Below are 55,102 nucleotides of genomic sequence, written 5' to 3'. Positions count from 1 at the left end.
GATCGGCGACGTCGCCCTGTGGGAGATCAACGAGGCGTTCGCGTCCGTGCCCATCGCCGCGGTGCGGGATCTGGGCCTCGACGAGGACCTCGTGAACGTCCTCGGCAGCGGCTGCAGCCTCGGCCACCCGGTCGCGATGACCGGCGCCCGGATGGTGCTCACGCTCACCCACGAACTGCGGCGCCGCGGCGGCGGCGTCGGCGTGGCGGCGATGTGCGCCGGCGGCGGCATGGCCACCGCGCTCGTCCTCGACGTGCCCGCGCCGGCGTAGCGGGTTCGCGCACCGACCCGGCGGGAGGGCCGCCCTGCCGGGTCCGGGTGCGCCCGGCGTACGATTCCAGCCGGGCTGGTCGGCCGAGGGGGGATATGGAACCGATTTCGGTGGCGCGCCGGAGCGAACTGCTCGGACGGGCGCGCAGCATCCTGAAGATGGAGATGCGGGACGACTACGCGGTCGACCGCGTCATGTTCGCGGCCTGGCGGGCCGGTGACACCGACCGGGTCGCCCGCGCCGCCGGCGCGTCCCGCCGCAGGGTCGCCGCGCGGGTCGAGGCCGGGATGAGCCTGCGGCGGGTGAAGGTGGTGTCGGAGCCGCTGTCGGAGTACCAGCGCTTCGCCTTCGAGTGCAGCACGCGGGCCGTGGACCCCCGGGAGGAGCTCCGCTGGGCGCCCAGGCGCCTGGTGTCCGGGATCCTGATGCCGGGCAACGACTTCTTCCTGCTGGACGACGAGATGGTGATCTTCAACGTGCTCGACGGCGCGGACCGCCAGGCCGAGCAGCAGCTCTCCACCGCCGCCGAGATGGTGAAGCTGTGCCGGGAGGCGTTCGAGTCGGCCTGGGCGGTGGCGATCCCGCACCACGAGTACGGCCCCCGCTGAAGGGCGTCACACGAGGACGCCGGAGAGTGAGCGGATACTCATAACGCTCACGAGACGACAAACCGGGCGCGGGGTGGGGGCGCCTTTCCGGTTTTCAGCGCTTTTTGCGCGCGGGCTCGATCGCTGGGAAGAAACCTTTGACGGTGCCTTCACTGATCAGTGACACCGCGCGATGGCGGTCGAATCCCCGGTTGTGGTGGCTCTCCAGCGCCAGGATGAACGCAATGCCCATTACCGCCCGGGCGGAGATGTCCGGGGACTCGAACGGGAAACCGTACCGGTCCTCGACCTCGCGCCACGCCTCGGCCAGCCGGTCCATCGCGACCGCGAAATTGTCGCGGTAGAACCGGCGGGCCACCTGGGGGTCGCCGAACAGCACCAGGCCGAGCAGCGGCAGGATCTCCTCCAGCGTGGAGATCAGCTGCCGGTAAAGCCCGGTCATCGTCCTGAGCTGCAGTTCCGGCGTGAGCGGCTGGTCCTTGTCGACCGTCGCCGTCGCCGCGACGAGATCGTCCACGGCCTGCTTGAGCGGTTCCACGACGGCTTCGAAGAACAACTGGTCCTTGCTCTCGAAGTGCCGGTAGATCACGCCTTCGCTGATGCCGCTGTGCTCGGCGATAACTTTGATCGTCGTGCCGCTCATGTCGCCGCTCTCGGTGAACGCGCGCCTCGCCGCGGCCAGAATGGAGCTCCTCCGAGCCTCGGCGGTGAGCCGCCGGCGGGGGCGCGGAGCCTCGCTGGCGGGCTCGGACGAATGTGTTGCCGAACTGGTCAAGAGGACTCCTCGCTTCCAAGCTTCCGGCTGGTAAGTGTGCGCACACTTCCATACTAGTTGGTGCGGCCTGCCGGACTGGACGACCTGAGAAGTTCGGCCGGCGGCGTGGCGCCCCGAAGCCCGCCGCCGAAGCCCCGGCCGGCCGTGCGAGGGGTTCTCGATGCCGGCACCACCGGCGCGCCCGTGCTCGCGGGCGGGCGCCGTCCTCGGGGGAGTCGCCTGGTCAGGGCGGTGAGCGCGGCACCCGCCGCGGGCGGACGCCGGCGCCCCGAAAGCCCCGCGGCAAGGGGTTTCCGCGCACCGGTTGATATCGCTCTTCTCGCAAAGGAGAATTGCAATTACGTACCGGATTCATCCGAACCCGCCTCCGAACCCGCCCCCGGAGCGGCCGTCCCCGGGCGCTCCGCGGGCCTCGTCGTCAGGAGCCAGGCATGGTCCGTCCCGTGTCGAAGATCACGGTGCTCGCCCGGTTGCTCCAGCGCATCGGGCCACCGCCGCCCACTCCCCGGCGTCGGTTCGCCAAGCGGACCGAACGCCGTGCCTCCCGGACCATCGTGACCCACCACGGGCACGCACCCCGGCGGCACCGTCCCCGATGACGGTCCGATGAGCCGATCGGCCGATCCGGCCGGTCAGCCGATGCGCCAGGTGTCGCCGCTGCTGAGGAGGGCGGCCAGGTCGCCTTCGCCGTGGGTGTCGACGGCTTCGTCGATCTGGTCGCGCAGGAGTTCGTCGTAGGAGGGGCGGTCGATGTCGCGGAAGATCCCGATGGGGGTGTGCTCGAAGGCGGGGGAGTCCAGCCGGGACAGTGCGAACGCCTGGGAGGGGTCGGGGTTGTGGGCGTCGTGGACCACGACTTCGCCGGGGTCGACGTCGGCGACGTTCACGACCTCGAAGGACCCTGAGGGGGTGCGGCGCAGGGCTTTGGTGCGGTCGGCGCCGAAGGTGATGGGTTCGCCGTGTTCCAACCGCACCGTGATGTCGTCGCGGACGTCGGGGTCCTTGAGGGGGTCGAAGGCGCCGTCGTTGAAGATGTTGCAGTTCTGGTAGATCTCGACCAGGGCGGTGCCGCGGTGCTGGGCGGCGGCGCGCAGGACCGACTGCAGGTGCTTGCGGTCGGAATCGATGGTGCGGGCGACGAAGGTGCCCTCGGCGCCGATGGCCAGGGAGATCGGGTTGAAGGGGGCGTCCAGGGATCCCATCGGCGTGGACTTGGTGACCTTGCCCACCTCTGAGGTGGGGGAGTACTGGCCCTTGGTGAGGCCGTAGATGCGGTTGTTGAACAGCAGGATCTTGAGGTTGACGTTGCGGCGCAGGGCGTGGATGAGGTGGTTGCCGCCGATGGACAGGGCGTCGCCGTCGCCGGTGATGACCCAGACCGACAGGTCGGGGCGGGAGGTGGCCAGGCCGGTGGCGATGGCGGGGGCGCGTCCGTGGATGGAGTGGAACCCGTAGGTGTTCATGTAGTACGGGAAGCGGGAGGAGCAGCCGATGCCCGAGACGAAGGTGATGTTCTCCCGGCGCAGGCCGAGTTCGGGCAGGAAGGACTGGACGGCGGCCAGGATGGCGTAGTCGCCGCAGCCCGGGCACCAGCGCACTTCCTGGTCGGTCTTGAAGTCCTTCATCTTCTGCGGGGTGTCGGTCTTGGGCACCAGCGACAGCGCCGACCGCCCGTTCGCCCCGTTCGCGCCGTTGCCGTTGGCCCCGTTGGTTCGGTTCATGGTGTTGTCACTCACTGTCGATCACATCCCGGATGACGCTCTCCAGTTCCTCGGCCTTGAAGGGCAGGCCGCGGACCTGGTTGTAGCCGATCACATCGATCAGGTACCGGCCGCGCAGCAGCAGCGCGAGCTGGCCGAGGTTGATCTCGGGCACGATCACCTTGTCGTAGGAGCGCAGCACCTGTTCGGTGTTGGCGGGGAAGGGGTTGAGGTGGCGCAGGTGGGCCTGGGCGACGTGCAGGCCGGCGCGGCGGACGCGGCGGACGCCGGCGGAGATGGCGCCGTAGGTGCCGCCCCAGCCCAGTACCAGCACCCGCGCCGCCCCGTCGGGGTCGTCGACGTGCAGGGGGGCGATGTCGCCGGCGATGCCGTCGACCTTGGCCTGGCGCAGCCGGACCATGGTGTCGTGGTTGGCCGGGTCGTAGGAGATGTTCCCGGTCCCGTCGGCCTTCTCCAGCCCCCCGATCCGGTGCTCCAGACCGGGCGTGCCCGGGATCGCCCACGGCCGCGCGAGCGTCTGGGGGTCGCGGCGGAAGGGCTGGAAGTCCTCCTGCCCCGCCTCGGCGAACCCCGGCTCGATCACCGGCAGATCCGCCACATCCGGCAGCTTCCACGGCTCGGACCCGTTGGCCAGGTAGCCGTCCGAGAGCAGGATGACGGGGGTGCGGTACTTGACCGCGATCCGGGCTGCCTCCAGTGCGGCGTCGAAGCAGTCGGAGGGGGATTGGGGTGCGATGACGGGGACGGGGGCCTCGCCGTTGCGGCCGTGCATGGCCTGGAGCAGGTCGGCCTGCTCGGTCTTGGTGGGCAGGCCGGTGGAGGGCCCGGCGCGCTGGACGTCGATGACCAGCAGCGGGAGTTCGGTGGCCACGCCCAGTCCGATGGTCTCGCTCTTGAGCGCGATGCCGGGGCCGGAGGTGGTGGTCACGCCCAGTGATCCGCCGAAGGAGGCGCCCAGCGCGGCGCCGACCGCGGCGATCTCGTCCTCGGCCTGGAAGGTCCGCACCCCGAACGCCTTGTGCTTGGACAGCTCGTGCAGGATGTCGGAGGCCGGGGTGATCGGGTAGGAGCCCAGGTAGATGTTGAGGCCGGATTGGCGGCCGGCGGCGACCAGGCCGTAGGACAGGGCAGTGTTGCCGGTGATGTTGCGGTACAGGCCCGGGGCGTGCTCGGCGGGCTTGATCTCGTACTGGACCGAGAACGCCTCGGTGGTCTCGCCGTAGGACCAGCCGGCCTGGAACGCGGCGATATTGGCCTTCATGATCTCGGGTTTGCGGCCGAACTTGCGTTCCAGGAACGCCAGGGTCCCCTCGGTCGGCCGGTGGTAGAGCCAGGACAGCAGGCCGAGGGCGAACATGTTCTTGGCGCGCTCGGCGTCCTTCTTGGTGATCTCGAAGTCGGCCAGCGCGCCCACCGTCATCGAGGTCAGGGGGAGGGCGTGGACGCGGTACTCCTCCAACGACCCGTCCTCGACGGGGTCGGCGGCGTAGCCGACCTTGGCCAGGTTGCGTTTGGTGAACTCGTCGGTGTTGACGATGAGGTCGGCGCCGCGGGGCAGGTCGGCCAGGTTGGCCTTGAGCGCGGCGGGGTTCATCGCGACCAGGACGTTGGGCGCGTCGCCTGGGGTGAGGATGTCGTGGTCGGCGAAGTGCAGCTGGAAGCTGGACACCCCGGGCAGGGTGCCGGCCGGGGCGCGGATCTCGGCCGGGAAGTTCGGCAGCGTCGACAAGTCGTTGCCGAACGCGGCCGTCTCCTGGGTGAAGCGGTCACCGGTCAGCTGCATGCCGTCACCGGAGTCCCCGGCGAAACGGATGATGACGCGGTCGAGTCGCTGGACCTGTTTGGTCACAGAGGAAGACCTCCTCGACACGCAGCACCCGCCCTGGGGGAGGCACCCAGGAACGTGATGCCACTTGGGCTTTACCAGCACAGCAGGTGGATCGGATTCCCGGCGCCGGGCGCGGCCGGGCCGCGGGTCGGGCCTGGGTCACCGCCACCACCTCCCCGCCTTCCTGCGCGGTCGCGGGCACGGGGGCTCCGGACCGCCGCCGTCATGAGAGCGGCGTGCGAACAGGGGCGAGAGCGGACGACCTTAGAAGAATAACATTTTCTTCTCTCGACAGTCGCATTCTCTGTGTCCATCGTACGCGGCCGCGGGCCCTTCGGGCATTGCTCGGTGCGCCCAATCGAAGGGGCCGCTCTTTGTAGGAGCCGTACAGGTCACGGGCGTGCGGACGGCGCGGGACGGGTGCCGTTCGCCGGACCGCGGCTTCGCCGGGCCTCCGCTCGCCGTCCGCGGCTCCGGGCGGACGCCCCCCTATGATGAGAACAATCCTCTCATCTATTGCAAGTACTATTGCCGTACCTGGTACCCGGCGCGTATCGTCGCGTGGGCCGCCCTGAACGAGTTAGAGCGTCGCGGAGGTAGCCGTTCGTGGACCTGGATTTCTCCGACGAGCAGGAAGCGCTGCGCGTCACTCTGCGTGAGTTCTTCGAGAAGGAGTCGCCGCCCGAGGTCGTCCGGGCCGCCGAACCCCTCGGGTTCGACGCCGCCCTGTGGCGCAAGGCGGTCGAGATGGGGCTCGGCGCGATCGCCGTCCCCGAGGACCGGGGCGGCGGCGGAGCCGGATGGGTGGAACTGGCCATCGCCGCCGAGTGCCTGGGACGGTCGCTGGCGCCGGTACCGCTGATCGAGGCGGCGGTCGCCAACCTCGTGCTCGCCTCGGTGCCCGGGGGAGCGGACCTGGACCCGCTGGTGTCACGCGCCGTCGGCGGCGAGGCGCTGGCGACCCTGGCGCTGCACCCGGTCACCGGTGACGTCGCCCGCCTGGTCCCGGCCGGCGCGGTGGCCGACCTCGTCGTCGTGCTGCGCGGCGACGAACTGCTGGCCGTCCCGGTGACGGGCGGCCCCGCCGAGCCCGTCCCCAACCTCGGCGCGATGCCGATCGCCGACCGCCGCGTGGACGAGGCGGGGGCGGTCGTGCTGGCGAAGGGCCCGGAGGCCACCGCCGTCCACGACCGCGCCGTGCACCACTGGCGGATGCTGACCGGGGCGGCGCTCGTGGGCATCGCGTCCAGAGCCCTCGAACTCGGCATCGCCTACGTCCTGGAGCGCCGGGCGTTCGGCGTCCTCATCGGCGGCTTCCAGACGATTCAGCACCGTCTGGCCGACAGCACCACCGCCCTCGAAGGGGCCCGGCTGCTGGCCTACAAGGCGGCGTGGGCGCTCGACGAGGGCCTGCCGAAGGCCGCCGAACTCGCCGCGATGTCGCTGCTGTTCGCCTCGGAGACCGCGTTCAAGACGGCCTCCGACAGCCTGCACTTCCACGGCGGCTACGGCTACACCCTCGAGTACGACGTCCAGCTGTACTTCCGGCGCGCCAAGGCCTGGCCGCTGCTCGCCGGCGATCCCCGCGCGGTCTACGCGCAGCTGCCCCGCCGCCTGTTCGACCCGACGGAAGGGTGAGGATGGATTTCTGGGATTCCGACGAGCTGGCCGCGCACCGCGACGCGGCGCGCGCCTGGGTCGAGGCCAACGTGAAGCCGGAGTGGGTCGAGGAGCAGCGCCGCACCGGCTGCCACCAGACCAACGAGCTGCACGCGCTGCTCGCGCGCGACGGCATCCTCGCCGCCGGCTGGCCCGAGGAGTACGGCGGCAGCGACGTCGACCCCGACTTCGCCCGGACCGTCTTCGACGAGTGCGCCCAGCTGGGCCTGCACTTCGACGGCTGGTCGACCACGACCATGGTGACCCACACGATCGAGCACGTCGGCACCGACGAGCAGAAGCGCCAGTGCCTGCCCGCCGCGCTGCGCGGCGACATGCTGATCGCGCTCGGCTACAGCGAGCCCGACTCCGGCTCGGACGTGGCCGCGGCCAAGACGACCGCCGTCCGGGACGGCGACGAGTGGGTCGTCAACGGCCAGAAGATGTTCACCAGCACCGCGCAGGTGTGCAGCCACGTCTTCGTCCTCGCGCGGACGAACCACGACGTGCCCAAGCACAAGGGCCTGACGCTGTTCCTGGTGCCGACGGACGCCCCCGGCTTCGAGCTCCAGCCGATCCACACCCTGGGCGGCCAGGTCACCAACGCCACCTTCTACACCGACGTCCGCATCCCCGACTCGGCCCGCATCGGCGGGGTCGACGAGGGCTGGAACGTCATGCGGGTCGCCCTGGTGTACGAGCGGGGCGTGGCCGGTCCCGCCTCCGTCGACCAGACGCTCTCGGAGGACCTCACCGCCTGGGCCCGCGAGGCGCGCCGCCCCGACGGGACCGCCGTCCTCGACGACCCCCTCGCCGCCGAGCGGATCGGCCGGATGGCCGTCGACGAGGAGGTCTCGCGGCTGCTGGGCCAGTGGATGAACTGGCGGGCCTCCAAGGGGGGCGTCCCGGGCACCGAAGGGTCCATGCGCAAGCTCTTCTGGAGCGAGATGGCGCAACGGCACTACAGCGACGCCCTCGACATCCTGGGCGCCGAGGGCGTGCTGGCCCCGGAGGCCGCGGACGCGCCGGCCGGCGGCATGTTCGAGCACGACTTCCGCGCGGCCGTGGTGACCACGGTCTACGGCGGGACGAGCGAGATCCTGCGCGACATCATCGCCGAACGCGAGCTCGGACTCCCCAGGAACCGTCCCGGCCGCTGACCGGCGCGAGGGCCCGCTACTTCAGCATGGCCCCGGCGTCGACGGGCAGGGTGACGCCGGTGATGTAACGGGCCTCGTCCGAGACCAGGAAGAGGGCGGCGTTGGCGATGTCCTCCGCCTCCACCCAGGGGACCGGGAGCGCGTTCATCATCTGGGAGACCGGCGCCATGTCCTCCGCGGTCGGGTTTTCCAGGTCGGGGCGGAACATGCGAAAGGTCATGTCGTTGATCAGCATCGGCGTGTTCACCTGGGTGGGGTGCAGGGAGTTGACGCGGATGCTGTGCTGGGCGAGCTCCACGGCCAGGGTGCGCATGAGGCCGACGACGCCGTGCTTGGCGGAGACGTAGTTGCCGACGTGGGGGTGGGCCTTGAGGCCGCCGACCGAACTGGTGATGACGATCGAGCCGCCGCGGCCGCCCTCGACGATGTGCGGGATCGAGGCTTGGGCGGTGTGGTAGACCCCGGTGAGGTTGACGTCGATGGAGTCCTTCCAGAGCTTGGGGTTCATGCGCTCGATCTGGGCGCCCGGGGCGGCGAGGCCGGCGTTGGCGATGGCGATGTCCAGGCGGCCCAGCTGCGTGACCCCTTCGTCGACGGCGGCCTTCAGCGCGTCGAGGTCGCGCACGTCGGCCTTGGAGGCGATGATGCGCCGGCCCAGTGCCTTGACCTGGGCGACGGTCTCGTCGAGGTCTTCGGGGGTGGACATCGGGATCTGAACGGTGTCGACCTGCTCGCAGATGTCGACCGCGATGATGTCGGCGCCCTCCTGGGCCAGGCGCACGGCGTGAGCACGTCCTTGGCCGCGCGCCGCACCGGTGATGAAGGCCACCTTGCCTTCGACTCGTCCAGCCATCGTTACCTCATTCCAAGCGGTTGCTGTCGGCGTTGGTGCGTGCGGCGGCGCGGACGGCGTTGATGATTCCCTGGTAGCCGGTGCAGCGGCACAGGTTGCCTGACAGGCCCTCGCGGATCTGGTCGTCGGTGGGGTCGGGGTGTTCGCGCAGGAACGCGGTGGCCGAGACGATGAATCCGGGGGTGCAGAAGCCGCATTGCAGGCCGTGGTGTTCGCGGAAGGCGTCCTGGAGGGGGGACAGGGTGCCGTCGGGGGAGGCGATGCCTTCGATGGTGGTGATGTCGGCGCCGTCGGCCTGGACGGCGAAGACGAGGCAGGCGCGGACGGCCTCGCCGTCCATGAGGACCGAGCAGGCGCCGCAGACGCCGTGTTCGCAGCCCAGGTGGGTGCCGGTCAGGCCGCAGTGCTCGCGCAGGTAGTCGGCCAGGGTGAGCCGGGCCGGCACGCTCGCCCGCCGCGACCGGCCATTGACCCGCATCCCGATCTCGACCTCAGGCATTGCTCGCCTCCTGCACTCCGGCCTCCTGGACGGCCCGTTCCCAGGCGCGCGCCACCATGGCCGCGCCGACGTGTTTGCGGTAATCGGCGGACCCGTGCAGATCGGAAGGAACCGAGTCCAACTCCGCCATGGCGCTGTCGCCGACGTCCCCCGCCGGGACGTCGGCGGCGGAGCCGGTCAGTTGCGTTTCGGTGGTGGTGGCGCGCAGTGCGGCCTGCCCGAGCCCGAACAGGCCGATGCCGCAGCGGGCGATCCGGTCGTCGGTGTCGAGCTGGACGGCGACGGCGGCGCCGGCGATGGCGAAGTCGCCGCCGCGGCGGGCGAACTCCTCGATCGCGAACCCGCTGCGCGGCCCCCACTGGGGGAAGAGCACGCCCGTCAGCAGTTCATCGGCCTGCAGTGCGGTGCTCCACATGCCCTGGAAGAAGTCGCGGGCGGCGATGGTGCGCGCGCCGCGCGGTGAGGTCGCCTCCAGCCGGGCGTCCAGGGCCAGCGCGACGGCGGGGTACTCGGCGGCGGCGTCGGCGTGCGCGATCGAGCCGCCCAGGGTGCCGCGGTTGCGGATCTGGAAATGCCCGATCAGCGGCGTGGCCCGCGCCAGCAACGGCACCCCGCGGCCCACTTCGGCCGACCGCTGGATCGTCGCCTGGGTGGTGCCCGCGCCGATCCACACCCCGCCATCGCGTTGCTCGATCCCGCGCAACTCCTCCAACCGGCGCAGATCCACCAGGTGATCCAGTACCGCCAGCCGCAGGGCGAGCATGGGGACCAGGCTCTGGCCGCCGGCGATGGCCTTGGCGTCCTCGCCCAGCTCCGCCAGCAACCCCACCGCCTCCTGCACGCTCGCGGGGGCGTGGTACTCGAAAGCCGCCGGTTTCATTTGGCCTCCGCCCCGCTGCCGGTGCCGCGGCGGACGATCTCCACGATCGACTCCGGGGTGATCGGCAGCCGGGTGATCTCCGCGCCGAACGGGGCCAGCGCGTCGGCGACCGCGTTGATCACCGCCGGCGGCGCCCCGATCGCACCGCCCTCACCCGCGCCCTTGTACCCGCCCGGACCCGGCGAGTCGGTCTCGATGTGCCCGTACTCGATATCGGGCACCTCCAACGCCGTGGGCAGCAGATAGTCCATGAACGTCGTCGCGATCGGGTTGCCCTCGCCGTCATAGGCCAGATGCTCGTACAGCGCCCCGCCGATCCCCTGCACCGTCCCGCCCGCGATCTGCCCCTCCACCACACTCGGATTGATCATCGGACCGCAGTCCTCGCTCACGATGAACCGCAGCAACCGCACCTCACCGGTCACCACGTCCACCTCGCACGTGCACAGATGCGTGGCATTGGCCCAGATGATCGGATGCTCGGGCTTGTAGCGGCCACTGGCCTCCAACCCCGCCGGAACCCCCGCCGGCAACGCCTCGGGCTGGAAGTAGGCCAGGTTGGAGATCTCCGCCAGCGACACCCCCGACCCGGGCACACCGCGCACCGACGCCCGCCCGCCCGACAACTCGATGTCGGAGGCCGCGGCCTCCAGGCGGTGCGCGGCGATCGCCACGATCCGCTCCCGCAGCACCGAGGCGGTCTCGGCCACCGCCCCCGCCGTCATCGACCCCGACCGGCTCCCCGCCGTACCGCCACCGAACGGCGTCACCGCCGTGTCCCCCTGGATGGTGTGCACATCGGCGATGTCCACCCCCAGCGCGTCGGCGGTCAGCTGCACCACCGTCGTCTCGATGCTGTTCCCGCTGGAGCCGCCCGAGACGTAGACGTTCACCTTGCCCGAGGGCTCGATCCGGATCGTCGCGCCCTCGGTCGCGTGCAACCCCATCGCACTGGTCGTCGGCTCCACATACGTGCACGTACCGACACCCAGATACCGGCCCTGCGCCCGCGCCAGCTCCTGCTCACGCCGGAACGCCTCGTAATCCAGCATCTTCAACGCCTGCTCGAACGTCTCCGACGGCGTGATATCGCTGTACGGCATCCCGTTCGGATTGGTGAAGGGAAGCTCGTCGCGGCGCAGCAGGTTCCGGCGCCGCAGTTCGGCCGGGTCGATGCCCATCCGGCGCGCGGCGATGTCCAGGAGCACCTCGCGCGTCACCGACTCGAACTGCCAGGGGCCCCGGTAGGCCGTGCGGCCGGCGGTGTTGGAGAACACCGACGTGGCGGAGAACCCGCTCCGCGGGACCCGGTAGGGGCCGGGGAAGAGCATGCCCACGACGGTGGCCGTTCCGACGGGGTACGGCACCGGGTAGGCGCCCACGTCCTGGACGTAGTCGATCGTCGCGGCCAGGATCGCGCCCTCGGAGTCGAAGGCGATCCGCGCGTCGGCGTGCTCGTGCCGGGCCTTGCCGGCCGACATCAGGTTCTCCCGCCGGTCCTCGATCCACTTCAACGGACCCGGCACCTTCAACGCCGCGAGCATGACGCACATGTCCTCGCGCAGTGGCATGACCTTCTGGCCGAAACCGCCGCCGGTGTCGCGCATCACCACCCGCACCCGGTGCTCGGGCAGCCCCAGCAGCCGGGAGCAGAACAGGCGCACCTCGTGCGGCGACTGAGTCGCCGTCCAGATCGTCAGCTCGCGCTCGGTGGCCGACCACTCCGCCACCATCCCGCGCGTCTCGATGGGCACAGCGGCGTGGGCCTGCTGGTACAGGGTCTCGCGTACCACCAGCGCGGCCTCGTCGAAGACGGGTGCGAGTTGCTTGGGGGGAGTCCCGGTGCGCCGGCCCGCGACGTTGCGCGGGTAGCCCTCGTGCACCAGTTCCTCGGAATCCTGCGCGGTGACGTAGTCGACGACCGGAGTCAGCGGGTCGTAGTCGACCACCACCAGCTCCGCCGCGTCCTCGGCCAGATACCGGTCATCGGCCACCACCAGCGCCACCGGATCGCCGACGAAACGCACCTCACCCTCGGCCATCGGAGGCCGCGGCGTGTCCGGAACGTCCTTGCCGATCAGCGTGTACCACGCCTCGTGCACACCCGGATGGAGATCCTCCGCCGTGAACACCGCATGCACACCCTCCAGCGCCAACGCCTCAGAGGCATCCACACCGGTGATCCGGCCACGCGCCAGCGGACTGCGCACAAAACACGCGTGCAACATCCCCGGCCGCACCACATCGTCCACATACGTGCCATGACCGGTCAGCAACCGCGGATCCTCCACCCGCGGCACACGCGTCCCGACATAACGAGCCGCGGCCGCCTGCACGCCCTCACTCACCGGCCCACCGGTCCCGGTCCTGGCATCGGGTGGCTCCTCTTCCCGGCGATGCTGAACAGTCGACAAGCATTAGTGAGTATTTACTTAACATGCAGGCCAGGTGAGGTCAAGGTCACACTGCCGCGGCGCTCAGCCGGTCCGGTCGTGCACGGCGGCGACCTCCTCGGGCCGTCCCGTGCGGCCGAGAGGGGTCCGCTTCACGCGACCCCGGCTCGAGAGCTGACGAGAACTGTGCTCTTTCGCACTGAGAAATAACTTCTCACGGTACCGATGGCGCCGCAATGGGCAGGTGCCGGCGTCGCTACCATGTTCGGGAGTTCCCGCTGGTGGGAGCCGGAGAACTGGGAGTGGGACGGACATGGCATCGCCGCGGAGAATCGGGTCACCCGAGGCCAAGAACCGGACGGTTCTGCTGGACGCGGCGGAGCGGCTGATGCTGGAGGAGGGGTACGCCGCGGTCAGCTCGCGGCGCGTCGCCGAGAAGGCCGGCCTGAAGCCCCAGCTCGTCCACTACTACTTCCGGACGATGGACGAGCTGTTCCTGGAGATGTTCCGGCGCCGCGCGGAGGAGGGGCTGCGGCGGCAGGCGCAGGCCCTGGCCTCCTCCCAGCCGCTGCGGGCGCTGTGGGAGTACAGCACCGATTCGGCGGGCACGGCGTTCACGATGGAGTTCGCCGCCCTCGCCAACCACCGCAAGGAACTGCGGGCCCAGATGGCGCGGTACGCCGAGCAGTTCCGCCGCGAGCAGGTCGAGGGGCTGTCGGAGGTGCTGGGGCGCTACGGGATCGACACCCGCGAGTTCCCGCCCCTGGTCCTCATGGTGGTCATGACGAGCCTGTCCCGGGTGCTGGTCATGGAGGACGCGCTCGGTCTCGCCGAGGGGCACGAGGAGACCGAGGCGTTCGTCGAGCGCTGGCTCGGGCGGCTCGAGGGCGAGTCGGTGCCGCGCGACCAGGAGGGCCGGCGGCCCGTCTGACCGCCCTCCCGGCACCCCGGGACTTCCCGAGCGGTTTCCGGTCCATTAGAGTCCGGATTGCAATAGTGAGAAGCTTATTCTCATCCGTGAGAGGGAGTGTCGATGCCGGTTCGCCATGAGCACTGGATCGGCGGCAAGGCGGTCGAGCCCGCGACCGGCGGGTACCTGCCCACACTGGATCCGGCGACCCGGCGGCCCGGCGACGAGATCGCCGCGGGCTCCGCGGCCGACGTCGACGCCGCCGTCGCGGCCGCGGCGTCGGCCCAGCCGGACTGGGCGCGGCGTTCCGGTGCGGAACGGTCCGAAACGCTCCACCGGGTGGCCGACGCGATCGAGTCCGGAGCCGCCGAGCTGATGGAGGCGGAGCGGGCGTGCACGGGGAAGGTCCCGGCGCAGCTCCGCGTGGAGGCCGACATGTCGGCCGCCTATTTCCGCTACTACGCGGGCGTCCTGCGCGCCCACCACGGGCGCGTGATCGACCAGGGCGCCGGCCACCACACCTACACCCGGCTCGAGCCGTACGGCGTCGTCGCCGCGATCACCCCCTGGAACCTGCCGCTGAACCAGGCGTGCCGCGCCCTGGCCCCCGCGCTCGCCGCGGGCAACGCCGTGGTGGCCAAGCCCTCCGAGCTGACCTCCGTCTCGACGCTGCACCTGGCGCGGCTGACCCGCGAGGCGGGCCTTCCCGACGGCCTGCTGAACGTGGTGACGGGCACCGGTCCCGACGTCGGCACGCCGCTGGCGGCCCATCCGGGGGTCCGGCGCATCGCGTTCACCGGCTCGGTCCCCACCGGGCGCCACCTGGCCGGGATCGCGGCCGGCCGGCTCGTGCCCCTCACCCTCGAACTCGGCGGCAAGTCGCCGATCGTGGTGTTCGCCGACGCGCGGCTCGACCGGGCGGTCGCCGCGGCCGTCCAGGCGGTGGCGATGAACGCCGGCCAGGTGTGCTCGGCCACCACCCGGCTGCTGGTCGAGGCCCCGGTGCACGACCAGGTGGTCGCGGCCGTGGTGGAGGCGGTCGAGCGGCTCGAACCGGGCGTCGACTTCGGGCCGATCATCACCGAGGCGCAGTACCGCAAGGTGCTGGACCACTTCGCCGAGGCCCGGTCCGCGGGCCTGGAGCCCGCGACCGGCGGCGCCGCCTACGACAGCGGGCCCGCCGCGCAGGGGCAGTACGTGCGCCCGACCGTCTACGCCGGGGTGTCGCCCGGCGCGCGGATCGCGCGCGAGGAGGTCTTCGGGCCCGTCCTGGTCACGATGCCGTTCACCGATGAGGACGAGGCGCTCGCCCTCGCCAACGACACCGAGTACGGCCTGGTGGCCGCCGTCTGGAGCGGGGACGCGAGCCGCGGCCTGCGCCTGGCCGAGCGGATCGACGCGGGCCAGGTGGCGGTGAACGGGGGAGCCCTCGGCATCGAGACGCCGTTCGGCGGGTTCAAGTCGAGCGGCTACGGGCGGGAGAAGGGCGTCGAGGCCCTCCACGAGTACGCCCAGATCAAGTCCGTCAGCCTGTCCCTCCACTGAGCCCCGGGAGACCCCATGGAAGAGACCGACCCGTTGCGCGCCGCGCGCGAGATGCGCCGTGCGGTGCTCGGCGACGCCTACGTCGACGGCGTGACCGCCGACCCCGACCAGGCCGGCCGCGATTTCCAGGACTTCATCACCGCGATGGCCTGGGGCGCGTGGGCCCGGGGCGGGCCGCTCACCCCGCGCGACCGGAGCCTGCTGGTGATGGCGATGACGGCGGCGCTGGGACGGATGGAGGAGTTCCGCCTGCACGCGAGCAGCTCCCACCGGGCCGGCGTCACCGACGCGGAGGTCGACGAGCTGCTGTTCCAGATCGCCGCCTACGCCGGGGCGCCCGCCGGGGTCTCGGCCAAGCGGACGATCAAGGCCGTGCGCGAGGCGCGCGAGGAGGCCCGGCGATGACGGTGGTCGGCTTCGTGGGCCTGGGCAACATGGGCGGCGCGCTGGCGGCGAACCTGGTCGGCGCGGGGTTCGAGGTGGTCGCCTACGACGCCGCGGGCCCGGAGCGCACGCCCGAGGGCGCCGTCTCCGCCGCGGGCGTGGCGCAGGTGGCCGCGAAGGCGGACGCCGTCGTGCTCAGCCTGCCGGACGGCGCCGTCTCCGCGCAGGTCGCGGGCGAGATCGCCGCGGCGGCCGGGCGGCGCACCGCGCAGGTCGTCGACACCTCCACGATCGGGCCGCGCGCCGCGCAGGACATCGCCAGGACGCTCGCGGACGGCGGCGTCGGCTACGTCGACGCGCCGGTGTCGGGCGGCCCGGCCGGGGCGCGCGCCCGCACCCTCGTGGTGATGTACGCGGGCTCCGACGACGCCTGCGCGCAGGTGGAGCCCGTCCTCGCGGGGCTGAGCGACCGCCGCCACCGGGTCGGCGACCGGCCCGGGGCCGCCCAGGCGCTGAAGCTGGCCAACAACTTCCTGTCGGCGACCGCGCTGGCCGCCACCAGCGAGGCGATCGCGTTCGGCGTGGCGGCCGGGCTCGACATGGGCACGATGCTGGAGGTGCTGAACGGGGCCAGCGGCCAGAGCGCCGCCAGCCGGGACAAGTTCCCCGAGCACGTGCTCACCGGCCGCTACGCCTCCGGCTTCACCAACGCGCTCATGACCAAGGACGTGCGGCTCTACCTGGAGGCCGTTCGCGAGCAGGCCGGTCCCGCGTCGATCGGGTCGGTGACGACCTCGGTGTGGGAGAGGTTCACCGAGGCCGAGCCCGGCGCCGACTTCACGCGCATCTTCCCCTTCGTCGAAGGCGGCTGACCGCGAGCGCCCGCCGTCCCGGTCCGGGCTCCGGGCCGGGCGGCGGGCTCAGGTACGGGGCCAGGGGCGCCCGGCGAGGCGTTCGACGTCGGTGTTGAAGCGCCTGAGCTGGTCGGCGAAGGCGGAGATCTCCTCCGGTGTCCAGTCGGCCAGGACCTTCCGCAGGCCCTGGAGGTTCTGGTTGCGCTCGTACTCCAGCCGGCGCATGCCCTCGTCGGTGATGCGGAACTTGCGGGCGATGCCGCCCTCCGGGTCGGGGATGCGCTCGACCAGCCCGGCCCGCAGCATGGCGGAGGTCTGCCGGTTGAGGGTGGAGGCGTCCAGGCCGAACGCCTCGCTGAGCTGGCCGATGGACATGGGCCCGTCGAGCAGGATGCGGCTGAGGAGAAGGTAGGCGCTGCGGTCCAGATGGCGGTCGCCGTGGATCGCGCGGACCACGCTCATGTCGCGGTGCCGCCCGATGAGCATGGTCTCGTACTCGACCCGTCGCGTGGGATCGTCCATGTCAGGCCCCCTCCCGGATCTCCTGCGTCCGGTGCCCGGCTCCGCATTCGTTAACAGTAGGTCTATCACAGTTGATATGTATGACACATATTGTGTGTATGATGCATATCTAGTCTGGGGCGTCTTGTGCTCTTACCTCGATAAAAGGGGGATTTCGTGGGGGATTCCACCTCCACCGAGCGGGCCGGCGGCATCGTCGGCGTGCTGGCGGTGGCCGGTATCGTCGCCTCGCTCATGCAGACCCTGGTGGTGCCGCTGATCGGCGAACTGCCGCGGCTGCTGCACTCCACCGCCTCCAACACCTCCTGGGTGGTGACGGCCACGCTCCTGGCCGCGGCGGTCGCCATGCCGGTGATCGGACGGCTCGGCGACCTGTACGGAAAGCGCCGCGTGCTGCTGGCCTGCACGGTGCCGCTCATCACCGGATCGGTGATCTGCGCCGTGGCCGGCTCGGTCCTCCCGATGATCATCGGCCGCGGGCTGCAGGGCGTGGGCATGGCCCTGATCCCCCTCGGGGTGAGCGTGCTGCGCGACCTGCTGCCGCCCGAGCGGCTCGGCTCGGCCATCGCGCTGATGAGCTCGTCGATGGGGATCGGCGGGGCGCTCGGCCTGCCGGTCGCCGCGGCCGTCGCCGAGTACGCCGACTGGCGGATGCTGTTCTGGGGCTCGACCGCGCTGGCCGTCCTGGTGGCGGTGCTGATCTGGCGCCTGGTGCCGGCCACGCCCGCCCGCGCCGAGGGCCGGTTCGACGTCGCCGGCGCGATCGGCCTGGGCACCGTGCTGGTGTGCCTGCTGCTGGCGGTCTCCAAGGGCGCCGACTGGGGCTGGACGAGCGGGACCACCCTCGGGCTGCTCGCGGCCGCGCTGGTGATCGTGCCGGCCTGGGGCTGGTGGGAGCTGCGCACCGGCGACCCGCTGGTCGACCTGCGGGTCACCGCCCGGCCCCAGGTGCTGCTGACCAACGCGGCCTCCATCGTCGTCGGGTTCGCCATGTACGGCCAGGCGCTGATCATTCCGCAGCTGCTGCAGCTGCCCGCGGCCACCGGTTTCGGCCTCGGCCAGTCGATGCTGGCCACCGGGCTGTGGATGGCCCCGGGCGGCCTCATGATGATGGTGACCTCGCCGCTGGGCGCGCGGCTGTCGGCCGCCCGCGGCCCCAAGGTCACGCTGTTCACCGGCAGCCTGGTCATCGCGCTCGGGTACGCCTCGTCCATGCTCCTGCTGGGCTCCACCTGGGGACTGCTGACCGTCACCTGCATCTGCAGCGTCGGCGTGGGACTGGCCTACGGATCGATGCCCGCCCTGATCATGGGCGCGGTGCCCAAGTCGGAGACCGCCTCGGCCAACAGCTTCAACACCCTGATGCGCTCCATCGGCACGTCGGTGTCGGCCGCGGTGGTCGGCGTCGTGCTGGCGCAGATGACCGTGCGGCTGGGCGCCCACACCCTGCCGTCCGAGGCCGGCTTCCGCACCGGGCTCCTGATGGGCTGCGGCGGGGCGCTGCTGGCCGCGGCGATCACCCTGGCCATCCCGGCACGCCGGGCCGCGCCCCCGGCCCTGGAGGCGGCGCCCGCCGAGAAGGCCGCCGCCGCGGTGGGCTGACGCGCCGCCGCCGTCGACGAGAGAAGGGCCGCCCGCTTCGCCGAAAGCGGGCGGCCCTCCTCGGCTCCGGTCCCGTTCCGGCCGATCACGGGGGCGGGCCCGCGATCGGCCGGAACGGACGATCCCGCCGGTGACGCTCGCCTCAGGCGTCCGCCTCACCGGCCGGGTGAACGCGCTCGCGTCGGCTCAGGACGCCGCCTCGCCGACGACCGGTGGGACGTGACCGGCCCGGCCGGCCGCCGCTCGCCGAGCCCGGTCCGAGCCTGGGACCGGGGGTGGACGTCCCAGGTCGCCGGCGTGCGCTCAGGAGATCGAGATCGCCCGTTCGGGGCACGAGCTGACGGCCTCGGCGACCTTGGCCTCCTGGTCGGCGGGCACGTCCTCCCGCACGGGGGAGGAGTGGCCGTCGATGTCGCTGAGCTCGAAGCTCTCGGGGGCGATCATGGCGCAGAGCGTGTGGCCCTGGCAGCGCTCCGAGTCGACCTGCACCTTCACGTGATGTCCTTTCGGGTGTTGGGGATCAGACGTGGTAGTCGTGCCACTTCAGATAGCCGCCGGCGTCGACGCGCATCTGCATTCCGGTCACGAAGCGGGAGTCGTCCGAGGCCAGGTACAGGACGGTCTCGCTGACCTCCCGCGGCTCGATGTGCGGGACGGGCATGGCCTGCTGCACGTAGAAGGCGGGCTCGGCGTCCTCGCGGGTGGGGTTCTCCAGGTCCGGGCGGAACGACCGGTACATCGGCTCGCTCTGCAGCATCGGCGTGTTGCAGTTCGTCGGGTGCACGACGTTGGCCCGGATCTTCAGCGGCGCGAGGTTGATGGCCAGCTCGTGGACGTAGGCCGACAGCGCGCGCTTGGTGTAGGCGTACCCGGCGCCGCCGGGGTTGGAGCCCGGGGTCTGCACGATGCCGTGGTTCATCAGCGCCGCGGCCGAGCCGGTCGCGATGATCGAGGCGCCCTCGCCCAGGTGCGGGATGGCGGCCTGGATCGCGTTGATCGTCCCGATCAGGTTGACGTCGACGACGTCCGACCACGCCTGCAGCGGCGGCTCGCCGCGCAGCGGCGCGATGCCCGCCTGCGCCACCACGATGTCGAGCCGGCCCAGCTCGGCCACGCCGCGCTCCAGCGCGTCGCGCAGCTGGGCGGCGTCGCGCACGTCGGCCTGCACCGCGACGATGCGCCGCCCGAGCTCCTCGACCAGGCGGACGGTCTCCTTCAGGTCGTCCGGGCCGGACATCTTGTAGCCGACGGTCTCGAAGTCCTTGCAGATGTCGACCGCGATGATGTCGGCGCCCTCTTCGGCCAGCCGCACGGCGTGGCTGCGGCCCTGGCCGCGCCCCGCTCCCGTGACGAACGCGACCTTCCCCTCGACACGTCCCATGTTCACTGTCCTTCCTCGTGTGGTCTGCCGCCCGACCTGCGTCGCCGGAGCGGGTGACGGCCGTCGGCCGGTTCGGGTCCGCTCCGTACGCGACCCTTCCGGTGTGCTGCGGGGGGCGTGATCATTGGATCGCCGTCGGTGAAAGCGCGTCTGGAAGGCCGTTCCGGCGGTGGGAGCGGAAGGCCTCGGAGGCCCGGTTCGGCGGTGGTCGACCGGGGCCGCGCCGCCGGGCGGCGTCCCCGGTCCCCGGAGGTCCGGCCGCGGCGCGGGTCGCATCGCCGACCTGGGCCATCACCTCCTCGAGCGACTCAGGTCACAGAAGATCGTACGCACACCCAGTCTGTTAGGCAATGATTCAGTTTCGATGAATGCAATTCAAGACTTATGAACTACGATTCAGTCCCGAAGGAGCGTCCATGAGCGGAGCGAACATGACCGAGCAAGCCGAGGCGCGCGGCGCCGCCGCCCTCGCCGCCCCGATCGCCGCGATCCCGGGGGAGGTCCTCTGATGCGGGTGGGGTTCATCGGGCTCGGCAGCCAGGGCGCCCCCATGGCGCACCGGATCATCGACGCGGGCCACCCGACGACGCTGTGGGCGCGCCGGCCCGCCACGCTGGAGCCGTTCGGCGGCAAGCCCGCGGAGGTGGCCGCCTCCCCGGCCGAGCTGGCCGCCGGCAGCGACCTGGTCTGCCTCTGCGTCGTCGGCGACGCCGACGTGGAGGAGGTCGTCACCGGCGAGAACGGCGTGCTGGCCGGGCTCGCTAAGGGCGGCGTGATCGCGGTGCACAGCACCGTCCACCCCGACACGTGCCGCCGGCTGGCGGCGACCGCGGCCGAGCGCGGCGTCTCGCTGATCGACGCGCCGGTGAGCGGCGGCGGCCCGGCCGCCTCCGAGGGCCGCCTGCTGGTGATGGTGGGCGGGGACGCCGACGTCGTCGAGCGCTGCCGCCCGGTGTTCGCCAGCTACGGCGACCCCGTGGTGCACCTGGGCGACCTGGGGTCCGGGCAGGTCACCAAGCTGCTGAACAACCTGCTCTTCACGGCCCATCTGGGCACCGCGTCCAGCCTGCTGGAGCTGGGCCGCGGGCTCGGCGTCGAGGCCTCCCGGCTCGCCGAGGTGCTCTCCCACGGCAGCGGCGCGAGCTTCGCGCTGACCAGGGTCGCCGCCGCGGGCGCGACGCTCGACGCGATGGCCGGCCACGCCGGGCCGCTGCTCCAGAAGGACGTCCGGCTGGTGGCCGACCTCGCCGGCTCGGCGGGCGCCGCCACGGGCGTGGTGCTGGACGCCGCGGACGCCGCCCTGGACCGGATGGGCCACCAGCGCTAGCCCCGCACGCGTTCGGAAGGAGCGCGGCCCGTACGGCCGTTCTGGCGGCGCCGAACGGCCGTCCGGGCGGCCACGCGGGTCCGAGTCAGCATCGTTCTCCTCCGGGGGAATATCATTTTCACGAACGGGTGGCCGGGCGGCGGAGGGCCGACCGGCCCGTCTACCGAGCGTGAGGATTGCCGCATGCCTTCCGATAAGGGTGCCGAGGGCCGCCGGGCGGGGCGGACGCTCGCCGACCGGGCGGTCCGCCGCCGGGTCGCCGCGGTGGAGGAGGTCGCGGAGTCCGACGTCCGGGCGCTCATGGACGCCGGGCTGGCGCTGATGGTCGAGGGCAACGGCCGGCGCGGCCCCCGGGTCGCCGACATCGTGGCCGCGGCCGGGCTGTCCAACGACTCCTTCTACCGCTACTTCGCCAGCAAGGACGAGCTGGTGGAGGCGATCGTCGACCAGGGCGCGCGCACCGTGGTCAGCTACGTCCGGCACCGGATCGCCGGCGCCGGCGACCCCGAGGGGCAGCTGCGCGCCGGTGTCGAGGCCGTGATGAAGCAGGCGACCGACGCCGGGCTGGCCAGCAAGACCCGAGCCGTGCTGAGCAACTCCACCGGACTGTCGCCGGGCGAGCCGCACGCCTCGGTCGTGCTCGTGGAGTCGCTGGCGGAGCTGTTCACCGCCCCCGCGGCCGCGCTGGGAGCCGAGGACCCGCAGCACGCCGCGCGGACCGTGGCCGGCGCGTCGGTCAACGCCATGCAGTTCTACCTCTTCAAGGCGCAGGTTCCCGCCGACGCCGACATCGACCGCCTGGTCACGTTCCTGCTCGCGGGGGTGAGGGCGCGGACGGGCGCCGCCTGAGGGGTCCGCCCGGTGCCGTCCCGCGGGCCCGCGGGACGGCACCGTCATGTTCCGGGGCCTACTTCTTGCGGGCCGGGCGGGACTTGGCGGGACGGTCGGAGATGCCGCCGATGCAGAACCGCCACACCTCTTCGGCCGTGACGGGCGTGGTGTGGCCGGCGATCGCGGCGCCGTTGGCCTGGGCGGTGAACATGGTGGTCTGCATGACGAGCGCGGCCAGGCGGCGCGGCCTGTCCGAGGAGATCGTGCCCTCCTTGGCCGCGTCCTCGATGAGCTCGGTGAAGAGCGTGAGCAGCGGGACGTGCGCGGCCGTCACCTCGGCGGGGTGCTTGACCAGGAGTTGCAGCGCGAAGTCGTTGAACAGCGGACGCTGGACGTCCGGATCGGGGCGCGAGGACTCGTACAGCATCTCCACCGCGACCTTGAGGCGCTGGATCGGCTCGGGCTCGGCGGCGGCCGCCTCCCGGATCCGGGCCGCCGAGGTGGCGAGCGCGTCCTCGAACAGCGCGAGCAGGAGCTCGTGCTTGCCGTCGAAGTGCTGGTAGAAGCTGCGCAGGGACTGTTCCGAACGGTCGACGATCTCCTGGACGGTGAAGTCGGTCGTTCCCTTCTCGGCGATGAGTTCCTGCGCCGTGTCCAGGAAGCGCTGCACGCGCTGCTCGGCGCGCTGTCTGACGGCACGGATGGATCGCTCGACGGCGCGCTGGCGCCAGGCGGGTCCTTCGGAGACGTCGGTCACGGACAGAACGTTATTCCATTTCTCGGTAGGGACGCGCGACGCCCGGGGAGGTGCCCGCCGCGCCTGGCGGAATCGCTGCTTGCATCTTTGAGACTGGTACTACCCTAGAATGAGAATGATACTATCGCATCTCTCTGCGGTGCGTCTTTGTGGAGGTCGCCGGTGGATGTCGAGTTCGATGAGGATCAGCGGCTGTTGCAGCAGATGGTCCGGGAGACGGTGGCCAAGTCGCGGTCGTTGCCGGAGGATCGGTTGTGGGCGCAGTACCGGGAGTTGGGGTGGTTGGAGGCTCCGCCGGTAGAGCTGGCGATCGTGCTGGAGGAGTTGGGGTATGTGGCCGATCCGACGCCGTTTTTGGCGTCGGCGACGTGGTTCGCTCCGCTGGCGGGCAGGTTGCCCGAGGGTGCGGGGACGGCGGTGTGCGACGGGACCGGGCGGTTCGTGCTGGACGCGGACAGGGCGGATGAGGTCGCGTTGGTGACCGGTGATGGTGTGGTGGTGGTGAACGGGGCGGATCTGGCGGCCAAGCGGGTGGATGTCTTCGATCCGACGCTGCATGTGGCGCATGTGGAGGCGCAGGATCTGGTCGCCGGTGTCCCGGATCTGGCGTTGATGGGGTTGGCGGTCACGGCCGTCGGCAGTTGCCGCCGGATTTTGGATCTGGTGGTGGAGCATGTGAAGCAGCGGGTGCAGTTCGGTGTGCCGATCGGGTCGTTCCAGGCGGTGAAGCACAAGGCCGCAGACATGTACGTGGCGATCGAGCGGGCCCGTGCGCTGGCGTATTTCTCGGCGTTGACGATCGCGGAGGACGACGCGGGTCGTGGCCGGGCGGCGTTGATGGCCAAGGCTGCGGCGGGGGAGTGTCAGCGGGTGGTGTTCGCTCATGGGCTGCAGTTGTTCGGGGCGATGGGGTTCACGTGGGAGAACGAGGTGCAGGTGCATTTGAAGCGGGCGAAGGCGTGTGATCTGCTGCTGGGTACCGCGTCGGTGCACAGGAAGGCGCTGGTCGCGTGAAACTCGGAATCGACCCCGAACTCGAGAAGTTCCGCGCCGAGTTCTCCGCCTTCCTGGACGCGAACCTGCCGAGCGAGGAAGAGGCCATCCCCCGCGCCCGCTCCAGCGCCGACGTGCCGGAATGGGCGAGGCGGTGGCAGCGCAAGCTGTTCGACGCGGGCTGGCTGCTTCCCGGCAACCCGCCCGAGTTCGGCGGCCGCAACGCCACCCTCCCGCAGCAACTCGCCCACCTCGAGGAACTGTCGAGGCGGCGGATCTACCACAGCTTCAACCCGCAGGGCCTGGGCATCATCGCGGCCTCGATCCTGACGTTCGGGACCGAGGAGCAGAAGCGCGAGTGGGCCGTCCCCATCCTTCGGGCCGAGATCACCGCGGCCCTGGGCATGAGCGAGCCCGGTGCCGGTTCCGACCTGGCCGGGCTGCGCACGCGTGCCGTCCTGGACGGTGACGAGTTCGTGGTGAACGGGCAGAAGGTGTGGACGTCGGGCGCCCATGACGCCGACGTGCTGCTGACGTTCGTGCGGACCGATCCCGAGGCTCCCAAGCACAAGGGCATCAGCGTCCTGCTCATCCCCACCGCCGCCGAGGGCGTGGTGCGCAGGCCCTTCGGGTCCATCGCCGACCCCGAGGACCTGGACTTCAACGAGGTCTTCTTCACCGACGTCCGGGTGCCCCGGAAGAATCTGATCGGCCCGCTGAACAAGGGCTGGAACGTGGCGCACGGCTCCCTCGGCCACGAGCGCACCCTGCTGTGGCTCAGCTTCGCCGAGCAGCTCGAGAACCTGCTCCGGGACGCCCGCAGCGACCAGGAGTGGTACGCCACGCTGGAGATGGATCTGCAGGCGCTGCGGCTGCTGGGCTATCGGCAACTGGGCGGTGACCGGGACCCGGCGGAGCTGTCGGTGCTCAAGCTGCTCGGCTCGGAGGCGGTGCAGGCGGGCAACCTGCACGCGCTGGAGGAGCGCGGAGCCGACGGCCTGGTCCATCCCGAGCAGACCGCGCCGTTCAACCACATGAGCTTCGAGCCCTTCACCAGCAGCTGGTTCGAGCGGTACACCCGCAGCTTCGCCGGCACGATCGCCGGGGGCACCTCCGAGATCCAGCGCAACATCATCGCCGAGCGCATCCTCGGCCTGCCCAGATGAGCTGAACGAGAACGCTGAACGAGGACGAGGGGGGTGGGACGCCGTCAGGCGTCCCACCCCCCTCGGCGTCCGGGAGGACGGCCCTCAGAGATCGACGAGCCGGGGCGCCCGGCGGCCCTCCAGCACCGACCCCCCGATCTCCGTGGCCAGGACGGCCGCCGAGCCCAGCAGGTCGTCCAGGACGAGGATCCGGCGGACGAACCGGTGGAAGCGGTGCTCCGCGGTGAAGCCGATGCCGGCGAGCACCTGCTGGCAGTTCCGCACGGTCGTCAGCCCGGCCCGGCCCGCCAGGGCCTTGCCGAGCTTGGCGGTCATGGGATCGTCCGCGTGGGCGAGCGCGGCCTCCGCCGCCTCCAGGGCGACCAGCGTCTCGGCCAGGCGGTGGCGCACCGCCTGGAACGAGGCCACCGGCCGCCCGAACTGCTCCCGCGCCAGCGCGTGCTCGCGGGCCAGCTCCAGGGCCGTGCGGCCCGCGCCGACGAGCTGGAAGCCCAGCGCCCTGCGGCCCGCCGCCAGCGCCTCCGCCGGCAGCGGCTCCCACTCCACCCGGGACAGCCCGAGCTCCGGGTCGAGCCCCTCCGAGGGCGCCCAGGGGCGCCCGAAGGCCAGGCCGCTCTCCGCCAGCGCCACGACGCCGCCGGGCGGGCGCTTCATCGCGTGCAGCAGCACGTCGTTGAGGACGGGCGCGTGCGCGCCCGTCTCGCCGAGCAGCCCGAAGACCAGCGCCACCGCCTCGTCCGGCGACGCCTCCAGCAGGTCGTGCCAGCCCAGCTCGACGAGGGCGGCGTCCAGGCCGTCGGGGGAGTGCGACTCCATGGCGGAGCGCAGGCCCGAGGAGAGCAGGGCCAGATCGGCGGCCTCGATCATTCGTCCCCCAGGGAGAGCAGGCGCTTGGCGATGATGTTGCGCTGGATCTCGGCGGTGCCGCCGTAGATGGTGGAGGCCCGCGAGTAGAGGAACTCCTCGCGCCAGGGCGAGGAGCCGTACTCGATCTCGCCGGGCAGGGCCTCCCGCGCGGTGTCGTACAGGCGCTGCTCGGCGGTCTGCAGGAGGATCTTGTCGATCGAGGTCTCCGCGCCGAGCGTCTCCCCCCGGTCGCGGCGGCGCTGGGTGAGCCCGGACCGCGACCGCGCCGCGTGCAGGTCCAGGTACGCCTCGCCGATCTGCCGCGCCGACGCCGTGTGGTCCTCCGCCAGCAGCCGGTCCAGCCGGGTGTAGAGGTAGGTGATCCGCTGCCAGAAGCACGAGGAGCGCTCGTCGGGGAGGATGCTCATCGCGATCTCCCAGCCCTGCCCCTCGGTGCCGAGCATGCGCGCGGCGGGCACCCGGACGCCGTCGAGGAACACCTCGGCGAACTCGTCCCTGCCGTGCATGGTCTCGATGGGCCGCACGGTGATCCCGGGGGTGTCCATGTCCATCAGGAACGCGGAGATGCCCCGGTGGCCGGGCTTGCCGGTGCGGGCCAGCAGCACGCACCGCTCCGCGTACTGGGCCAGGGACGTCCACACCTTCTGCCCGTCGATCACCCACTCGTCGCCGTCCCGGACGGCCCGGGTGGTCAGCGAGGCCAGGTCGCTGCCCGCGCCGGGCTCGGAGAACCCCTGGCACCAGGTCTCCTCGCCCGCCAGCAGCGTCGGGACGAACGCCAGCAGGTCGGGGGACCCGTACCGGATCAGCGTGGGCGCCAGCACCTCGATCAGCGTGTAGAGGCCGGGGTCGGCGAGGTTGCGCGCCATGAGCTCCTCGCCGAGCACCGCGCGCAGGATCGTGGGCCCGCCCAGGCCGCCGGCGTCCTCGGGCCAGCCCCAGCGCATCCAGCCCGCGTCGAACATCGCCCGGCGCACCCGGGAGAGCTGCGCCATCTCCCCGTCGAGCGACCCGTCGTGGACGGGGCGCAGGTCGTGCTCGTCGAGCCAGGCCCGCAGCCCCGTCCGGAACTCATCGACGCGCATGGGAGTGCGGGCGTCCCGAGTTGTGCTCACCGTTGCGGCGGATGAACGTCATGGCGCGGGTGCGCAGCCGCCAGCCGTCCGCCGTCCTGAGGTAGGTGTCGTTGTAGTAGCCGATGCGCATGTCGTGGGTGGAGTGGTCGACGAAGCACAGGTTCTGCACCCCGGTGCCCTCGTCGCCCTGGATGTCCAGGAGCGGCGTGGAGACCATGAACAGGCCCTTGGGCGCCGACTCGACCAGCGCGGGGAACTCGTCCAGCCGGTAGGCCTCGCCGAAGGCGCTGTAGGTGCCGTCGGGGGTGAAAACCTCCAGCAGCGCGTCGATGTCGTTCTTGGTGATCGAGACCGCGTACTTGGCCAGCAGCTGCTGGATCTCGATGACGTCCTCAACGTTTGTCATGGAAGACCTTCCCTCCTTTCATTACGAAGCGGACATCGGTGGTGACCGTGATGTCGTCGAGCGGGTTGCCGGGCACCGCGATCAGGTCGGCGAGGAGGCCCTCGGCGATCCGGCCGCGGTCGTCGGCGCTGATCAGCTCGGCCGCGTTCACGGTCGCCGACTGCAGCACGTGCAGCGGCGTCATCCCGCGCTCGACCATGGCGACCAGCTCGCTGGCGTTGCGGCCGTGCGGGATCGCGGGCGCGTCGGTGCCGGCCGCGATCTTCACGCCGGCCTTGGCGGCCCGGGCGATGACCGTCTGGGCGCGCGGGAAGATCTCCGCGGCCTTGGCCTTCAGCTCGGGCGCCGCGTGCGACAGGTCCATGCCCTCGGTCAGCGCCGTCGTCGGCACCAGCCAGGTGCCGCGCTCGGCCATGAGGTCGAGCGTCGCGTCGTCGATGAGGAAGGCGTGCTCGATGCAGTCGATGCCCGCCTCGACCACCGAGCGGACGGCGTCGGCGCCGTGGGTGTGCGCCGCCACCTTGAGCCCGCGCCGGTGCGCCTCGTCGGCGATGGCGCGCAGCTCCTCGTCGGAGTAGTGCTGCGCCCCGGGGATCCCGGTGTGCGACATCACCCCGCCCGACGCGCAGATCTTGATGAGCTTGGCGCCGTGCTTGATCTGGTAGCGGACGGCCTTGCGGACCTCCTCCACCCCGTTGGCGATGCCCTCCTCCACGGAGAGGGGCATGATCCCGGGCGCGTAGGCGGCGAACATCGTGGGGTCCAGATGCCCGCCGGTGGGGCTGATCGCGTGGCCGGCCGGGACGACGCGGGGGCCGTCGACCCAGCCGGCGTCGATGGCCTTGCCGAGGGCGACGTCCAGCAGGTAGCCGCCGGTCTTGCAGAACAGGCCGAGGTTGCGGACGGTGGTGAAGCCCGCGCGCAGCGTGCGTCGGGCGTTGCCCACCGCACGCAGCATCCGCAGGGGCGGGTCGTCCTGGACGGGGGAGAGCACGGCGGTCTCGCCCCGGCCGCCCATCAGGAGGTTGACCTCCATGTCCATCAGGCCGGGCAGCAGCGTGACGTCGCCGAGGTCCAGGACCTCGCCCGCCTCGCCGCCGCCCGCCGGACCGGTGCCGCCGCCGACCGCCGTGATGCGGTCGCCGTCCACGGTGATCCAGCCCGGCGTCTCGAACTCTCCCGTCTCGACGTGCAGGACGCGTGCCGCCCGGAGGGTGAGCGCCATCAGATCCGCGGCTCGGCGATCACGTCGAGGTAGGCGGCGCCGCTGTCGGGCACCCGCGCCTGCTTCCAGACCTCGACAGGGAAGGACACCATCACCAGGGAGCACATGAGCAGCAGCAGGTTGCGCTCGGGCTCGGGCAGGTCGTCGATGGGGAAGGTCTCCAGGTGCTTGTTCGCCTGCTCGAGCAGCGGGAAGGCGGCGTCGTAGAACGCCTGCATCTCCTCCATCGAGCTGGCGAGCCGCTTGGCGTACCGCTCGGGCTCACCGGGGAGGATCCACTCCTTGTACGACTCGAGCGCCGCGAAATCAGCCGGCAGCATTGTTGTGCTCCTTCACGTAGTCGCCGGCCACCTTGTGCAGGTGGCGGAGCAGGATCTCCTGGTCGTTGAGCGGGAAGTCCAGGACGCTCCGGCTCTTGAGCATCGTCTGGGTGGCCTCCAGGGTGTTGGAGTCCTGGAGGGCGTACTCCTTGAACGTCACCGCCGCCAGCTCGTGCTGGAGCCGCTCCTGCGCCGTCTTGGCGGGGACGAAGTACAGCTTCCCCTCGAAGATGTGGCGGTCGACCGCGGTCGGCCAGTAGTGGTAGGTGAGGTACCAGCCCGGGGCCCAGACCAGCAGCATGAAGTTGGGGAAGAAGTGGAAGGAGTCCACGCCCCAGGACCGGTGCCCGGCCGGGTTGACCCCGGGCGGCAGCTGGTCGAGCTCGACGCCCTCGATGTCGGGGCGCTCCCACGGGCCGAACAGGCCGCTCTTCAGCACCCGCTCGATCGGCTTGACCATCCGCGGGTCCTTGGGCGGGGACATGCCGCCCCACGAGGAGACCATCGAGTGCGGGCTCTTGATCTCGTAGTGCAGCGCCTCGAAGCCGTAGCCCAGGAGCTTGTCGGCCTCCTCCTTGGTGGCCTGCTTCTGGTGCAGGACGGGCGCGTGGTAGAACTCGGCGAACGCGTCGATGAACAGCTTCCAGTTGCTGCCGACCTCGGCCCGGTAGCTGAAGACCTCGGTCATCTCGTGGAAGGGGTAGCCCTCGATCCCCTTGGCCAGGTCGCCGAGGTAGTGCTTCAGCGGCTCGGCGTCCTGGTCGAGGTTGATGAAGACGAACCCCTCCCAGATCTCGCAGCGGACCTGCTTGAGGCCGAACTCGCTCTTGTCGAGGTCGAAGAACTCGCCCTCCTGCTGGACGAAGGTCAGGGAGCCCTCGAGGTCGTACCGCCAGGCGTGGTACTTGCAGGTGAACTGGCGGCAGGTGCCGCTGACCTCCTCACCGGGGTAGTCGTTCCACACCAGCTTGTTGCCGCGGTGGCGGCACAGGTTGTGGAAGGCGCGGATCTCCTTGTCCTTGCCGCGCACGACGACGATGGAGGTGTCGGCGACGGCCAGCTCCTTGGTGAAGTAGTTGCCGACGCGCGGCACCTGCTCCACCCGGCCGATGTTCAGCCAGGTCTTCTTGAAGATCGCCTCGCGCTCGGCCTCGTAGTGGGCCGGGTCGATGGAGTCCTCGTAGTTCACGGGGGCCGTGCCGAGCTCGGGGTACTGCTCGGTCCAGCTGCCCACGGACGGCTTGGGGAAGTGCGGCATGGTCACACTCCTTTCTTGGATGAGAATAGCATTCTCATCACACGCTATCGAAGTTCTCGTCGGTGATCCCCGGGTCGAGCTCGACCTCGAAGGTCTCGAACACCAGGGCGAGCATCGCGTAGGTGCCGACAGTGAAGACGAAGTCCAGGAGCTGGCGCTCGTCGTAGCGCTCGGCCAGCTCGGCGTAGATCCCGTCCGACAGCGGCCGCCCGCCGAGAAGCTCGTCGGCCGCCCGGTTGATGAGCGTGGGCGCGCCGGTGCGCACGCCGGCGATGTCCTCCTCGGTCACGCCCGCCTTGCGCCCCAGCCGGACGTGCGAGGCCCACTCGTACTTGCAGCGCCGAACCCAGGCGACGCGCAGGATCGCCAGCTCCTTGTCGCGGTCCGGAAGGCTGCACGCGATCAGCAGATGGTCGTTGAAGTGCAGGAACCGCTTGGCGAGCGCCGGGTGGTGGGCGAGCAGCCCCAGCACGTTGGACCGGGGCAGCTTGCCGCCCTGGACCGACATGGCGCCGGGGTCCCAGTCCTCGTAGGGGACGGGCGGGAGGCGGCGGGTCACGTGTTGCGTCCTCCGTTCACGCCGATGATCTGCCCGGTGATGTACCCGGCCTCCTCGGAGATCAGGAACGAGCAGGTCGCCGCGAGGTCCTCGGGCCTGCCGACCCTCCGGACGGGGGTCCGCTGGATGTGGTCGTCGATCGACCCGCCGAGCAGCCCGCGCTCCTCGGACCTGCGCAGCATCGGGGTGTCGATGAAGCCGGGCGGCACCGCGTTCACGGTGATGCCCTCGGGGCCCAGCTCCAGGGCCAGCGCCTTGGTCAGCCCGTTGACAGCCGACTTGGCCGACACGTAGTGCGCCATGTACTGCTGGCCCGAGTGCGCGCTGGAGGAGGAGATGTTGACGATCCGGCCCCAGCCGGCCTCCAGCATGTCGGGCAGCACGGCCTGGACGCAGTGGAAGACGCCGTTGAGGTTGACGTCGATCACCCGCTGCCACTTCTCGAACGTCAGGTTGACGAAGCGCTTGTAGCCCTCCTGCCCGGCCGCGTTGACCAGGATCGTGATCGGGCCGAACTCCTCCCGGACGGCGGCCAGCGCCTCGTCCACCTGGGCCCGGTCCGTCACGTCGGCCTTGTGGGAGGAGGGGCCGGAAGGGTTGAGGTCGAGGGCGGCGACGTTGTGGCCGTCGGCGCGGAGTCGTTCGGCGATGGCCAGCCCGATGCCCGAGGCGCCGCCGGTCACCACTGCGGTCTTCACGCTCACGCGAAAGCCTCCTCGCCGACGATGGTGGTGCGGTGGAGGGTCCGTTCCGAGGCGGCGTCGTAGGGCAGCGCCCGGTGCAGGATCCCGGTGTTGTCCCACATCACGAGGTCGCCGACCTCCCAGTCGTGGGTGTAGCAGAAGCGCGGCTGGGTGCACCATTCGAGGAGCTCGTCCAGGAGCGCCCGGCTCTCGGCGGGGTCCATGCCGACGATGTGGTCGGCGGTCGTGCCGCTGACCAGGGAGCGGCGGCCGTCGCCGCGCTCCCACACCAGCGACATCTCGCGGGAGCCGAGCGTCCGCCAACTCCTGATCTGCTCCTCGGTCGCGTCGGGGTTGGCCAGCCGCTGGGACGCCTCGAAGCTGTGCACCACGCGCAGGCCGTCGTAGCGCTTGCGGTCGCCCTCGGGCAGGTTCTCGTAGGCCGCGTAGGTGCTGGCGAACTCGGTCCCGCCGCCGACCATGGCCACGTGCCGGGCGGTCAGCGTGGTGGCCTTGATCGGCACCTCGTCGCTGGTGCCGTCGAGGTGCCAGTGGAAGGTGCCCTTGAGGTACTCGGCCGTCGGGTTCTTGGACGGGTCCAGCGAGACCGTGAAGATCTCCTTGCCGCGCAGCGAGACGACTTCGCCGATCTTGCGGCTGAATGCGAGCTGGCCCTCGTCGTCCAGGTGCAGGCCGCGGATGAGCAGGACGCCGCGCCACTTGAGCGCTTCGAGGCACCGGCTGATCAGCGCGTCGTCGAGCAGGTCCTCGACGCCGGTGACCTCCACCCCCAGACTCGGGGACAGAGCCCTCGTCTCCGTCATGGAAATCTCCCTTCCGAATGGGAGAACCTTACTCTCGGGGCTCGACCCTACGAAACCCCCGGGCGGCCTCGCGCCGCGCGCGGAGTGAGGTGGCCGTCACCCGGCGGTGCTGGCGGTGAATCCGTTCTCATTCTCGGATGCTTGATTCACATCAGCTGAGAATGTAGTTTTCACTGGTACTGGCCGTCGAGCGCCCGAGGCCGGCGGGACCGCCGAAACGGCAGGGTGCCCGGTGGTGGAGACGCCGACGATGGAAAGTGGTGCCGCCGTGAAGCGCCTGCTCATTGATGGAAAGCTGGTCGAGGGCGAACAGACCTTCCCCTCCCGCAACCCCGCGACCGGGGAGCTGGTCGGCGAGGCGCCGGAGGCCACCAGGGCGCAGGCCGAGGCCGCCATCGAGGCCGCCCGCCGCGCCTTCGACACCACGGACTGGGCCACCGACGTGCAGGCCCGGATCCGCTCCCTGGACCGGCTGTACGACGCGCTGGTCGAGCACAAGGAGGAGCTGCGGGAGCTGACGATCAGCGAGGTCGGCGCGACCCGCCAGCTCACCCACGGCGCCCAGCTGGACGACCCGCTGGAGATCGTCCGCTTCTACGCCGACCTGCTGCGGACCTTCCCGATGCGCGAGGAGATCGGCGAGGTCGAGAGCATGGGGCAGCGCCACCTGCGCTGGATCGAGAAGGAGGCCGGGGGCGTCGTCAGCGCCATCCTGCCGTACAACTACCCCAACCAGCTCGCGCTGGCCAAGCTGGCCCCCGCGCTCGCCGCCGGGTGCACGGTCGTGCTCAAGGGCGCGCCCGACACCCCGCTGACCACGCTGGCGCTGGGCGAGCTGATCGCCGAGCACACCGACATCCCGCCGGGCGTGGTGAACGTGCTGTCCTCCTCCGGCACCGAGGTCGGCGAGCTGCTCACCACCCACCCCGACGTGGACATCGTGAGCTTCACCGGCTCCACCGAGACCGGCCGGCGGATCATGGCGGCGGCCAGCCGCACGATCAAGCGGGTCTTCCTGGAGCTGGGCGGCAAGTCCGCGATGATCCTGCTCGACGACGCCGACGTCGACGCCACCGCGATGTTCGCCGCGTTCGGCATCTGCGTGCACGCCGGGCAGGGCTGCGCGCTCACCTCCCGGCTGCTGGTGCCCCGCGCCCGCCACGACGAGATCGCCGCGAAGGTCGCGGCCGCGATGGGCAAGGTCCGGTACGGCGACCCGACCCACCCCAAGACCTACATGGGCCCGCTCATCAGCGAGAAGCAGCGCGACAAGGTGGACGGCATGGTCAAGCGGGCCGTCGAGGCGGGCGCCACGCTGGTCACCGGCGGCGAGAAGGCCGAGCCGGGCTTCCACTACGCGCCGACCCTGCTGAGCAACGTCGACCCCGACAGCGAGATCGCGCAGGACGAGGTGTTCGGCCCGGTGCTGGCCGTCATCCCCTACGAGGACGACGACGACGCCGTGCGCATCGCCAACAGCACGATCTACGGCCTGTCGGGCACGGTGTTCTCCCGCGACCAGGAGCGGGCCATCGCGCTGGCCCGCAGGATCCGCAGCGGCACCTTCAGCATCAACGGCGGCAACTACTTCGGCGCCAACGCCCCGTTCGGCGGCTACAAGCAGTCGGGCATCGGACGCGAGATGGGCGTCCAGGGCCTGGAGGAGTTCCTGCAGATCAAGACCTTCGCCGCCCCGGTCGTGTGAGGGCGCGCCCGCCCGCCGGCGCGCACGCGCCGGCGGGCGGGGACGAGGAGCGTGACGAGGCGCGGGCCCGCGGAAGGCGGGCCCGCGCCGCCGTTCAGGGGAGCGGGGCCGGCGCGTAGGGGACGAGCGGCCTGCCGGGGCGCAGCACCAGTTCCGAGCCCGGCTCGGCGGTGCGCAGCGCGTTCACGACGGCCTCGGCGATCTCCCCGCCGGCGCTCCCGTCCGTCCCGTCGTGGACGTGGCCGCCCGGCATGATGCAGTACGGGTCGGCGCAGACCGCGCTGAGCCGGATGCCCTCCCGGGCCAGCGGCCCCGCCGACGCCCGGACCAGGCCGATCACCGCGTGCGTGGTCATCGTGTGGAACGGGTCGGTCTCCAGGCCGACCAGCCCGGCGACGGAGGCGGTGACCACGATCGAGCCGCGGCGCCTGCGGCGCATCAGGGGGAGCGCGGCCCGCAGGGCGTACACGACGCCGTGCTGGTTCGCCGCCACCACCGACTTGTAGCCGCGCAGGTCCAGCATGGCCGGGTCGGTGTCCGCGCAGCCGGACTCGGCGTTCAGGACGAGCAGGTCGAGCCGCCCGCCGGCGTGGGCGACCGCCCGGGTGGCCAGATCGGGGTCGCTGAGGTCGCCGGCCACGGCGACCCCGCCGATGCCGGCGGCGATCCCGTGGACCGCCGGATCGCGGTCCACCAGCACGCAGCGGACCCCCGCCGAGGCGAGCCGCCGCGCGACGGCCTCACCGATCTCGCCGGCGGCGCCCGTGACCATCGCCACCTCGGTCATGGCATCCGTCCTTCCCGCCACTCCATCGATCTCGTTGGTGTGAGCACGGTAACATCACCTACCTACATGTAGGTAGGTAGCCGTGGAAGGACGTGGGATGGGGACGAGCCGCCGCCAGGAGATCCTCGACGCGGCCCTGGAGATGTTCGCCGAACGCGGCTACCGGGGGACCTCGCTCGACGCGATCGCGGAGCGGGTGGGACTGACCAGGCAGGGCGTGCTGCACTACTTCCCGAGCAAGAAGAAGCTGCTGGCCGCGGTTCTGGAGCTGCGGGACGAGGCGAGCCGCGAGGCCCTGACCGCCGACCGCCCGGTCGGCGAGTGGCCGGTCCAGCTGGCCGAGGTCGTCGCCTACGACCGGGCCAACGCCGGCCTGGCGCAGGTCTACAGCGTGCTGGTCGCCGAGAGCGTGACCGAGGGGCACCCGGCCCAGGAGTACTTCCGCGACTACTACGAGCGGGTGCGGGCGCGCACCGTCCGGCGGCTGGCCGCCCAGTACGGGGACCGCCTGCCGAGCGGGCTGAGCCCCGAGGCCGTCGCGACCGCGCTGGTGGCGATGATCGACGGCATGCAGCAGCAGTGGCTGCTCGACCGGGAGCGGGCCGGCCACCCCGAGATCATGCGGGACGTGCTGTCGGTGCTGCTGGGGACCGCTCCCCGATGAAGGCGGCCAGGGCCGGCACGGCCGCGGCGCGCAGCGCGGCCGCGTCGGGCCGCACCTGGAGGTCCACGGTGACGCCGGAGCGCGCCCCGCGGGCGGCGAACGCCAGCGAGTCGTCCAGCAGGGGGTCGGTGCCCGCCACCAGGAGCTGGACGGGCGGCAGCCCGTGCAGGTTGGCGAAGAGCGGGCTCAGCAGCGGGTCGGTCAGCGCCGTGCCCTCGGCGTAGGCCGCCACGCGCCGCCGCAGTTCGGCGAGGTCGAAGCCCGGATCGGCGGCCGCGTTGAGTTGGAGGCTGGCCGCCTGCAGGCTCAGGTCGAGCAGCGCCGAGACCAGCGCGGCGCGGCGGGGCATGGGCGCCCCGGAGTCGCGCAGCCGGACCAGCAGCGCCGCCACCAGCCCCGCGCCGATGCCCTCGCCCGCCACCGCCACCGGCTCCGTGGAGCCGCAGCCGGTGTAGGCGGCCTGGACGTCGTCGAGGGCGGTGGGGAAGGCGGCGCGGTAGCGTGCGCACACGACCGTCGTGCCCGTTCGCCGGGCGAGCCGCCCGGCGGTGTCGAGCGCCGCCTCGGGGTCGCCGGTGAGATGCCGGTCGCCGTGCACGTACAGGACGACCGGACCGGCGGCGGCGCCGCGCGGGCGCACGATCAGGCCCAGCGGCCCCTCCTCGACCAGCACATCGCCCGGCACCCCGTCTCGCTCATCTGGCACGGTTCATCACCCTCTCCGCGGCCTCCCAGTGCTCGTCGGCCACCCACAGGCGCGCGAACGCGCGCGCCGCCTCCTGCGCGGGCACCGACCCGGAGGCCACCCGCTTGATCTCGCCCGCCGGCACGGTGGCCAGCGACCGGGCCAGGGCCCGCCAGCCCTCCTCGAAGGAGTCCCGGGGCAGGACCTGGTCGACCAGGCCGACGCGCTGCGCCTCGGCGGCGTCCAGCAGGGTACCGGCGCCCGCCAGCATGATCGCCCGGCCCCTGCCGACCAGGGCGGCCAGCCGTTCCGCGCCGCCCCACGCGGGCATGATCGCCAGCGTCGACTGGTTGAAGCCGATCTTGATGTCGGCGGCGGCGATCCGGATGTCGGCGGCCACCGCGACCTCGGCGCCGCCGCCCAGCGCGTGCCCGTTCAGCGCGGCGACGACCGGGCCGGGGAAGGCGGCGATGCGGTCGCAGATGCCGCGCATCCGCAGCGCCATGGCCAGCGCCTCGTCCTCGGTCCGGATGAGGGCCAGCTGCTTCAGGTCGCCGCCGGAGACGAACGCCCGGTCGCCCGCGCCCGTGATGACCAGGGCCAGGGCGCCGGCCGCGGCGTCGAGGGCCTTGTCCAGCTCGTCCATGGTGGCCGGGGCGATGGCGTTGCGGGCCTCGGGGCGGTTGATGGTGATGACCGCCAGCCCCTGCTCCAGCTCAAGATCTACCATGCGGCTCTCCGTGGTGAGGTGGGAGTGGTGAGGTGGGAGTGCGGCGGCTCATTCGTAGACGACCGTGACCTCGGGGGTCACCGGCTCGCCCTGGCAGGTGAGGACCCAGCCCTCGGTGACCTCGTCGTCGTCCAGGGCGTTGTTGACGCGCATCTTGGCCTCGCCCTGGGTGATCTGGGCGATGCACGTGGCGCAGTTGCCCGCCTCGCAGGAGAAGGGCGGGGTGAGGCCGGCCCGGCGGGCGCTCTCCAGGAGCGTCTCGCCCGTGTGCTGGGGGACGGTGCGGCGCTTGCCGTCCAGCACGATGGTGACCGTGCCCTCCTTCTCCTCTGCGGCCGACGGGTCGGCGGAGTCGGAGGAGTGCTCGAAGCGCTCGGCGAAGATCTGCTCCGCGTCGACGCCGTGCTCGAGCAGGGCGCCCTCGGCGAGGTCCATGAACGGCTCGGGCCCGCACAGGTAGAAGTCGGCGTCCCTGTCGCCGCCGGTGAACTCGCGGACCTGCCCGGCGGTGACGAACCCGCCCGCGTCGTCCAGGTGTTGGCGTATCTCGAACCGGTCCGGGTGGCGCTCGGCCAGCTCGTCCAGCGCCGCCCGGAAGATGACGGAGCCGGCGTCCCGGTTGGCCGACAGCACCCGCACCCGCCTGCCGGTCGTCGCCAGCGCGCTCTTGACCAGCGACAGGATCGGGGTGACCCCGCTGCCGCCGCAGAAGGCCACCAGCGGGGCCTCGGTCTCGCGCAGGCAGAACACCCCGGCCGGGAGGGTGGCCGACAGCTCGTCGCCCTCCGCCAGGTTGTCGTGCATCCAGTTCGAGACCAGGCCGCCGGGCACGCGCTTCACCGTCGTCATGAGCTCGTCGTCGGTATCCGGCGAACTCGACATCGAGTAGCTGCGCAGCGTGCCGCAGGCCTTGAAGGTCAGGAACTGGCCTGCCCGGTAGGGGAACGGGGCGTCGAGCACGTACGTGCGCGCGTCCGCCGTCTCCTGGACGATCCGCTTGATCCGGACCGGATGGAAGCCATGGTCTCGCGCCATAGGTGGAATCTAGCTTCTCTTCATGCGAGAGTGCAATTATCGCCGGCGGAAGGAGTGCTCACATGGCTCGGCTGCGGACCGTCCCCGAAGAGCTGGTCAAGCGTTACGAGGCGGAGGGCTGGTGGACCGGGGACACGCTCGGGGATCTGCTGGCCCGCGGGCTGGCGGCCGCTCCGGACGCCGAGTTCCGCGTCCATTCTGCCGTGCGGCCCTGGTCGGGCACCTTCCGCGACGTCGACGGGATGGCCCGCAGGCTCGCCGCCGGGCTGCGCGAGCGGGGCGTCGGCCCCGGCGACGTGGTGGCCTTCCAGTTGCCGAACTGGGTGGAGACCGCGGCCGTCTTCTGGGCGTCGGCGTTCCTGGGTGCGGTGGTGGTGCCGATCGTCCACTTCTACGGGCGTAAGGAGGTCGGCTACATCCTGGAGAGCGTCCGGCCGAAGGTCTTCGTCACCGCCGAGGGCTTCGGGCGCATGGAGTACCGGCCGGAACTGTCGGCGAACGTGCCCGTGGTCGGCGTGGTGGGCCGCGACTTCGACGACCTGCTCGCCGGCGAGCCCTTCGAGGGGACGCTCGCGGCCGACCCCGCGGACCCGGCCCTGATCGCGTTCACCTCGGGCACCACCCGCGACCCCAAGGGCGTGGTGCACAGCCACCGCACGCTGGGATTCGAGACGCGCCAGCTCGCCGGGCTCTACCCGCCCGACCGCGGCAAGCAGCTCACCGCCGCTCCCGTCGGCCACTTCATCGGCATGCTGAACGCCTTCCTGATCCCCGTCCTGGACGGCGCGGCGATCAACCTCGCCGACGTGTGGGACCCGGGCCAGGCGCTGGCGCTGATGGAGAGCGACGGCCTCACGGTGGGCGGCGGCGCCGCGTACTTCATGACCAGCCTGCTCGACCACCCCGACTTCAGGCCGGAGCACCTGGCGCACATGAAGTACGCGGGCCTCGGCGGCGCGGCGGTGCCGGTGGCGGTGACCACCAGGCTGACCGAGCTCGGCATCACGGTGTTCCGCTCGTACGGCAGCACCGAGCACCCGTCGATCACCGGCTCGCGGCACACCGCCCCCGAGGCCAAGCGGCTCTACACCGACGGCGACGCGATGACCGGCGTGGAGTTCCGCCTCGCCGAGGACGGCGAGATCCTCAGCCGCGGCCCCGACCTGTGCCTCGGCTACACCGATCCGGAGCTGACCGCCAGGGTCTTCGACGAGGACGGCTGGTACCGCACGGGTGACATCGGCGTGGTCGACGAGGACGGCTACCTCACCATCACCGACCGCAAGTCCGACGTCATCATCCGCGGCGGCGAGAACATCAGCGCGCTGGAGGTCGAGGAGGCGCTGCTGGCCCTGCCCGGCGTCGCCGAGGCCGTGGTGGTGGCCGCCCCCGACGTGCGGCTCGGCGAGCACGCCGCGGCGTTCGTCCGGCCCCGGCCGGGCGCGACGGCGCCCACGCTCGACCAGATGCGGGACCACCTGGAGCGGGTCGGGCTGGCCCGGCAGAAGTGGCCGGAGGAGCTGCACGCCGTGGAGGACTTCCCGCGGACCCCCAGCGGCAAGGTTCAGAAGTACGTTCTCCGGGCCGATATTGCAGCGCGACAGACTTGAGAATAGGCTTCTCAAATCAAGCAAGGGAGGATCTCGATGCCCTCACGTGAACTGCCGTATCCGCTCTTCGACGCGGACAACCACCTGTACGAGCCGCCGGAGGCGCTGACCCGGTACCTCACGAAGGAGTACAGCGGCGCGATCGAGTACGTGCAGGTGCGCGGCCGGACGAAGATCGCGATCCGGGGCCAGATCAGCGAGTACATCCCCAACCCCACCTTCGAGGTGGTCGCCCGTCCGGGGGCGATGGAGGAGTACTTCCGCGTGGGCAACCCCGAGGGGAAGACCCGCCGCGAGATCTTCGGCGAGCCGATGAAGTCGATCCCCGCCTTCCGCGAGCCGGAGCCCCGGCTGGAGCTGATGGACGAGCAGGGCATCCAGCGCACGCTGATGTTCCCGACGCTGGCCAGCCTCATCGAAGAGCGCATGCGGGACGACCCCGAGCTCATCCACGCCGTCATCCACGCGCTCAACGAGTGGCTGTTCGAGGTGTGGTCGTTCAACTACCGGGACCGCATCTTCACCACGCCGGTCATCACGCTCCCGATCGTGGACAAGGCGATCGACGAGCTCAACTGGTGCGTGGAGCGCGGCGCCAAGGCCATCCTGGTCCGCCCCGCGCCGGTGCCGGGGTTCCGCGGCCCGCGGTCGTTCGCGCTGCCGGAGTTCGACCCGTTCTGGAAGCGCGTCGTGGAGACCGGCGTCGTGGTCGGCCTGCACTCCTCCGACAGCGGCTACGCCCGGTACGCCAGCGACTGGGAGGGCCACCGCAACGAGATGCTGCCCTTCAAGCCGAACGCGTTCCGGCAGCTGAACGAGTGGCGGCCGATCCAGGACTCGGTGGCCTCGCTGGTCTGCCACGGCGCCCTGACCCGCTTCCCCGACCTGAAGATCGCGGTCATCGAGAACGGCGCGTCCTGGCTCAAGCCGCTGCTCAGCGACCTCGCCGACGTCTACAAGAAGATGCCGCACGAGTTCGGCGAGAACCCGATCGAGGCGGTCCGCCGCAACATCCACATCAGCCCGTTCTGGGAAGAGGACATGGCCGAGCTGTCCGGCATCCTCGGCGTCGAGCGGGTGCTGTTCGGCTCCGACTACCCCCACCCCGAGGGCCTGGCCGACCCGGCGAGCTACATCAAGGAGCTCACCGACCTCAGCGAGGACCACAAGGCCAAGATCATGGGTGGCAACCTGGCCCGGATGATGTCGGTATGACCTGGGAGAGCATCCCCCAGATGGTGCTCAGCGCCGGCGACCGCTTCGGCTCGGCCGAGGCGGTCGTCGACGGGCCGCTCCGGCTCACCTTCACCGAGCTCACCGAGCGGGTCCGCGTCGCCGCGGGCGCGTTCGCGGAGGCCGGGATCGGCAAGGGCGACCGGGCGGCGATCTGGGCGCCCAACTCGGCGGAGTGGATCATCGCGGCGTTCGGCCTGCTGACCGCCGGCGGCGTGATGGTCCCGGTGAACACCCGGTTCAAGGCCGACGAGTCCCACGACATCATCCGCCGCAGCGGGGCCAAGCTGGTCCTGGCGCAGCGCGGCTTCCTCGGCGAGGACTACGACGGACCGCCCGAGGTGCCGACCATCGACATCCGGTCGGACTTCCTGTCCAGCGGCTCGCCGTTCGAGCGCGAGAGCCGCGGCGACGACGTCTGCGACATCATGTTCACCTCGGGGACGACCGGGCGGCCCAAGGGCGTCATGATGACGCACACCCAGACGCTCCGGCTGTACTCCGAGTGGTGCGACCTGGCCGACCTGCGGCGGGGCGACCGATACATGATCGTCAACCCGTTCTTCCACATCTTCGGGTACAAGGCCGGCTGCATCGCCTCCATGATCCGCGGCGCCACGGTGCACCCGGTGCCCGTCTTCGACGTCCCGCGGGTGCTCGAGCTGATCGAGACCGAGAAGATCACGATGCTGCCGGGGCCGCCCACGCTGTACCACTCGCTGCTGGCGGCGCACGCGGAGGGCAAGCACGACCTGTCCTCGCTGCGCGCGGCCGTGACCGGCGCGGCCGACATCCCGGTGGACCTGATCCGCCGGATCGTGACCGAGCTGCCGTTCCAGACGATCATGACCGGCTACGGGCTGACCGAGGCGGGCACCTGCACCGCGTCCCGTCCCGGTGACTCGTTCGAGGACATCGCCACCACGGTGGGCCGGCCCTGCGACGGCGTGGAGGCCACGATCGCCTCCGACGGCGAGGTCCTCGTCCGCGGCTACACGGTCATGAAGGGCTACTTCGACGACCCCGAGGCCACCGCGGAGACGATCGACGCCGACGGCTGGCTGCACACCGGCGACCTCGGCACCCAGGACGAGCGCGGCTACCTGCGCATCGTCGGGCGCAAGAAGGACATGTTCATCGTCGGCGGCTTCAACGCCTACCCGGCCGAGATCGAGGGCTTCCTCATGGAGCATCCGGCCGTCGCCCAGGCGGCCGTGGTCCCGGTGCCGGACGAGCGCCTCGGCCAGGTCGGCAAGGCGTTCGTGGTCCGGCGGGGCGAACTCACCGAGGAGGAGCTCATCGCCTGGAGCCGGAAGAAGATGGCCGGCTTCAAGGTGCCCAGGTCGGTGAAGTTCCTGGAGGAACTGCCGCTCAACGCGACCGGCAAGGTCGAGAAGCTCGAACTCATGAAGGACGAACCCGCATGAGCGACGACCCAGTCCAGACCTCGTCCGGCATCCCCCTGGAGGCGGTCTACGGACCGGCGGACCAGGGGGCCGACCCCCCGGCTCCGGGCGAGTACCCCTTCACCCGCGGCAACTTCGCCGCGGGTTACCGCAAGAAACTGTGGACGTTCCGCCAGTACTCCGGGTTCGGCACGGCGGAGGAGTCCAACCGCCGCTACCGCTACCTGCTGGAGCAGGGCGGGACCGGTCTGTCGGTGGCACTCGACCTGCCCACGCAGTGCGGGTACGACTCCGACGACCCCGAAGTCGGCGAGGAGGTCGGCCGCGTCGGCGTCGCGGTCGACACCCTCGCCGACGCGGAGATCCTCTTCGACGGCATCCCGCTGGACCAGATCAGCACCAGCTTCACCATCAACGGGACGGCGGCGATCCTGCTGGCGTTCTACGTGGCCGCCGCCGAGCGCAAGGGCGTCCCGCGCGCCAAGCTCACCGGGACGATCCAGAACGACATCCTCAAGGAGTACGCCTCGCGCGGCACCTGGATCTGGCCGCCCGAGCCGTCCCTGCGGCTGATCGCCGACACCATCGAGTTCTGCGCCGAGGAGGTCCCGCGGTTCAACGCGATCTCGGTGGCGGGGGCGCACTTCCGCGACGCGGGCGCCAACGCGGTGCAGGAGATGGCGTTCACGCTCGCCGACGGCGTCACCTACTGCGACACCGTGATGGCGCGCGGCCGGATGTCGATCGAGAAGTTCGCGCCGCAGGTCTCGTTCTTCTTCTACACGCACGGCGACTTCTTCGAGGAGATCGCCAAGTACCGGGCCGGGCGGCGGCGCTGGGCGACGATCGTCCGGGAGCGGTACGGCGCGACCTCCGACAAGGCGTCGATGTTCCGGTTCGGCTGCGTGGCGGGCGGGGCGTCCCTGTACGCGCCGCAGGCCCGCAACAACGTGGTGCGCGTGGCCTACGAGGCGATGGCCTCGGTGCTGGGCGGGGTGCAGTCGATGTTCACCGCGGCCTGGGACGAGCCGTTCGCGCTGCCCAGCGAGGAGTCGGCGACGCTGGCGCTGCGCACGCAGCAGATCCTCGCCTACGAGACCGGCGTCGCGAACGTGGTCGACCCGCTGGGCGGCTCCTACTTCGTCGAGGCGCTCACCGACGCCACCGAGGCCAGGATCGTTGAGATCATGGACGACCTCGAACGGCACGGCGGGATGGTCCGCGCGATCGAGGACGGCTACCTGCAGGGCCTCATCGCCGACGAGGCCTACCGCCTGCACCGGGAGATGGAGGACGGGACCAAGCCGATCGTCGGCGTCAACCGGTTCGCCGCCGACGAGCCGGCCCCCGACATCGCGACCTTCGAGCTCGACGCCGAGGGCCGGGAACGGCAGCTCAAACGGCTCGCCAAGGTCAAGGCCGAACGCGATTCCGCGGCCGTTCGCGCCCGTCTCGCCGACCTCGCCCGCGCCGCGGAGGGTGAGGAGAACCTGATGGGTCCCCTGATCGACTGCGCCAACGCCTACTGCACGGTCGGCGAGATGGTCGCCGCGCTGAAGGCGGTCTGGGGCGAGTTCCAGCAGCCGGTGGTGTTCTGATGGCCGGCGTTTCCGAGAGCCCGGGGCGGGTCCTGGTCGCCAAGCCCGGCCTGGACGGCCATGACCGCGGCGCCAAGATCGTCGCGCGGGCGCTGCGCGACGCCGGCTTCGAGGTCGTCTTCACCGGCATCCGCCAGCGGGTCGACGACATCGTGGCGATCGCGCTCCAGGAGGACGTCGCCGTCGTCGGCCTCAGCATCCTGTCCGGCGCGCACGTGGCGCTGACCACGCGCACCGTGGAGGCGCTGCGGGCGGCCGGGGCCGGCGACATCGCGGTGGTGGTCGGCGGCACCATCCCCGCGGCCGACGTGCCGGCGCTGGAGGCGGCGGGCGCCGCCGCGGTCTTCCCGACGGGCACCGCCCTGGACGTCATCGTGACGGAGGTCGGTGCGCTGACCGCCTCTCCCGCCCCGCCCTGACGCCGCGCGCGGAGGGCGATCCGGCCGGGCGACCGCCCGGCCACGTTCGCGAGCAGACCACGGAGACGAAGGACTTGGAGGGGCCGTGCGGGTTGGCGTGATGATCGGGCCGGAGCGGGGTGACTCCGCGCGCAAGGTCGGGCGGATGATCAAGGACGTGCTGTGGGCGGAGGGCGCCGGGCTGGACTCGGCGTGGATCCCGCAGGTGCCGACGGACTTCGACGCTCTGGTGGCGGTGGCGCTGATGGGCGCCCGGACCGAGCGGATCGAACTGGGGACGGCGGTCGTCCCGCTGCAGGCGCAGCATCCCATCGCGCTGGCCCGGCAGGCGCTGTCGACGCACGCGGCCGCCGACGGGCGGCTGGCGCTGGGCGTCGGGCCCTCGCACCACTGGATCGTGCAGGACATGCTCGGGCTGCCCTACGAGAAGCCGGCCAAGTTCACCCGCGACTACCTGGACGTGCTGGACGCCGCGTTCAAGGGCCCGGGCCCGGTCGACGTGGAGAACGACACGTTCACCGTGCACAACCCGCTCGAACTGGGCCCGGTGGCGCCGCTGCCGGTGCTGGTGGCCGCGCTCGGCCCGGTGATGCTGAAGCTGGCGGGGGAGCGGGCCGACGGGACCGTGCTGTGGATGGCCGACGAGCGCGCGGTCGCCGACCACGTGGTGCCGCGGATCACCAAGGCGGCCGAGGAGGCGGGGCGGAAGGCGCCGCGGATCATCGCGGGGATCCCGGTCTGCCTGTGCCGGCCGTCGGAGGTGGACGCGGCCCGCGAGCGCGCCAACCGGATCCTCGGCGAGGCGGAGATCTCGCCCAACTACCAGCGGCTGCTGGACTACGGCGACGCCAAGGACGTCGGCGACCTGTGCGCGGCCGGGGACGAGAAGGCCATCGCGGCCCGGTTCCGCCGGTTCGCCGACGCCGGGGTCACCGACCTGTCGGTGCGGCTGCTGCCGATCGGGGAGGGCCGGGAGGAGCTGGTCGCCTCCAAGCACCGGACGCGCGAGGTGCTGTCGGGCCTCGCCGCGGACTTCCGGTGAACGCCGGGCCGCTGGCCGGGATCCGGATCCTGGAGGTCGGCCACATCCTGGCGGGCCCGTACGCCACCATGATGCTCGCCGACCTCGGCGCGGAGGTCACCAAGATCGAGCCGCCGGGCGGCGACCTGTCGCGGCAGGTGAGCGACGCCTACTTCGCCAGCCTGAACCGCAGCAAGCGCAGCATCCGGCTCGACCTGACCTCCGAGGCGGGCCGCGAGCGGCTCGGCGAGCTGGTGACGGACGCGCACGCGCTGCTGGTCAACCTGAAGCCGTCGGCGATCCAGCGGCTCGGTCTCACCTACGACGACCTGCGCCGGTACAACGAGCGGATCGTCTGCGTCGCGATCACCGGCTACGGCCTGGCGGCGGGCGACGAGCCCGCCTTCGACTACGTGGTGCAGGCGGCCACCGGCGTCGCGGCGCTCACCGGCGATCCGGAGGGGCCGCCGACGCTGCCGGGGTACTCCTCCGCCGACAACTCCGCCGGGCTGACCGCCGCGCTGGGGCTGCTGGCCCAGCTCCTGTCGGGCAAGGGCGGCCAGGTCGAGGTGTCGCTGCGGGACGTGATGCTCTCGCAGCTCAACTACCGGGCCTCGGCGTACCTCAACGAGGGGGTGGAGCCGCGGCGGCTGCCCAACGGGGCGCATTCGTACTACGTCCCGGCCCAGCTGTTCCCGACGGCCGAGGGGCATCTGGCGCTGTTCATCACCCATGACGCGTTCTGGAAGTCCTTCTGCGCCGAGGCGGGGGTGACCGGCTTCCCGACGATGGCCGAGCGCACGCTCCGGCGCGAGGAGGTCCTGGAGGTCGTGACGCGGGCCCTGGCGGCCGACACGGCGGCGGGCTGGGAGGCGCGGCTGCGGCCGCTGGGCGTCCCCGCGGCGGCCGTGCGGACGCTCCCGCAGGCGCTGGACGCGACCCCGGAGATGATCGTGACGGCCGGCGGCTTCCGGCTGGTCGGGAGCCCGGTGCGGGTCGCGGGCTACGAGCCGGACTACCGGCCGCCGCCCCGCCTGGGCGAGCACGGCGGGGTCCCCTATCGGGCGTAGCGGGCACCGCGGGCCCGGGCCGGTGGACCGGGCCCGGCCCGCGATGAGAATCATGACTCTAGTAATGTGAGAACATAATTTCCGCTGCGGAGATGGGAGCTTCTCATGGCGAGTGAGAGAACCGCCCTCGTCTTCGAGGACCGCGAGTACGGCAGGGGGCGGCTGGAGGCGCTGGCCGGCGGGCTGGCCCGGACGCTGGCGGACGGCGGGGTGCGGGCGGGCGACCGGGTCGCGCTCATGTCCTCCAACCGCCCGGAGTTCGTCTCGGCGGTCCTGGCGATCTGGCGGCTGGGCGCGGCCGTCGTCCTGCTCAGCCCGGCCTGGAAGGAGCGGGAGGCCGAGCACGCCCTGGCCGTCACCGGGCCCCGGTACGCCGTCGGCGACCATCCGGTGCTGGCCGGCCTGATGCCGATGCTGCACCTGGACGACCCGGTCGAGCCGGTCGAGCCGGCGCGCGGGGCCTACGACCCGCCCGACCCGCGGGCGGACGCCGTGCTGGTGTTCAGCTCGGGGACGACCGGGCTCCCCAAGGCGGTCCGCCACACCCACGCCTCGTTCGGCGTGGCCGTCGCGCACTGGCGGGACGCGCTTGGCCTGACCGAGCGCGACCGCATCCAGATCACCACCCCGCCCTCGCACATCCTGGGCCTGCTGAACATCGTCACGGCGCTGGAGACCGGCACCTGGATGCGGCTGCACCGCCGCTTCGACCTGGAGCGGATGCTCCACCACATCGAGGCCGACCGGATCACGGTGGAGATGGCGGTCGCGCCGATCGCGCTCGCGCTGGCCTCGCACCCCGAGCTGGAGTCCTACGACCTGTCCTCGCTGCGCTACATCATGTGGGGCGCCACCCCGGTGACCGCGAGCGTCGCCGAGACCGTCACCCGCCGGACCGGGGTCCGCTGGGTCCCCGCCTACGGCGCCAGCGAGCTGCCCGTCATCACCTGCAACCCCGTCGAGGGGGCGCGGCTGGACAGCGCGGGCCGGGCCGCGCCCGGCGTGAGCCTGCGCGTGGTGTCCCTGGCGACCGGGGAACCGGTCGGGCCGGGCGAGACCGGGGAGATCCAGGCCAGGGCCGAGTCCCTCATGGCCGGGTACCTGCCCGAGGCGGCGACGGCGGAGGCGTTCGACGACGGCTGGTACCGGACCGGCGACGTCGGCCACATCGACGACGGCGGCTGGCTCCGGCTGACCGACCGGTCCAAGGAAATGATCAAGGTTCGGGGTTTCCAGGTCGCGCCCGCCGAGGTGGAGGCCGTCCTGCACGACCATCCGGACGTCGCCGACTGCGCGGTGTTCGGAGTCCCCGACGCCGCCGACGGGGAGGCGATCGTGGCCGCCGTCTCCGTCCACCGGCCGGTCGGGTCCGCCGAGCTCATCGGGCGCGTCGGCGACCGGCTGGCCTCCTACAAGCGCCCCCGCCGGGTGGTGTTCGTGCCCGAGATCCCCCGCCTGCCCTCCGGCAAGGTGCTGCGCCGAGTACTCAAGGAGCGTCATGGACGCGCGTCTGACGACTGAACAACGGGAGCTGCGGGAGGCGGCCGCCAGGCTCGCCGACGAGCTGGGCCCCGGATCGGTCCTCGACCTGGACGACACCGACCGCGTGCAGCGGCTGGAGAAGGCGGTCGCCGCCACCGGATGGCGGACGCTCCGCTCCGACGGGGCGTCCGGCGTGGAGGTGGCGATCGTCGCCGAGGAGTTCGGCCGCGGGCTGGTCGACGTCCCGCTGCTGGGCCCCGTGCTGGCCGACGCGCTGGGCGCGGCCGCCGGCGGCCCCGGCTCGCCGACGATCGCGGTGGAGGTCGAGGGGGCCGGCACCGAGGCGTTCGACGCCCGCGGGATCGACCGGGCCCTGGCGCTCACCGGGAACCGGATCTCCTCCGGCCGGGTCGGCGCCGCCCTCCCCGGCGCCGACCTCACCCGGCGGTCCGCCGAGGTGACCGGCCCGCTCGAGCCGGCCGGCGAGCTGAGCGCCGGGGACGCCGCCCGGTGGCGGGCGCTGGCGCTCGTCACGACGTGCGCGGACCTGCTCGGAGCCGCCCGCGGCGCGCACGCGCTCGCCGTCGACTACGCCAAGGTGCGCGAGCAGTACGGCAGCACGATCGGCTCGTACCAGGCCATCGGGCACATGCTGGCCGAGGGACTCGCGCTCATCGAGGGCTCGGTGAGCGTCCTGCGGCACGCGGCCTGGGCGGTCGACGAGCTGGAGCCGGACGAGGCGGTCCGGGCCGCCCGCGTCGCCAAGCTGTACTGCGCCCGCGCCGCCCGGACCATCTGCGAGACCTCCGTGCAGGTGCACGGCGGGATCGGCAACACCTGGGAGTGCCTGGCCCATGTGCACCTGAGGCGGGCGCTGACGTCCGCCGACCTGTTCCCCGTGGCCCTGGAGGAGATCGATCTTGGACTTTCGTGACTCGCCGGAGGAGTCGGCCTTCCGGGACCGCCTGCGCGCCTGGCTGGGCGAGCGGGCCGGGACGTTCCCCACCTCGGGGGACGACTACTGGAGGCGGCAGGGCGAATGGCACCGGGCGCTGTACGACGCGGGCTTCTTCGGCCTGTCGTGGCCCCGTGAGTACGGGGGGTACGAGCTGCCCTCGGTCTACGACGTCATCCTCGACGAGGAGCTGGCCCGCGCGGGCGCCCCGCCGCGGCCCAGCCTGGGGTACCTGGTGCAGGGTCTGGGGCGGCACGGCAGCGAGGAGCTGCGCAGGCGGTTCCTGCCCGGCATGATCAACGGGACCGAGCGCTGGTGCCAGGGGTTCAGCGAGCCCGGAGCCGGCTCGGACCTGGCGTCGCTGAAGACGGCGGCGACCCGCGAGGGCGACGAGTACGTCCTGCACGGCCACAAGATCTGGACGAGCTACTCCGACGTGGCCGACTGGTGCCTGCTGCTGGCCAGGACCGACCCCGACGTGAAGCGGCACAAGGGCATCTCGGCGTTCATCGTCGACATGCACCAGCCGGGCATCGAGCAGCGCCCGCTGCAGATGATCAACGGGGTGACCACCGAGTTCGGGCAGGTCCTGTTCGACGGGGCGCGGGTGCCGGCCGACCAGATGGTCGGTGTCCCGGGCGAGGGCTGGGCGCTGGCGATGACGGTCGTCGGGCACGAGCGCGAGCCCGCGGAGCTGGGCTTCTCGGCCCGGTACGGCAAGCTCGTCCGCGAGCTGGCGTCCCGGACGCAGGCCGCGGGCGGGGCGAACGGGACCGTCCGCGAGGAGCTGGCCTGGGCCGCGGTGCAGACCGAGATGCTCCGCCTGCACGTGCGGCGGCGGCTGTCCGAGCGGCTGGACGGGGTCGAGCACGGCCCCGACGGCTCGCTGGACAAGCTGCTGATGACCTGGGTCGAGCAGTCGGTCGGGCACGCGGCGCTGGCCGTGGGCGGGAGCCGCGACCCCGAGCTGCTGAACTCCTACCTCTACAGCCGCGCCCAGAGCGTGATGGGCGGGACGTCGCAGATCCAGAAGAACATCATCGCGTCGCGGATCCTGGGATTGGGGGCCTGACATGTACGGCATGCCAGAAGAGATCGAGGTCCGCGCGGAGGGCCCGCTGCGGATCATCACCCTGAACCGCCCCGACTCCCTCAACTCCGTCAACGACGCCCTCCACAGCGGGCTCGCCAAGCTGTGGCCGCAGCTGAACGAGGACCGGGACGCCCGCGCCGCCGTGATCACCGGCAACGGCAGGGCGTTCTCGGCCGGCGGGGACTTCGCCTACCTGGAGGAGCTGCGCCAGGACGCCGACCTGCGGGCCAAGAGCATCGCCCACGGCCGGGAGCTGGTCCTGGGCATGGTCCGCTGCCGGATCCCGGTGGTCGCCGCCGTCAACGGCCCGGCCGTCGGGCTCGGCTGCAGCCTGGTCGCGCTCAGCGACGTCGTGTACATCGGTGAGAAGGCCTACCTCGCCGACCCGCACGTGCAGGTCGGCCTGGTCGCGGCCGACGGCGGCCCGCTCACCTGGCCGCTGCACACCAGCATGCACTGGGCCAAGGAGTACGCCTTCACCGGCGCCCGCATCAAGGCCGAGCGCGCCCTGGAGATGGGGCTGGCCAACCACATCGTGGCCGACCCGCTGGCCGAGGCCGTGGCGTGCGCCGAGCGGATCGCCAAGCTGCCGCGGCAGGCGGTCGAGAACACCAAGCGGCTGTTCAACCTCCAGGTCGAACGCGCCGTGCTGGCCTCCCTCGACTTCGCCACGACCGCCGAGGAGATGTCCTTCCAGAGCGAGGACTTCCGGGCGATCGTCGCCGAGCTCAACGCCGGCAAGGCCTGAGGATCGCCCATGTCCATCTGCAAGATCCTCGAGATGGCGATCTCGGCGGGCGACCGGGTGGCGGTGACGTTCGGGGACCGCTCGCTCACCGCGTCGCAGCTGCGGACCCTCGCCCGCGCCGCCGCGCGCCGGTTCGAGGGCCGCCCGGCCGTCCTCTACCTGGGCGCCAACCATCCGGCCTATCCCGTCGCCCTGTTCGGCGCGGTGCTGGCGGGCGTCCCGTTCGTCCCCCTCAACTACCGGCTCGGCGAGGAGCAGCTGGCCGACCTGCGGGGACGCCATCCCGGGGCGCTGGAGCTTGGCCCGGCCGACCTGGACGCCCTCATCGACCCGGCGCTTCTGGAGCCCGGTGGCCCCGGTGAGGGCGAGACGCCCGGGGCGGAACCGGCCGGCGACGACGTCGCGGTGCTCCTCTACACCAGCGGGACGACCGCGGCCCCGAAGGCCGCGGTGCTGCGGCACAAGCACCTGCTCGCGTACGTGCTCAACACCCTGGAGCACGCCTCTGCGGCCGAGGAGGAGGCGGCGCTGGTGGCGGTGCCGCCCTACCACGTCGCCGGGCTGGCCAACTTCCTGACCAACCTCTACACGGGGCGCCGGGTCGTCTACATGCCGGCGTTCGACGCCGGGGAGTGGCTGGAGACCGTCCGGCGCGAGCGGATCACGCACGCGCTGCTCGTGCCGACCATGCTGGCGCGCATTGTCGCCGAGGTGGACGGCGACGACGCCGGCGCGCCGACCCTGCGCAGCCTCGCCTACGGAGGGGCGCGCACCCCGCGCCCGGTCCTGGAGCGGGCGCTGCGGGTGTTCCCCGGGACGGGGTTCGTCAACGCCTACGGGCTCACGGAGACGGCCTCCTCGGTGGCCGTCCTCGGGCCGGGCGACCACCGCAAGTCGCTGGCGTCGGACGACCCGGCGATCCGCGCCCGACTGGCGTCGGTGGGCCGGGCGCTGCCCGGCGTGGAGTTCCAGGTCCGCGACGAGGACGGCGCGCCGCTCCCGGCGGGGGAGACCGGGCTGGTGTTCGTGCGCGGCGAGCAGATCTCCGGCGAGTACGGCGGGCGCACCGTCCTGGACGCCGACGGCTGGTTCGCGACCCGGGACCGGGGGCGGCTCGACGAGGGCGGCTACCTGTTCATCGAGGGCCGGGCCGACGACACCATCATCCGGGGCGGCGAGAACATCGCCCCCGCGGAGATCGAGGACGTCATCCTGGACCACCCCGCGATCCAGGAGGCCGCGGTGGTCGGCGTCGCCGATCCCGAGTGGGGCCAGCGGCTCGTCGCGGTCGTCGCGGGCGACGCCGAGCCGGAGGAGATCCGGCGCTGGGTCAGGGAGCGGCTCCGCTCCTCCAAGACGCCGGACACCGTCGTCTTCCGCGAGCAACTGCCCAAGACCGAGACCGGAAAGATCCTGCGCCGCGTCCTGCAGGCCGAACTGGAGAACACCCATGCCTGACGCCGTCATCGTCTCCGCCCTGCGGACCCCCATCGGCACCGCGTTCAAGGGGACCCTGCGGGACACCACCGCCTACGACCTCGCCCACCACGTGGTCACCGCCGCCGCCTCGGGGCTCGACCCGGAGTCGGTCGACGACGTGATCCTGGGCGAGGGCCTCTACGGCGGCGGTGTCATCGCCCGGCACGCCGCGGTGACCGCCGGGCTCACCTCGGTGGCCGGGCTGGCCCACAACCGGCACTGCGCCGCGGGCCAGGCCGCCGTCCAGGGCGCCGCCGCGAGCATCCGCGCCGGGATGGACGAGCTCGTCATCGCGGGCGGGGTGAACTCGGCGTCGACCTCGCCCAAGTCCAAGTTCAGGATCGACGGGGAGTGGGCCGAGCCGTGGAACCCGCCGACCCACCCCGACCGGCCGGACGCGCCCAACCTCGACATGTCGATCACGGTGGGCTGGAACGCGGCCGTGAAGGCGGGCGTGACCCGCGCCGAGATGGACGCCTGGGCGCTGCGCTCGCACCGCAACGCCGTGCGGGCCATCGACGAGGGCCGCTTCAAGAACGAGGTCGTGCCGATCGAGACCCCGCACGGCCTCTTCGAGGTCGACGAGCACCCGCGCCGCGGCACCAGCATGGAGAAGCTGGCCGCGCTGAAGCCGCTGCACCCGGAGATCGAGGGGTTCAGCATCACCGCGGGCAACGCCTGCGGGTCCAACGACGGCGCGGCGGCGCTGGTCGTGGCCAGTGACCGGCTCGCCGAGCGCGAGGGGCTGCCCGCGCTGGCCACCGTCCGGTCGTGGGCGTCGGTCGGCGTCGACCCGGCCGAGACGGGACTGGCCCCGGTGAAGGCCATCCCCAAGGCGCTCAAGCGCGCCGGGCTGTCGCTGTCCGACGTCGACCTGTTCGAGATCAACGAGGCGTTCGCCGCGATGTGCGTGGCCACCATCGGCCTGCTGGGCATCGACCCCGAGCGGGTCAACGTCAACGGCAGCGGCTGCGGCCTGGGCCACCCGGTCGCCGCCACCGGCGCCCGGATGCTGGTCACGCTCGTGCACGAGCTGCGCCGCACCGGCGGCGGCATCGGCGTGGCGGCCATGTGCGCCGGCGGCGGCATGGGCTCGGCCACGGTCATCGAGGTCCCGGCCCCGTGAGCCGGCCCGGCCGGGCGGCGCCCGCGTCGGTTCCGGACCTGCTCGCCGCGGCGCGCGGCGGATCGGTCCGCTCGGCCGGCCGGCTGCTCAGCTTGGTCGAGGGCGACCGGCGCCAGGAGGTGCTGGACGCCCTCGGCCCGGTCGCCCCGGTGCGCGTCGCCGGGGTGACGGGGCCGCCGGGCGCCGGCAAGTCGACGACGATCGCGGCGCTCGTCGGGGCCTACCGGGAGCGGGACCTGCGGGTCGCGGTGCTGGCCGTGGACCCGTCCTCGCCGTACAGCGGCGGCGCCCTGCTGGGCGACCGGATCCGGATGGCGGCGCACACGACCGACCCCGGCGTGCTGATCCGCTCCCTGGCCGCCCGCGGCCACCTGGGCGGGCTGGCGGCGGCGGTGCCGGCGGCCGTGCGGGTGCTGGCGGCGCTCTCCTACGACCTGGTCCTGCTGGAGACGGTCGGCGTGGGGCAGTCGGAGATCGAGATCGCCGCCGTCGCCGATCCCGCCATCGTGGTGCTGGCGCCCGGGGCCGGGGACGCCGTCCAGGCCGCCAAGGCGGGCCTGCTGGAGGTCGCCGACCTGCTCGTGGTCAACAAGGCCGACCGCGACGGGGCCTCGCAGACCGTCCGCGACCTGCGCAACGAGACCGGGGCCGCGGTGCTCACCCTGGTCGCCTCGAAGGGCGAGGGGATCCCGGAGCTGGTCGAGGCGATCGACGCCCACCACCGTGCCGACACCCGCGAGCGCCGCACGGCCCGCGCCCGCGCCCAGATCCTCTCGCTGGCCCAGACCCGCCTGCGCGCCCATCCGGCCCTGGCGGACCTGGCGGGCGCCGTCGCCGACGGGGACTGCGATCCCTACGCCGCGGTCGACCGCCTGTTCGGCGGCCCTCCGGGGGCGTCCGGCTGACCGGAGCCCCCGGAAGACCGCGCGGCGGCCTCTTCGGCGCGCCGCTGAGGTCTACTCGGCGAACCGCAGGAGGGCCTCCTGCGCGAAGGAGGCGACGAGGCCGCCGTCCGCGGTGAGGACGTCGCCGCGCCCGAAGCAGCGGCCGTGGGCCAGGATCGGGCTGTGCTGGCGGAGCAGCAGCCATTCGTCGCAGCGGAACGGCCGGTGGAACCAGAGGGTGTGCGAGGTGACGGCGGAGGTGAACGCCTTCTGCGCGTCCCGCTGGCTCACGTTCTCGACGGGGAGCAGCGCCGTGCCGATGAGGTTCAGATCGGTCGCGTAGGCGGTCAGCCCCGGGGCGAACTCGGCGCCGACCGGCGGGGTCTTCATCCAGACGTCCAGCTGCGGCGGGGACGACTTCGGGGAGTTCAGGTCGACGTCCGCCCGGGTCTCCCACGGGATCAGGTCGAAGTCGGCCCGGTGCTCCTCGCCGATCGGGCCGGAGGCCGCCGGGACGGTCTGGTGGTCCGGCCCGTCCTCCGCCGAGTGCAGCGACACCGAGGCGGTGGCCACGACGCCCTTCGACTGCCGGGCGGTGATGCCCAGGGTGGCGAAGGTGCCGCCCTCGTGGTGGCGCTCGACCTCGAACCGGATGGGCTCGTCGGACCGGCCCGCCCGGGGGAAGAGGACGTGCAGCGACTTGACGGCCTTGCCGGGAGTGACGAGCGCGGCGGCCCGCGCGAACTGGGCCAGGATCTGGCCGCCGAAGACGCGGTGGTAGCTCAGCTTCTGGTTGCGGCCCTCGAAGACCGTGAGCGCGGGGCCCTTGCCGTCCTCGCGCGAGGGGTCGGGGGACGCCTCTCCCGGGGTGAGGTCGTGCAGGTCGAGGCAGTCGAGCAGGTCGTTCCACATGTCGTTCACAAACGCTCCGGGCGGGAGAGGGGATACGGGGGCGGTGGGGGCGGGGCCCGCGCTCAGCCGAGGACGGCGTGGATCTGCGGGAGGTCGATGGTCGTGCGGATGCCCGGTGCGGCCGCGCACACGAAGGGCACGGCGTTGACGGCGCGGTTCGCGGTGTAGCCGGGCGAGGTCTCGGCCATCCGCTCCAGCGGCACGGGGAAGCGCATGTCGATGTCGAGCGGCGCGTCCCCCTGGACGTCGACGTGCCATCCGGTGTCGCGGACGTCCCAGGCCGGGTCGAGGTCGGGGGTGCAGTACCACAGGGCGCGGAAGCG

General features: G+C 71.9%; 55 protein-coding genes (2 of these 55 cut by a window edge). 29 read left to right on the top strand and 26 right to left on the bottom strand.

The window, feature by feature from the left end; all coding sequences use genetic code 11:
* Positions 1 to 271, top strand: the final stretch of a protein-coding gene (locus ACZ466_RS53600; RefSeq protein ID WP_378291442.1) for a thiolase family protein. Its footprint begins 920 nt before the window's first position; 271 of the gene's 1,191 nt are visible here — the last part of the coding sequence; its start codon lies off the left edge, out of view; its stop codon occupies positions 269 to 271.
* Between the two features lie 95 nt (positions 272 to 366).
* The gene (locus ACZ466_RS53595; protein WP_378291444.1) at positions 367 to 879 is read left to right on the top strand and encodes a DUF6879 family protein; all 513 of its coding nucleotides are present in this window, start codon (positions 367 to 369) and stop codon (positions 877 to 879) included.
* 94 nt (positions 880 to 973) lie between these two features.
* Here ACZ466_RS53595 and ACZ466_RS53590 read toward each other — a convergent pair whose 3' ends face one another.
* The 3 genes from ACZ466_RS53590 to ACZ466_RS53580 form a co-directional block, all read right to left on the bottom strand.
* Complete coding sequence (locus tag ACZ466_RS53590; protein ID WP_378291446.1) at positions 974 to 1,654, bottom strand: TetR/AcrR family transcriptional regulator; 681 nt, start codon at positions 1,652 to 1,654, stop codon at positions 974 to 976.
* A gap of 632 nt (positions 1,655 to 2,286) precedes the next feature.
* A complete protein-coding gene (locus ACZ466_RS53585; RefSeq protein WP_464042396.1) occupies positions 2,287 to 3,375 on the bottom strand; it encodes a 2-oxoacid:ferredoxin oxidoreductase subunit beta in 1,089 nt (362 codons plus the stop codon).
* Positions 3,376 to 3,382: 7 nt separating this feature from the next.
* Positions 3,383 to 5,224, bottom strand: coding sequence for a 2-oxoacid:acceptor oxidoreductase subunit alpha (locus ACZ466_RS53580; RefSeq protein WP_464042394.1), 1,842 nt, complete (start codon positions 5,222 to 5,224; stop codon positions 3,383 to 3,385).
* Positions 5,225 to 5,809: 585 nt separating this feature from the next.
* On the opposite strand from ACZ466_RS53580, the gene ACZ466_RS53575 reads away from it, so the two are divergent.
* Positions 5,810 to 6,841 (top strand): acyl-CoA dehydrogenase family protein, encoded by a 1,032-nt coding sequence (locus tag ACZ466_RS53575; protein ID WP_378293493.1) that lies wholly within the window; start codon positions 5,810 to 5,812, stop codon positions 6,839 to 6,841.
* Positions 6,842 to 6,843: 2 nt separating this feature from the next.
* Complete coding sequence (locus tag ACZ466_RS53570) at positions 6,844 to 8,022, top strand: acyl-CoA dehydrogenase family protein (protein WP_378293495.1); 1,179 nt, start codon at positions 6,844 to 6,846, stop codon at positions 8,020 to 8,022.
* 16 nt (positions 8,023 to 8,038) lie between these two features.
* On the opposite strand, the gene ACZ466_RS53565 is transcribed toward ACZ466_RS53570, so the two are convergent.
* From ACZ466_RS53565 to ACZ466_RS53550, 4 genes are read right to left on the bottom strand one after another with little or no spacing between them, the layout of a single operon-like run.
* The gene (locus tag ACZ466_RS53565) at positions 8,039 to 8,875 is read right to left on the bottom strand and encodes a mycofactocin-coupled SDR family oxidoreductase (RefSeq protein WP_378293497.1); all 837 of its coding nucleotides are present in this window, start codon (positions 8,873 to 8,875) and stop codon (positions 8,039 to 8,041) included.
* 7 nt (positions 8,876 to 8,882) lie between these two features.
* Positions 8,883 to 9,374, bottom strand: coding sequence for a (2Fe-2S)-binding protein (locus tag ACZ466_RS53560; protein WP_464042391.1), 492 nt, complete (start codon positions 9,372 to 9,374; stop codon positions 8,883 to 8,885).
* Entirely contained in the window at positions 9,367 to 10,254 is an 888-nt protein-coding gene (locus tag ACZ466_RS53555; RefSeq protein WP_464042389.1) for an FAD binding domain-containing protein, read from the bottom strand. The genes ACZ466_RS53560 and ACZ466_RS53555 overlap by 8 nt, the downstream gene beginning before the upstream one ends.
* Positions 10,251 to 12,545 carry a xanthine dehydrogenase family protein molybdopterin-binding subunit gene (locus ACZ466_RS53550; protein WP_464044069.1) on the bottom strand — a complete coding sequence of 765 codons (2,295 nt, stop codon included), beginning with the start codon at positions 12,543 to 12,545 and terminating at the stop codon, positions 10,251 to 10,253. Before ACZ466_RS53550 ends, ACZ466_RS53555 begins: the two co-directional genes overlap by 4 nt.
* Positions 12,546 to 12,960: 415 nt before the next feature.
* Between ACZ466_RS53550 and ACZ466_RS53545 the strand changes: the two genes are divergently transcribed.
* The 4 genes from ACZ466_RS53545 (at position 12,961) to ACZ466_RS53530 (ending at position 16,358) form a co-directional block, all read left to right on the top strand.
* Positions 12,961 to 13,578, top strand: coding sequence for a TetR/AcrR family transcriptional regulator (locus tag ACZ466_RS53545; RefSeq protein WP_378293066.1), 618 nt, complete (start codon positions 12,961 to 12,963; stop codon positions 13,576 to 13,578).
* A 102-nt stretch (positions 13,579 to 13,680) separates the two neighbouring features.
* Positions 13,681 to 15,102 carry an aldehyde dehydrogenase family protein gene (locus ACZ466_RS53540; RefSeq protein WP_378293068.1) on the top strand — a complete coding sequence of 474 codons (1,422 nt, stop codon included), beginning with the start codon at positions 13,681 to 13,683 and terminating at the stop codon, positions 15,100 to 15,102.
* Positions 15,103 to 15,117: 15 nt separating this feature from the next.
* Complete coding sequence (locus ACZ466_RS53535) at positions 15,118 to 15,507, top strand: carboxymuconolactone decarboxylase family protein (RefSeq protein WP_378293070.1); 390 nt, start codon at positions 15,118 to 15,120, stop codon at positions 15,505 to 15,507.
* Complete coding sequence (locus tag ACZ466_RS53530; RefSeq protein ID WP_378293072.1) at positions 15,504 to 16,358, top strand: NAD(P)-dependent oxidoreductase; 855 nt, start codon at positions 15,504 to 15,506, stop codon at positions 16,356 to 16,358. The genes ACZ466_RS53535 and ACZ466_RS53530 overlap by 4 nt, the downstream gene beginning before the upstream one ends.
* Positions 16,359 to 16,406: 48 nt before the next feature.
* Here the strand turns inward: ACZ466_RS53530 and ACZ466_RS53525 are convergent, their stop codons facing one another.
* Positions 16,407 to 16,862 (bottom strand): MarR family winged helix-turn-helix transcriptional regulator, encoded by a 456-nt coding sequence (locus tag ACZ466_RS53525; protein WP_378293074.1) that lies wholly within the window; start codon positions 16,860 to 16,862, stop codon positions 16,407 to 16,409.
* Between the two features lie 156 nt (positions 16,863 to 17,018).
* Here ACZ466_RS53525 and ACZ466_RS53520 point away from each other — a divergent pair, with 156 nt between their 5' ends.
* Positions 17,019 to 18,464 carry an MFS transporter gene (locus tag ACZ466_RS53520; protein WP_378293076.1) on the top strand — a complete coding sequence of 482 codons (1,446 nt, stop codon included), beginning with the start codon at positions 17,019 to 17,021 and terminating at the stop codon, positions 18,462 to 18,464.
* A gap of 303 nt (positions 18,465 to 18,767) precedes the next feature.
* On the opposite strand, the gene ACZ466_RS53515 is transcribed toward ACZ466_RS53520, so the two are convergent.
* Both ACZ466_RS53515 and ACZ466_RS53510 read right to left on the bottom strand, forming a co-directional pair.
* On the bottom strand, positions 18,768 to 18,959 hold the full coding sequence (locus tag ACZ466_RS53515) for a ferredoxin (RefSeq protein WP_378293078.1): 192 nt from the start codon (positions 18,957 to 18,959) through the stop codon (positions 18,768 to 18,770).
* Positions 18,960 to 18,984: 25 nt separating this feature from the next.
* Complete coding sequence (locus tag ACZ466_RS53510; protein ID WP_378293080.1) at positions 18,985 to 19,845, bottom strand: mycofactocin-coupled SDR family oxidoreductase; 861 nt, start codon at positions 19,843 to 19,845, stop codon at positions 18,985 to 18,987.
* Between the two features lie 508 nt (positions 19,846 to 20,353).
* On the opposite strand from ACZ466_RS53510, the gene ACZ466_RS53505 reads away from it, so the two are divergent.
* Positions 20,354 to 21,172 (top strand): NAD(P)-dependent oxidoreductase, encoded by an 819-nt coding sequence (locus ACZ466_RS53505; protein WP_378293082.1) that lies wholly within the window; start codon positions 20,354 to 20,356, stop codon positions 21,170 to 21,172.
* Between the two features lie 183 nt (positions 21,173 to 21,355).
* Complete coding sequence (locus ACZ466_RS53500) at positions 21,356 to 22,021, top strand: TetR/AcrR family transcriptional regulator (protein WP_378293084.1); 666 nt, start codon at positions 21,356 to 21,358, stop codon at positions 22,019 to 22,021.
* 58 nt (positions 22,022 to 22,079) lie between these two features.
* Here ACZ466_RS53500 and ACZ466_RS53495 read toward each other — a convergent pair whose 3' ends face one another.
* Complete coding sequence (locus ACZ466_RS53495) at positions 22,080 to 22,760, bottom strand: TetR/AcrR family transcriptional regulator (RefSeq protein ID WP_378293086.1); 681 nt, start codon at positions 22,758 to 22,760, stop codon at positions 22,080 to 22,082.
* 162 nt (positions 22,761 to 22,922) lie between these two features.
* Between ACZ466_RS53495 and ACZ466_RS53490 the strand changes: the two genes are divergently transcribed.
* Both ACZ466_RS53490 and ACZ466_RS53485 read left to right on the top strand, forming a co-directional pair.
* Complete coding sequence (locus ACZ466_RS53490) at positions 22,923 to 23,774, top strand: acyl-CoA dehydrogenase family protein (RefSeq protein ID WP_464042386.1); 852 nt, start codon at positions 22,923 to 22,925, stop codon at positions 23,772 to 23,774.
* A complete protein-coding gene (locus tag ACZ466_RS53485) occupies positions 23,771 to 24,919 on the top strand; it encodes an acyl-CoA dehydrogenase family protein (protein WP_378289878.1) in 1,149 nt (382 codons plus the stop codon). Before ACZ466_RS53490 ends, ACZ466_RS53485 begins: the two co-directional genes overlap by 4 nt.
* An 84-nt stretch (positions 24,920 to 25,003) precedes the next feature.
* Here the strand turns inward: ACZ466_RS53485 and ACZ466_RS53480 are convergent, their stop codons facing one another.
* From ACZ466_RS53480 to ACZ466_RS53440, 9 genes are read right to left on the bottom strand one after another with little or no spacing between them, the layout of a single operon-like run.
* Complete coding sequence (locus tag ACZ466_RS53480; protein ID WP_378289881.1) at positions 25,004 to 25,786, bottom strand: acyl-CoA dehydrogenase family protein; 783 nt, start codon at positions 25,784 to 25,786, stop codon at positions 25,004 to 25,006.
* Positions 25,783 to 26,871, bottom strand: a complete 1,089-nt coding sequence (locus ACZ466_RS53475) for an acyl-CoA dehydrogenase family protein (protein ID WP_378289883.1) — start codon at positions 26,869 to 26,871, stop codon at positions 25,783 to 25,785. Before ACZ466_RS53475 ends, ACZ466_RS53480 begins: the two co-directional genes overlap by 4 nt.
* Positions 26,858 to 27,268 carry a nuclear transport factor 2 family protein gene (locus ACZ466_RS53470; protein WP_378289885.1) on the bottom strand — a complete coding sequence of 137 codons (411 nt, stop codon included), beginning with the start codon at positions 27,266 to 27,268 and terminating at the stop codon, positions 26,858 to 26,860. Before ACZ466_RS53470 ends, ACZ466_RS53475 begins: the two co-directional genes overlap by 14 nt.
* A complete protein-coding gene (locus ACZ466_RS53465; RefSeq protein ID WP_378289887.1) occupies positions 27,255 to 28,493 on the bottom strand; it encodes a metal-dependent hydrolase family protein in 1,239 nt (412 codons plus the stop codon). Before ACZ466_RS53465 ends, ACZ466_RS53470 begins: the two co-directional genes overlap by 14 nt.
* On the bottom strand, positions 28,493 to 28,813 hold the full coding sequence (locus tag ACZ466_RS53460; protein WP_378289890.1) for a hypothetical protein: 321 nt from the start codon (positions 28,811 to 28,813) through the stop codon (positions 28,493 to 28,495). The genes ACZ466_RS53465 and ACZ466_RS53460 overlap by 1 nt, the downstream gene beginning before the upstream one ends.
* On the bottom strand, positions 28,800 to 30,071 hold the full coding sequence (locus ACZ466_RS53455; RefSeq protein ID WP_378289892.1) for an aromatic ring-hydroxylating oxygenase subunit alpha: 1,272 nt from the start codon (positions 30,069 to 30,071) through the stop codon (positions 28,800 to 28,802). The genes ACZ466_RS53460 and ACZ466_RS53455 overlap by 14 nt, the downstream gene beginning before the upstream one ends.
* 37 nt (positions 30,072 to 30,108) lie before the next feature.
* Entirely contained in the window at positions 30,109 to 30,630 is a 522-nt protein-coding gene (locus ACZ466_RS53450) for a carboxymuconolactone decarboxylase family protein (RefSeq protein ID WP_378289895.1), read from the bottom strand.
* Positions 30,627 to 31,334 carry an SDR family NAD(P)-dependent oxidoreductase gene (locus ACZ466_RS53445; RefSeq protein ID WP_378289897.1) on the bottom strand — a complete coding sequence of 236 codons (708 nt, stop codon included), beginning with the start codon at positions 31,332 to 31,334 and terminating at the stop codon, positions 30,627 to 30,629. The genes ACZ466_RS53450 and ACZ466_RS53445 overlap by 4 nt, the downstream gene beginning before the upstream one ends.
* A complete protein-coding gene (locus tag ACZ466_RS53440) occupies positions 31,331 to 32,137 on the bottom strand; it encodes a TauD/TfdA dioxygenase family protein (protein WP_378289899.1) in 807 nt (268 codons plus the stop codon). The genes ACZ466_RS53445 and ACZ466_RS53440 overlap by 4 nt, the downstream gene beginning before the upstream one ends.
* Positions 32,138 to 32,405: 268 nt before the next feature.
* Here ACZ466_RS53440 and ACZ466_RS53435 point away from each other — a divergent pair, with 268 nt between their 5' ends.
* The gene (locus ACZ466_RS53435) at positions 32,406 to 33,842 is read left to right on the top strand and encodes an aldehyde dehydrogenase family protein (protein ID WP_464042381.1); all 1,437 of its coding nucleotides are present in this window, start codon (positions 32,406 to 32,408) and stop codon (positions 33,840 to 33,842) included.
* Positions 33,843 to 33,936: 94 nt separating this feature from the next.
* Here ACZ466_RS53435 and ACZ466_RS53430 read toward each other — a convergent pair whose 3' ends face one another.
* Positions 33,937 to 34,629: an SDR family oxidoreductase gene (locus ACZ466_RS53430; protein ID WP_378289903.1), complete on the bottom strand. Its 693-nt coding sequence runs from the start codon at positions 34,627 to 34,629 to the stop codon at positions 33,937 to 33,939.
* Between the two features lie 97 nt (positions 34,630 to 34,726).
* Here ACZ466_RS53430 and ACZ466_RS53425 point away from each other — a divergent pair, with 97 nt between their 5' ends.
* Entirely contained in the window at positions 34,727 to 35,293 is a 567-nt protein-coding gene (locus ACZ466_RS53425) for a TetR/AcrR family transcriptional regulator (protein ID WP_378289905.1), read from the top strand.
* Here the strand turns inward: ACZ466_RS53425 and ACZ466_RS53420 are convergent.
* Genes ACZ466_RS53420 through ACZ466_RS53410 form a run of 3 tightly spaced genes read right to left on the bottom strand, consistent with a single transcriptional unit; the run spans position 35,247 to position 37,743 of the window.
* The gene (locus ACZ466_RS53420; protein ID WP_378289907.1) at positions 35,247 to 35,999 is read right to left on the bottom strand and encodes an alpha/beta hydrolase fold domain-containing protein; all 753 of its coding nucleotides are present in this window, start codon (positions 35,997 to 35,999) and stop codon (positions 35,247 to 35,249) included. The two genes, ACZ466_RS53425 and ACZ466_RS53420, sit on opposite strands and share 47 nt — an antisense overlap.
* Positions 35,989 to 36,708 carry an enoyl-CoA hydratase/isomerase family protein gene (locus ACZ466_RS53415; protein WP_378289909.1) on the bottom strand — a complete coding sequence of 240 codons (720 nt, stop codon included), beginning with the start codon at positions 36,706 to 36,708 and terminating at the stop codon, positions 35,989 to 35,991. Before ACZ466_RS53415 ends, ACZ466_RS53420 begins: the two co-directional genes overlap by 11 nt.
* Positions 36,709 to 36,756: 48 nt before the next feature.
* Positions 36,757 to 37,743: a 2Fe-2S iron-sulfur cluster-binding protein gene (locus tag ACZ466_RS53410; RefSeq protein WP_378289911.1), complete on the bottom strand. Its 987-nt coding sequence runs from the start codon at positions 37,741 to 37,743 to the stop codon at positions 36,757 to 36,759.
* 62 nt (positions 37,744 to 37,805) lie between these two features.
* Between ACZ466_RS53410 and ACZ466_RS53405 the strand changes: the two genes are divergently transcribed.
* The 14 genes from ACZ466_RS53405 (at position 37,806) to ACZ466_RS53340 (ending at position 53,888) form a co-directional block, all read left to right on the top strand.
* Positions 37,806 to 39,353, top strand: a complete 1,548-nt coding sequence (locus ACZ466_RS53405; RefSeq protein WP_378289913.1) for an AMP-binding protein — start codon at positions 37,806 to 37,808, stop codon at positions 39,351 to 39,353.
* A 36-nt stretch (positions 39,354 to 39,389) separates the two neighbouring features.
* The gene (locus ACZ466_RS53400; protein WP_378289914.1) at positions 39,390 to 40,568 is read left to right on the top strand and encodes an amidohydrolase family protein; all 1,179 of its coding nucleotides are present in this window, start codon (positions 39,390 to 39,392) and stop codon (positions 40,566 to 40,568) included.
* A complete protein-coding gene (locus ACZ466_RS53395; protein WP_378289916.1) occupies positions 40,565 to 42,013 on the top strand; it encodes a FadD3 family acyl-CoA ligase in 1,449 nt (482 codons plus the stop codon). Before ACZ466_RS53400 ends, ACZ466_RS53395 begins: the two co-directional genes overlap by 4 nt.
* Complete coding sequence (locus tag ACZ466_RS53390) at positions 42,010 to 43,590, top strand: methylmalonyl-CoA mutase family protein (RefSeq protein ID WP_378289918.1); 1,581 nt, start codon at positions 42,010 to 42,012, stop codon at positions 43,588 to 43,590. Before ACZ466_RS53395 ends, ACZ466_RS53390 begins: the two co-directional genes overlap by 4 nt.
* Entirely contained in the window at positions 43,590 to 44,009 is a 420-nt protein-coding gene (locus ACZ466_RS53385) for a cobalamin-dependent protein (protein ID WP_378289920.1), read from the top strand. Before ACZ466_RS53390 ends, ACZ466_RS53385 begins: the two co-directional genes overlap by 1 nt.
* Positions 44,010 to 44,094: 85 nt before the next feature.
* The gene (locus tag ACZ466_RS53380) at positions 44,095 to 45,051 is read left to right on the top strand and encodes an LLM class F420-dependent oxidoreductase (protein ID WP_378289922.1); all 957 of its coding nucleotides are present in this window, start codon (positions 44,095 to 44,097) and stop codon (positions 45,049 to 45,051) included.
* A complete protein-coding gene (locus ACZ466_RS53375; RefSeq protein ID WP_378289925.1) occupies positions 45,048 to 46,100 on the top strand; it encodes a CaiB/BaiF CoA transferase family protein in 1,053 nt (350 codons plus the stop codon). The genes ACZ466_RS53380 and ACZ466_RS53375 overlap by 4 nt, the downstream gene beginning before the upstream one ends.
* Positions 46,101 to 46,205: 105 nt before the next feature.
* The gene (locus ACZ466_RS53370) at positions 46,206 to 47,621 is read left to right on the top strand and encodes a class I adenylate-forming enzyme family protein (protein WP_378289927.1); all 1,416 of its coding nucleotides are present in this window, start codon (positions 46,206 to 46,208) and stop codon (positions 47,619 to 47,621) included.
* Complete coding sequence (locus ACZ466_RS53365) at positions 47,599 to 48,516, top strand: acyl-CoA dehydrogenase family protein (protein WP_378289929.1); 918 nt, start codon at positions 47,599 to 47,601, stop codon at positions 48,514 to 48,516. Before ACZ466_RS53370 ends, ACZ466_RS53365 begins: the two co-directional genes overlap by 23 nt.
* Entirely contained in the window at positions 48,503 to 49,609 is a 1,107-nt protein-coding gene (locus ACZ466_RS53360) for an acyl-CoA dehydrogenase family protein (protein WP_378289931.1), read from the top strand. The genes ACZ466_RS53365 and ACZ466_RS53360 overlap by 14 nt, the downstream gene beginning before the upstream one ends.
* A 10-nt stretch (positions 49,610 to 49,619) precedes the next feature.
* Positions 49,620 to 50,378, top strand: coding sequence for an enoyl-CoA hydratase/isomerase family protein (locus tag ACZ466_RS53355; protein WP_378289933.1), 759 nt, complete (start codon positions 49,620 to 49,622; stop codon positions 50,376 to 50,378).
* Positions 50,379 to 50,387: 9 nt separating this feature from the next.
* Complete coding sequence (locus tag ACZ466_RS53350) at positions 50,388 to 51,836, top strand: class I adenylate-forming enzyme family protein (protein WP_378289935.1); 1,449 nt, start codon at positions 50,388 to 50,390, stop codon at positions 51,834 to 51,836.
* Positions 51,829 to 52,983: a thiolase family protein gene (locus ACZ466_RS53345; RefSeq protein ID WP_378289937.1), complete on the top strand. Its 1,155-nt coding sequence runs from the start codon at positions 51,829 to 51,831 to the stop codon at positions 52,981 to 52,983. The genes ACZ466_RS53350 and ACZ466_RS53345 overlap by 8 nt, the downstream gene beginning before the upstream one ends.
* Entirely contained in the window at positions 52,980 to 53,888 is a 909-nt protein-coding gene (locus tag ACZ466_RS53340; RefSeq protein WP_378289939.1) for an ArgK/MeaB family GTPase, read from the top strand. The genes ACZ466_RS53345 and ACZ466_RS53340 overlap by 4 nt, the downstream gene beginning before the upstream one ends.
* 51 nt (positions 53,889 to 53,939) lie before the next feature.
* Here ACZ466_RS53340 and ACZ466_RS53335 read toward each other — a convergent pair whose 3' ends face one another.
* Together ACZ466_RS53335 and ACZ466_RS53330 are read right to left on the bottom strand one after the other, a co-directional pair.
* On the bottom strand, positions 53,940 to 54,779 hold the full coding sequence (locus ACZ466_RS53335) for an acyl-CoA thioesterase (protein ID WP_378289953.1): 840 nt from the start codon (positions 54,777 to 54,779) through the stop codon (positions 53,940 to 53,942).
* Between the two features lie 62 nt (positions 54,780 to 54,841).
* On the bottom strand, positions 54,842 to 55,102 hold the 3' end of the coding sequence (locus ACZ466_RS53330; RefSeq protein ID WP_378289941.1) for an NAD(P)H-dependent amine dehydrogenase family protein. Its footprint extends 777 nt past the window's final position; 261 of the gene's 1,038 nt are visible here — the last part of the coding sequence; the start codon falls outside the window, past its right edge — the gene reads right to left on this strand; it ends in the stop codon at positions 54,842 to 54,844.

This window comes from Actinomadura rugatobispora, from assembly GCF_055379765.1.
This window is presented reverse-complemented; position numbering and strand designations above follow the sequence as displayed.

Coding starts and splice junctions, on each gene's coding strand:
- ACZ466_RS53555 (WP_464042389.1), bottom strand. CDS start 10,254: ATGAAACCGGCGGCTTTCGAGTACCACGCCCCCGCGAGCGTGCAGGAG.
- ACZ466_RS53465 (WP_378289887.1), bottom strand. CDS start 28,493: ATGGCGCTCACCCTCCGGGCGGCACGCGTCCTGCACGTCGAGACGGGA.
- ACZ466_RS53570 (WP_378293495.1), top strand. CDS start 6,844: ATGGATTTCTGGGATTCCGACGAGCTGGCCGCGCACCGCGACGCGGCG.
- ACZ466_RS53395 (WP_378289916.1), top strand. CDS start 40,565: ATGACCTGGGAGAGCATCCCCCAGATGGTGCTCAGCGCCGGCGACCGC.
- ACZ466_RS53595 (WP_378291444.1), top strand. CDS start 367: ATGGAACCGATTTCGGTGGCGCGCCGGAGCGAACTGCTCGGACGGGCG.
- ACZ466_RS53390 (WP_378289918.1), top strand. CDS start 42,010: ATGAGCGACGACCCAGTCCAGACCTCGTCCGGCATCCCCCTGGAGGCG.
- ACZ466_RS53585 (WP_464042396.1), bottom strand. CDS start 3,375: ATGAACCGAACCAACGGGGCCAACGGCAACGGCGCGAACGGGGCGAAC.
- ACZ466_RS53405 (WP_378289913.1), top strand. CDS start 37,806: ATGGCTCGGCTGCGGACCGTCCCCGAAGAGCTGGTCAAGCGTTACGAG.
- ACZ466_RS53350 (WP_378289935.1), top strand. CDS start 50,388: ATGTCCATCTGCAAGATCCTCGAGATGGCGATCTCGGCGGGCGACCGG.
- ACZ466_RS53480 (WP_378289881.1), bottom strand. CDS start 25,786: ATGATCGAGGCCGCCGATCTGGCCCTGCTCTCCTCGGGCCTGCGCTCC.
- ACZ466_RS53455 (WP_378289892.1), bottom strand. CDS start 30,071: ATGCCGCACTTCCCCAAGCCGTCCGTGGGCAGCTGGACCGAGCAGTAC.
- ACZ466_RS53410 (WP_378289911.1), bottom strand. CDS start 37,743: ATGGCGCGAGACCATGGCTTCCATCCGGTCCGGATCAAGCGGATCGTC.
- ACZ466_RS53540 (WP_378293068.1), top strand. CDS start 13,681: ATGCCGGTTCGCCATGAGCACTGGATCGGCGGCAAGGCGGTCGAGCCC.
- ACZ466_RS53545 (WP_378293066.1), top strand. CDS start 12,961: ATGGCATCGCCGCGGAGAATCGGGTCACCCGAGGCCAAGAACCGGACG.
- ACZ466_RS53370 (WP_378289927.1), top strand. CDS start 46,206: ATGGCGAGTGAGAGAACCGCCCTCGTCTTCGAGGACCGCGAGTACGGC.
- ACZ466_RS53415 (WP_378289909.1), bottom strand. CDS start 36,708: ATGGTAGATCTTGAGCTGGAGCAGGGGCTGGCGGTCATCACCATCAAC.
- ACZ466_RS53355 (WP_378289933.1), top strand. CDS start 49,620: ATGCCAGAAGAGATCGAGGTCCGCGCGGAGGGCCCGCTGCGGATCATC.
- ACZ466_RS53530 (WP_378293072.1), top strand. CDS start 15,504: ATGACGGTGGTCGGCTTCGTGGGCCTGGGCAACATGGGCGGCGCGCTG.
- ACZ466_RS53345 (WP_378289937.1), top strand. CDS start 51,829: ATGCCTGACGCCGTCATCGTCTCCGCCCTGCGGACCCCCATCGGCACC.
- ACZ466_RS53460 (WP_378289890.1), bottom strand. CDS start 28,813: ATGCTGCCGGCTGATTTCGCGGCGCTCGAGTCGTACAAGGAGTGGATC.
- ACZ466_RS53525 (WP_378293074.1), bottom strand. CDS start 16,862: ATGGACGATCCCACGCGACGGGTCGAGTACGAGACCATGCTCATCGGG.
- ACZ466_RS53505 (WP_378293082.1), top strand. CDS start 20,354: ATGCGGGTGGGGTTCATCGGGCTCGGCAGCCAGGGCGCCCCCATGGCG.
- ACZ466_RS53535 (WP_378293070.1), top strand. CDS start 15,118: ATGGAAGAGACCGACCCGTTGCGCGCCGCGCGCGAGATGCGCCGTGCG.
- ACZ466_RS53500 (WP_378293084.1), top strand. CDS start 21,356: ATGCCTTCCGATAAGGGTGCCGAGGGCCGCCGGGCGGGGCGGACGCTC.
- ACZ466_RS53440 (WP_378289899.1), bottom strand. CDS start 32,137: ATGACGGAGACGAGGGCTCTGTCCCCGAGTCTGGGGGTGGAGGTCACC.
- ACZ466_RS53475 (WP_378289883.1), bottom strand. CDS start 26,871: ATGCGCGTCGATGAGTTCCGGACGGGGCTGCGGGCCTGGCTCGACGAG.
- ACZ466_RS53470 (WP_378289885.1), bottom strand. CDS start 27,268: ATGACAAACGTTGAGGACGTCATCGAGATCCAGCAGCTGCTGGCCAAG.
- ACZ466_RS53560 (WP_464042391.1), bottom strand. CDS start 9,374: ATGCCTGAGGTCGAGATCGGGATGCGGGTCAATGGCCGGTCGCGGCGG.
- ACZ466_RS53365 (WP_378289929.1), top strand. CDS start 47,599: ATGGACGCGCGTCTGACGACTGAACAACGGGAGCTGCGGGAGGCGGCC.
- ACZ466_RS53335 (WP_378289953.1), bottom strand. CDS start 54,779: ATGTGGAACGACCTGCTCGACTGCCTCGACCTGCACGACCTCACCCCG.
- ACZ466_RS53565 (WP_378293497.1), bottom strand. CDS start 8,875: ATGGCTGGACGAGTCGAAGGCAAGGTGGCCTTCATCACCGGTGCGGCG.
- ACZ466_RS53385 (WP_378289920.1), top strand. CDS start 43,590: ATGGCCGGCGTTTCCGAGAGCCCGGGGCGGGTCCTGGTCGCCAAGCCC.
- ACZ466_RS53425 (WP_378289905.1), top strand. CDS start 34,727: ATGGGGACGAGCCGCCGCCAGGAGATCCTCGACGCGGCCCTGGAGATG.
- ACZ466_RS53510 (WP_378293080.1), bottom strand. CDS start 19,845: ATGGGACGTGTCGAGGGGAAGGTCGCGTTCGTCACGGGAGCGGGGCGC.
- ACZ466_RS53430 (WP_378289903.1), bottom strand. CDS start 34,629: ATGACCGAGGTGGCGATGGTCACGGGCGCCGCCGGCGAGATCGGTGAG.
- ACZ466_RS53400 (WP_378289914.1), top strand. CDS start 39,390: ATGCCCTCACGTGAACTGCCGTATCCGCTCTTCGACGCGGACAACCAC.